Source organism: Arthrobacter sp. EpRS71, assembly GCF_001512285.1.
In the GTDB taxonomy this organism is placed as follows: Bacteria; Actinomycetota; Actinomycetes; order Actinomycetales; family Micrococcaceae; genus Arthrobacter.
Map to the genome: position 1 here is coordinate 221,357 of NZ_LNUV01000001.1, position 57,130 is coordinate 278,486.

Consider the following 57,130-nt stretch of genomic DNA (forward strand, 5'->3'; position numbering starts at 1 on the left):
CGATGACGCGGCTCTCCGCCGGGCATTGGCCGGCGCGGAGGGAATCATTCACCTCGCAGCCAAAGTGTCCATCACCGGCCGCGCCGAGGAGTTTGACGCTGTCAATGTGGAAGGAACCCGCCGGCTACTGCACCTGGCCCGCCAAGCTGGGGTGCGGGACGTGGTGTTTGTCTCGTCACCGTCGGTGGCCCACTCCGGCACGGCCATCATGGGGCTGGGCGCGGAGCAGGCTGACCCACGGCATGCACGTGGAAATTATGCCCGCACCAAGGCGGAGGCTGAGTTGCTTGCCCTCGCCGCGGACCGTCCCGATTTCCGGGTGGCAGCAGTGCGCCCCCATATTGTGTGGGGCCCCGGGGATACGCAGCTGGTTGAACGCGTCCTGGCGCGCGCCAGCCGCAGCCGGCTTCCCCTGCTCGATTCCGGCGCTGCCCTGATCGACACAACCTATGTGGACAACGCCGCCTCGGCTATCGTTGCGGCGCTGCACCGTATGGAGCAGGTCCACGGCAAAGCCCTGGTGGTGAGCAATGGCGAGCCCCGGCCGATCGGCGAGCTGTTGGCGGGCATTTGCGCAGCGGGTGGCGTGGCCCCGCCGTCGTGGTCTGTACCGGGTGGACTGGCACGGACAGTGGGAGCAGCAGTGGAAAGGGTGTGGACCTGGGCAGGACAAGAGGAAGAGCCGCCCATGACGCGGTTCCTCGCTGAGCAGCTCTCCACCGCCCATTGGTTCGACCAACGCTTGACACGAGAACTCCTCAACTGGACACCTGCAGTGTCCATTGATGAAGGACTGGCCAGGCTGGCTGAGCATTACGGTTCACGGACTTCGCGGACCAGGTAGATGCGGACCAGGGAAAAAGGGCAACGTCACTAAAGCAGTGCCGGCTTTTCGCCGGACAGTGTTGCCAAACCCGCACCTCAGGATCACAGTGAGATAAATCAGATCACTGACACGGTTCGAGGGACCGTGTACTGGCCGGGGGTGGACCATGAGCACCACGTCAGACAACGCCTTGGAAGCGACGCCTTCAGGTGAGGAGCCAGAGCTTAAACGAGTGCTCGGACCCAAACTGCTCCTTCTCTTCATTGTGGGTGACATTCTGGGGGCCGGGGTCTACGCGGTCACGGGGACCATGGCAGGGACAGTCGGTGGCATCGTCTGGTTGCCGTTCCTGCTCGCCTTTGTGGTGGCCACCCTCACCGCGTTTTCCTACCTCGAATTGGTGACCCAGTACCCCCAGGCTGCTGGAGCGGCGCTCTACACGCACAAGGCCTTCGGGATCCATTTCGTCACCTTCCTCGTGGCGTTCGCCGTTGTTTGCTCCGGCATCACCAGTGCCTCAACATCTGCCAACGTCCTTGCCCAGAACTTCTTTGGTGGCTTGGAAGTCAACGGCTGGATGGACGTGCCGGACCGCGGCGTGATCACAGCGGTAGCCTTGGGCTTCATGCTGCTGCTGGCGGCGATCAACCTGCGTGGAGTTGGGGAGAGCGTGAAGTTCAACGTCATTCTCACAGCAGTGGAGGTCATCGCCCTCTGCGTCGTGATCGGGGTGGGCTTTTTCGTCATGGCGCAAGGAACCGGCAACGTCCAGGAAATCTTCGTGTTCACCGACTACCAGGACAAGGGTTTGTTCCTGGCCGTTACCGCAGCCACCTCCATTGCCTTTTTCGCCATGGTTGGTTTCGAGGACTCCGTCAACATGGTTGAAGAAACCAGGAACCCGGAGCGGATTTTTCCCCGCACCATGCTGACTGGCCTTGGCATCGCAGTGATTCTCTACATGCTGGTTGCTGTGTCCGTGGTCAGTGTGCTCACTCCTGCGGAGCTTGGGCAGATCAGGGAGGCCGAAGGTGCGGCACTCCTTGAAGTGGTGCACAAAGGCTCTCCCGACTTTCCCATCGACAAGATCTTTCCTTTCCTCGCCGTCTTCGCCGTAGCCAACACAGCATTGATCAACATGTTGATGGCCAGCCGGCTGATTTATGGCATGGCACGCCAGCACGTTCTGCCGCGGTCCTTGGGAAAGGTCTTGCCGGGCCGCAGGTCACCATGGGCCGGAATCGTGTTTTCCACCGTTCTTGCCCTGGGACTGATCTGGTACGTCAGCAGCGACCCCTCAAGCAACATCGTGGCGAATCTTTCCGGAACCACGGCCTTTCTCCTGCTGTGCGTTTTCACACTGGTCAACGTGGCATGCGTCGTTCTCCGCCGAAAGCGGGATCCGCACCGGAAAGTGTTCTTCACCTCTCCAGGACAACTCCCCTTGGTTGCCGCTGTGCTCTGCGCTTTTCTCGCTGGTCCCTGGGTGGGCAGGAGCCCCGTCCAGTACCAAGTGGCCGGCGGCCTGATGGCCATCGGCGTGGTGCTGTGGTTCATCACCTGGCTCATTACCAGGAAGAGCAACGGCGGCGGAGGAGAACCGGCGGTTGCCAGCGCGGACGCTGACACGAACAGCCACAGATCACAGCAGCCACCGCAGGACTAACCCGGATTCACGTCAGGGAGTCGAAATCTCCCCGCGTCCATGCTGCATGCCGCTGGGCAGAGTCCTGCAGAATGGTTTTCGCTCCGGCGGCTATCACGTTGTTGAAGTTGCCGTAGATGCGATCGAACTCCAGCTCCTCCAGCTGGGCGGCGATGCGCAACGCCACAGCTCCTGACAGTGGCAAACGATTGGGATAGCTGCGCATGAACGCAACCGTGCGCCGGTCAGGGTTGGGAAAGACGCTGTCGCCGGTCAGCAGTACCCCTTTGCCGCCCGCTCCGGTTGCCCAGTGAGCCACCGCGCTTCCCGGGAAGTGACCGCCGGTCTGATGCAGGGCCAGCCCCTCGGCAATTGTCATGCTGCCGGACCAAGAGGCGACGCTTTGGTCATTGCGGCCAAGCCAGTGGCGATCCGCCTCGGCCACCAGGACAGGGACGTTTCCAAGGCGCCGCGACCATTCCACCTGCACGCCAAACATGTGAGGATGGCTGGCCGCGATTGCAACGACGGGACCATGCTCAAGGACCAGTTTCACTGCCTTGTCATCGATGTAACCCACAGGGTCCCACAGCAGTGAGCCGTGCGGCGTCACCACAAGCTGGGCAGTTTGGCCAATACCGACCTTGGGCTCTGTCCTGATCCCGATGAGTCCGGGTTCATTTTCCTCCATCACCGTCTGCTGGCCAGCCCGCTCCAGCCCGTCCAAGGTGAGCCATTGCTGTCCGTCCTCGGGCACGTACTGCCGTTCGTCGGCGCAGATCGGACAGAGATCGGGCACGGGTTCATCGCGTTCTACGGCGCAGGTAGCGCAGATCAGCATCGGGCGTCCTTCCACAGCACGTTATTCCGCTTGCTCCGCCGGGTGACCACAAATGATCATCATGCTTACTATTGTGGAGCAGTCGAAGTTGGAGAGGGACACCACACTAGGAGCGGACATGGCACTGAGCAAGGGAACACGCGTGGAGTGGGACACCCCGCAGGGTAAGACGCACGGAAAAATCGTGGAAAAGAAGACCAGCAACTTTGAACTGGACGGAAACAAGCACGTGGCCAGTGAGGACGAGCCGCAGTACGTGGTGGAATCAGCGAAAACCGGCGCCAGGGCAGCGCACAAGGGCTCCGCGTTGACTGAGAAGAGCTAGCGGCATGAAACGCGTCCACGAGGTTGCCATCATCGGTGGCGGCAATGCAGGCGTGTCCCTGGCCGCCCGGTTGAAGCGTTACGGGGTCAAGGACATCGCCCTGATCGAGCCCAAAGAACACCACCTCTACCAGCCACTGTTCTCGCATATCGCCGGCGGTCGGGCGGAAGTCAAAGAAGCCGTCCGGAGCCAGGAGTCCGTAACCCCAAAGGGTGTCGAGTGGATCAAGGACAAAGCCGTAAACGTGGATGCGAAGTCCAACTCGGTGACGCTGGCGTCCGGTTCCGCGGTGACCTACCAACACCTTGTGGTGTGCCCCGGGCTGCAGTACGACTGGGACGCCGTGCCGGGGTTGGCTGAGGCAGTGCACTCACCGTACGGTTCCTCTCACTACGAGTTTGGGCTTGCGCCCAAGCTCTGGACGCTCTTGAGCTCCATGACGTCCGGCACTGTCATCTTCACTATGCCCGCTGGACCTGTAAAGTGCGCCGGAGCGAGCCAGAAACCGATGTACCTGGCCTGCGATTATTGGAGGGAACAGGGCGTCCTGGAGAACATCCGGGTAGTCATGGTCCAGCCATACCCCACAGTCTTCGGCGTTCCCGAGGTGGACGTTGAGCTTGACCGCAAGATCGCCGAGTACGGCATTGAACTTCGGACCAACAGCGAACTCGTGGCAGTGGATCCTGCGCATCGTGTGGCCACCATCCGCAACATTGCGGAGCACACCTCAGAGGAGCTGCCGTACGACGTCCTCAACGCCGTTCCGCCCCAGTCAACGCCGGACTGGCTCAAGGCCACGGATTTACCTGCTAACGAAGACCAGTACGGCTTTGTGGAGGTGGATAAGGAGACTTTGCAGCATCCCAGGTACCCCAACGTCTGGTCTCTGGGCGACGCCGCAGGTACCTCCAACTCGAAGGCCGGCGGGGCGCTCCGCCAGCAGACCAAGGTTCTGGCGAAGAACCTGCTCTCGGCCCGGAAAGGTGAACCTCTCCGCGCGAAGTACAACGGATACTCCGTCTGTCCGTTCACGGTTTCGCGGAACACTGTGGTCTTTGCCGAGTTCGATAATGGTTACAAACCCATGCCAACCATCCCTAAAGTGCCTACCTGGAAGGAAAGCCGGCTTGCCTGGTGGGTGGACCGCGACATGTTCCCGCAGGTTTACTGGCACCTGATCCTTAAAGGCCGGGCGTAGAGACGCCAAGAGACCGGTCAGGCCACCAAGCCCGGCCGGTCTCTTGTTGTGAACTCTATGTTGTGAACCTAGGCGGGTTGAATGTTTTCTGCCTGCGGACCTTTGGGGCCCTGCGTGATGTCGAATTGGACTTTCTGGTTCTCCTCCAGCGAACGGTATCCGCTCGACGTAATTGCTGAGTAGTGAGCAAAAACGTCGGGGCCTCCATCGTCCGGGGCGATGAATCCGAAACCCTTTTCAGCGTTAAACCACTTAACTGTTCCTGTTGCCATGCCTTTATTTCCTTCACCCGGTCGCCGGTCGGTCCCGCTGGTCGGTTTGCCGTCCCTGCCACTCACGATATGAGCCTATGGGCCTGTACCGCCCGGGGCAACACATTTGGCCGGGCAACACATCAAACAGGATGGTTTGGAACGGCCGGGCGCCGCCTCAGGCTTTTGGTGTTTGCTGTGCGGGGTCTGCCGATTCCGTGCGGCGTAGCCGGCGAAGCGCCAGCAACGGAAACAGGAGTACAGAGAGCATCCCCGCACCTACCAGGGCGGAGGAGATCCCACTGGTGATGAGTCCGTGGTCCCGGCCAATGGTGGTCACCGCCACGATGATGGGCAGGGCTGTGGCCCCGAACAGCATGAGGGCACTTTTGTCCTTTCGACTCGAGCCGGGCGGTGCGGCGAGCAAGGACGGCACGCCGCGGATGATCAGCAACAGGGCAAGGAACAGCGGGACCATGGCGAAGGTCAGTGGGCTGGAGGTCAATGCGCCCAGATCAAAGTCGATGCCGGTGTCGATGAAGAAGATGGGAACCAGGAAACCGAAAGCTACGGCGTCGATCTTCGTCTCAATCACTTTCCGGTCCACCTCAGGCGCCCGGGCTATGGTGACCTTCCAGAGGACTCCCGCGGCGAAGGCGCCCAGCAGCATGTCGAGCCCCAGAATCATGCTGAGCACCACCAGCGTGCTGAGAATCAACAGAATGGACCTCATGGCGAACTGGCTGCTGGTGTGCAGCGTGGCAGTGACTTGGGCGTGGAACAAGGTATGCCGTGCTTGGGATGCAAAGTAGATTGCCACGCCGGACAAGAGGACGAAGCCCAGGAGAACTCCTGACGCCACTCCCAGTTGTTTGCCACTGAAGAACAGCGAGATGGCTATCAACGGACCAAACTCGCCAGCGGCGCCCAACGCGGTAACGGCCACGCCGATTGGCGACTTGGACGCACCCGCGTCCCGAAGAATCGGCAGTAACGCGCCCAAGGCAGTGGAGCTCAGGGCGACGCCGACGATCACGGCAGCCTCCGGTGAGGGGACCAGCACAAAACCTGCGCCGATGCCTGCCGCCAAGGAGATGACCCAGCCAGCAGAAGCACGGTACATGGGACGGCCGCGTATTGCTGTGAAATCGATCTCGTTGCCGGCCACGAAGAACAGCATGGCCAATCCAAAATCAGCAAGCGTATCGGTAAACGCGGTGGATTGGACCCAGCCCAGGAGGCTCGGACCGAACAGGATTCCAAGAACAATCTCAAAAACCACTATCGGTACTTTGACCCAACGGTTAAGCAGCCGGGTGGCAAGAGGGGCCACAACAGCCATGAGGGCGATCAGGACCAGCGACGTGGACAAGCCTTGCATCGGCAGTGCCTCCGGTACCTCGGCTGCTTCAAGGAAAAGTACTCCAAAGCTACCGCCACCGCTCACCGTGCGCCATAACTCGAAGCCTCAGGAAACCGGCCGGACTGGCCATTCCTTACCCGCCCACGGGTCATAGTCTGCGATCAGCTCCTCCTGGGGCGGACGCCGCTCTTCGGGGACGTGCTGAAGATTAATACGGACCCGATACCAGAGGGAACTCGATCCCCGCATCCCGTCAATGAGGACGTCGGCCGGATGCAGCAGGGAAACAACGTCCGCATGCCGGTCCTTCCACTCCCGAAGTGCAGTTTCGGCCTCAGGCTTGGTTTTGGTCCGGGCCACTTCGATGAGCGGCATCACGGACACCCGGCGGCCTGATCCATCTCCGCTCCTGGGGGCTTTCTCTGCGGGTCCAAGCTCCGCGGCCAAGGCGAGAAGCCGATCGAGCGAGCCGGCTGCGTCGTCGATACCTGCGTGCGGGTCTCCCGATTCCGCAAAACGTGCGGGTACTGATTGGACTGTGAACTGCTCCGGCCGTGCGGAGCGCACTTCTTCCCATGTGAGCGGGGTTGAGACCCGGGCGTCGGGGCGGGAACGAACCGAGTAGGCGGAGGCAACGGTGCGGTCCTTGGCGTTTTGGTTGAAGTCCACAAAAACACTTTCACCGCGTTCTTCCTTCCACCATTTGGCCGTTGCCAGTCCGGGAGCGCGGTTCTCCACTTCGCGGGCAAGGGTTTCTGCGGCGAGGCGCACCTCCCGATAGGACCAGTGGGGTGCGATGCGGACCAGGATGTGGAGCCCGCGGGATCCACTGGTCTTCGGCCAGCCCACCAGTCCGACGTCGTCCAGAACCTCCTGTGCGACGTAGGCGGTGTCCACAATCCGGGACCAGTCGACTCCCGGCATGGGGTCCAGGTCCACCCGGAGCTCGTCGGGATGGTCAAGGTCCTCTGCGCGCACGGGGTGCGGATTGAGGTCCAGGCATCCGAGATTCACTACCCATGCAAGGCCTGCGGCGTCACGGATGACCGTTTCCTCGGCCGAGGTGCCGGATGAGTAGTGGAGGGTTGCCGTGTCAATAAAGCCAGGGTGGTTCTCTGGCACGCGTTTCTGAAAGAACGGTTCGGCGTCGATGCCTTTGGGGAAGCGCTTGAGCACCATGGGCCGTCCGCCTGCGCCACGCAGTGCCCCTTCTGCGACGGCAAGGTAATAGTTCACCAGATCGAGCTTGGTCACCCCTGGCTCGGGAAACACCACTTTGTCCGGATTGGAGATGCGGACCTCATGGCCGGCGATCTCGAGGATCTCGGCCGGGGGCTTCGACGGGTTCATGCGGCCACGCTAGCAATTACCAGCCCTCCCAGCCAGAGTTGCGGGGGAGGAAAGGCTAAGAAACTGTGAATCCGGGGCCGTGGAATTTGGAAACTGGCTTTAAAAATATAAGTAGGTATGGTGATGTCATACCGAAAATACTGAAGGAGCAGAAAATGTCCGGCAAATCACCCAGCAGTGCCAAGTCGAAAAAGACTGGTAAGACAATTCTCGAAAAGCGTGCCGAAAAGAGAGCAAAGGCCGAAGGCGGCGATAACGTCTTTTCCAAGCCAAGAAAGAACCAACGGTAAGTCCAAGGAGGGGCTGCGCCGCGCGCGAAGGCCGGAGGGCCGACAGCCCGCGCGTCCTGCACCAGGTTTGCAGAAACGAGCACTGAAAAGTGATTGAATCGGAAGTTAAAGGCATGCAGCAATTAATGACTGTTCTTATAATACCTGCGCGCATCAATGAATGCATCCGGGTGGAGCGCATTGAGCCCGCTATGGAAATGCGGCAGTCACTCGTGGAGGGAAATGTTGAAGCCATTTCAGGCCGTGGATGGCACGTTCTCCTGAACGACCAAGCGATCCACATTCCTTTGCCACCGAACCCGCGGGCTGAGGTTTTGATCAGGGAGGCAGGAACCCCCATGGAGGACACCGTCAGCGGCACCGCCGTTTTCCTTGGTCATGGAAGTAACGGCACGGACCAGGATGTGCCGGGCCATCTGCTGAGCTTGGCGGAGCGGCTGTTCCAGACTCGGCTGGCAGCTTAAGAAGCGGGCGTTCCCAGGTGAGGCCGGGACGGGCCGACTATATTGGCCCTGTCAGCCCACCACCACCTTTGAGGGAGCCTGCACACCATGGCCAAGGAACTTGCCACCCAACTCATCGAACAACTCCAGGCTGCCGGGGTGCAGCGCATCTACGGAATTGTGGGCGACAGCCTGAATCCAATCGTGGACGCTGTCCGGCAAACAGGAGGCTCCGCGAAGGGCGGTATCGACTGGATCCATGTACGCCATGAGGAAGCTGCTGCCTTTGCTGCTGCTGCAGAGGCTCAACTGACGGGAAAGCTGGCGGTCTGCGCGGGCTCATGCGGCCCCGGCAACCTGCACCTGATCAATGGGCTGTATGACGCCAACCGCACCGGAGCGCCGGTGCTTGCCATCGCCTCACACATCCCCAGCAAGCAGATTGGCAGTGGCTTCTTCCAGGAAACCCATCCGGACCGCTTGTTCAACGAGTGCTCTGTGTATTCGGAAATGATCAGTACCGCCGAGCAAGCACCGCGGGTGATGCACAGCGCCATCCAGAACGCTATTGGTCTTGGGGGAGTCGCGGTGGTCACCTTGCCTGGCGACATCGCCGGGCTTGAGGCTACGGCCCCAACTCCGCTTCCGGCCACGTTCCGACCGGCCGCCTTGATTCCGGACCCGGCAAGCGTCCGCGAACTGGCGGACGCCATTAACGACGCCGGAAAGGTCGCCATTTTCGCCGGGGCAGGTGTTGCGGGCGCCCATGATGAACTGATCGCCCTGGCTGAACGTATTAACGCCCCTATCGGCCATTCCCTGCGGGGCAAGGACTTTGTCCAGTACAGCAACCCTTTCGATATTGGGATGACCGGGCTGCTGGGCTATGGTGCCGCGGCTGAGGGCATTGAAGACGCGGACCTGCTGATCATGCTTGGCACCGACTTTCCCTACGACCAATTCCTCCCGGACACCCGGACGGCCCAGGTTGACCGCGCCGCACAGCGGTTGGGGAGGCGGACCGACGTCGACATTGCAGTCCATGGCGACGTCCTGCCAACGTTGACGGCACTGCTGCCGCTGGTGACGCCGAAGAAGAACCGGCGCTTCCTTGACCAGATGCTGAAGAAGCATGACCGTCTGATGAACAAAGCTGTGGGCGCCTACACGCGCAAGGTGGAGAAAAAGCAGCCCATCCACCCGGAGTACGCTGCGTCGCTGCTTGACCAGGTTGCGGCCGAGGATGCCGTCTTCACGGCTGATACCGGCATGTGCAACGTCTGGACGGCGCGCTACATCAATCCGCTGGGAACGCGTCGGCTGATCGGCTCGTACCTCCACGGATCCATGGCCAATGCACTCCCGCACGCGATCGGCGCGCAGCTTGCCTATCCCGGACGGCAGGTCATTTCCGTTTCCGGAGACGGGGGACTGTCCATGTTGCTGGGCGAGCTGATCACCGTGGCCGCGCACCGGCTGCCGGTGAACGTTGTGGTCTTCAACAACTCAACCCTGGGCATGGTCAAGCTGGAGATGCTGGTGGACGGCCTTCCCGACTTCGGAGTGGACGTACCGGACGCCAACTATGCGGCGGTGGCCAAGGCCTTGGGTTTCCACGCTGTCCGCGTTACGGATCCCGCTGACGTCGAAGCGGCGTACCGGGCCGCGTTTGCTCATCCTGGTCCGTCACTGGTGGAGCTCATTACCGACCCCAACGCGTTGTCCATCCCACCGAAGATTTCCGGGTCCCAGGTCATCGGCTTTGCGACCGCCATGTCCAAAGTGGTGCTGAACCGCGGCGCCGGGGAGGCTGTCAGCATGGCGCGCAGCAACCTGCGGAATATTCCCCGGCGCTAGCTACAGCTGGCGGGCGGCGGCCAGGTAGGGTGCTGTCCGGCTCGTTTCGGAACGCTCGACGACGGCTGGCGGGCCTGCGACCATCACCCTGCCGCCGGCGTCGCCGCCGCCGGGGCCTAGATCGATCACCCAGTCGGCGCCTGCGACAACGTCCATCTCATGCTCCACCACGATCACCGTGTTGCCGGCGTCCACCAGCCTGTGCAATTGGGCCATCAGAAGTTGAACATCGGCAGGGTGCAATCCGGTGGTGGGCTCGTCCAGCAAATAAAGGGTGTGGCCGCGTTGGATGCGCTGCAGCTCGGAGGCGAGTTTGATGCGCTGTGCTTCGCCCCCGGAAAGTTCCGTGGCGGGTTGGCCCAGCCGGAGATAGCCCAAGCCCACCTCGCGAAGGGTTTGGAGGCTACGGGCAACGCCGGGGAGATCAGCCAGGAATTCGGACGCTGCGTTCACCGTCATGCCCAGGACTTCGGCAATATTGCGTCCACGGTAGGTGACTTCCAAGGTTTCCGGATTGAATCGTGAGCCGTGGCATTCGGGGCAGGGACCGTAACTCCCCGGCAGGAACAGAAGTTCTACTGCAACAAAGCCTTCTCCTTGGCAGGTTTCGCAGCGGCCGCCAGCCACGTTGAAGGAGAACCGTCCAGCCCCGAAACCTCGTGAACGGGCGTCCGGAGTGGCGGCGAATTCCTTCCGGACTCCGTCGAAGAGCCCTGTGTAGGTGGCCAGGTTGGAGCGGGGGGTCCGGCCGATGGGCTTCTGATCGACCTTCACGAGCCGATCCAACTGGTGCAGCCCGGAAATGAGTCCCACAGCGTCCGGCATCGGCGGGATGTCTGCATCGAGGGCCTCCGGATGCAGCGCAGCCCCCACCACCTCCGCAAGAACGTGGCTGACCAGGGTGGACTTACCCGATCCGGACACCCCTGTCACTGCTGTGAGGACGCCCAGCGGGAACTCTGCATGGACGTCGCGAAGGTTGTGCCTGTTGACGTTGTGTAAGGTGAGCCATTCCTTCGGTGGCCTGGGCGAGGCTGGACCGGTTCCGGCGGCCACCACACCGTCGTCGTGAGTTGCCTCGGCACTTTCGGCGCCAAGACTACGGTCAGGAAACAAGAAGGGGCGCGTCACGGACTCCTGGACATCCGCCAGTCCGCTTACAGGGCCGCTGTAGAGGATTTCTCCTCCACCCTCGCCTGCGTGCGGCCCAACATCCACCAACCAGTCGGCCGCCCTGACCAAGTCCATGTTGTGCTCCACCACGAACACCGAGTTACCGGAGCTTTTGAGCTGATCCAGCACAGCCAGGAGCGGCTCGGCATCGGCTGGATGAAGTCCGGCAGATGGTTCATCAAGTACGTAGATGACACCGAACAGCCCGGACCGCAGCTGCGTGGCGATCCGGAGTCGTTGCATCTCACCGGGGGAGAGCGTTGGTGTTGGGCGACCCAGCGCCAGGTAGCCCAGCCCCAGCTCAAGGAGTACGTTGACCCGGCCCAGGAGATCGCGGGTGATGGCGAGGGCTACCTCGTTGACTTCCCCGGAGGTCTGGGTACGCGAGGCTGTGCTGGCCGCTGTCAATTGCGTGGTGGGGCGGATGATGTCGGCCAGTTCTGTCATCGGCAGGGAGTTGAGCTCGGCGATGGTTTTTCCGGCGAAGGTAACGGCCAGTGCTTCCGGCCGGAGCCCGCTGCCACCACATCGCGGGCACTGCCCCGTTTCCATGAAGCGCAATACCCTGTCACGCATCGAGGAGCTTTTCGAGTCGGCCAGGGTGTGGAGCACATAGCTTTTGGCGCTCCAGAACCGACCCTTGTACGGTTTGGCGACTCGGTCGCGTTGCGGTGTCACTTCCACGACGGGCTGCTCTTCGGTGAAGAGGATCCAGTCGCGGTCCTTCCTGGGGAGCTTCCGCCACGGCGTGTCGACGTCATAGCCCAGGTGAGTGAGGATGTCACGGAGGTTCTTGCCTTGCCAGGCGCCGGGCCACGCGGCGATCGCACCATCCCGGATGCTGAGTGAAGGGTCCGGAACCAGGGACTCTTCGGTGACCGTGTGGGCAACACCGAGTCCGTGGCACTCGGGGCAGGCGCCAGCTGCAGTGTTGGGGGAGAATGCATCAGAGTCCAGCTGGCTGGCCCCTTCGGGATAACTTCCGGCTCGGGAGAAGAGCATGCGTAGTGAGTTGGATAGTGTGGTCAGCGTGCCAACACTGGAACGTGCGGTTGCCGTGCCGCGGCGCTGTTGAAGGGCGACGGCGGGAGGCAGCCCCGTGATGGATTCCACCTTGGGGTTGTGGCCCTGTTGGATGAGGCGCCGGGCGTAAGGTGCCACGGATTCGAAGTAGCGGCGTTGGGCTTCGGCAAAAATGGTGCCGAACGCCAGAGACGATTTTCCGGAGCCTGAGACTCCGGTGAACGCGACGATTGCATCGCGGGGCACGTCCACGTCCACGTTTCGGAGGTTGTTTTCGCGGGCTCCGCGGACTCTGACGAATCCGTCCTCGGACTCTGCCGACTGTGGTGTCGGCTGGATGCTGCCGGGCTGCCGGGCGATTGTCAGTTCACTGTCCATTGACATGACTCTATCGGCCCCACGAGCCGGCGCGCTTCGGCGAGCCCGGTCAGGGATGATCCCATGGCGCGGAATTCATGCTCCCCGGCCGCTGCCGCGTAACGTGTTCCGTCCGGCATGTCGACCCCGGCCGTGACCCCTTCCGGAATGTCGAGCCGCAGAATGAACTTCCACCTTCCGTAGCGCGGGCCTCCACCCAGGAGGACAATGCGGTTTATGGCAGATCAAAGTGGCAATGAAAACGTGGTCAAGCGGCTGATCGACTGCATCAACGAACGCCGTATTGACGTCATGGATGAGCTGTTCCATGATGACGCGGTGATGCACTGGCCGCAGTCCGGGGAAATTGTGCTCGGCGCCGGGAATCGCCGGGGGATTTACAACGCTTTTCCGCAGTTGCCCACCATCACGCCCCGCCGACTACTCAGCGGCGGGGATCTAGTGGTGGCAGAAGCGCTGCTGGATTACGACGGACCTCAGTACCAGACGGTGTTCATCTTCGAGTTCCGGGACGGCAGGATTGCCAAGGAGACGGCGTACTGGAGCGAGCCCTTCCCAGCTCCGCAGTGGCGCGCCGAGTGGGTGGAGATCAGCGGCGGCTAGTCGACCGCGGGCCGGCGTCGTTGCTGTTTGGTTGCCGACCTGTGCTCCTTTGCCACGCGGTGGCGCCGGGCAGAGCCCTTGGTCGGCTTGGAGGGGCGGCGGACGGTTTCCGGGACCAGGCCATTGCTGATGAGCCGGGCCAGCTTGGCCAAGGCAAGCTCGCGGTTACGAAGTTGGGACCGTTCCTCGGAGGCTGTGACTGTGATGACTCCCGCCACCAGTTTTGCTCCGAGGCGCCTGAGCAGCAGCAGCCTTTGCTCATCTGTCAGCGCGGAGGAATCGGCGACATTCCACAGCAATTCTGCGCGGCTGTCGGTGGTGTTGACGTGTTGACCGCCCGGACCCGACGAACGCGAAAAGCGCCAGCCAAGCTCCGACGCGGGAATCGTCAGCAAGGGCGGGATTTCCAGGTCCATGGAACAAGCCTCGCACGTCCCGGACGTTCATGGGGGCATCCATGCGAGGACATCCACAGACACGTTTTTAGGAATTAGGTAAGCCTAAGCTAATCTTTCATTTTGTGATTGAACTGAACGAACTCTCCGGCCTTGAAGCCGCGGACCTCGTCCTCCGTTACGGGGACAAGGACGTGGTGCACGGCGCGGGCCTCAGGCTGGAACCGGGCCGCATCGTAGCCCTGGTGGGTCCGAATGGCAGCGGCAAGTCCACACTTCTGCGGGCCCTGGCCCGTTTGCACGAGGCATCATCCGGTTCTGTGACGGTTCGACCCGCTGACGGTGAAGCCAGTGACGCCCTCATGATGAAGCGCAGCGATTTCGCCCGGCATGTGACGTTGCTATCCCAGAGCCGTCCCGTGCCGCACGGCCTGAGTGTTCGTGATGTTGTCGAGTTCGGCCGCCATCCGTACCGCGGACGGTGGCGTGCCGCCGATCCGGAGGGCCCGGCCGCCGTCCACCGCGCCATGGAGCTGACGGGTGTTGCTGAGCTTGGGAGCCGTGGCGTCCACGAACTGTCCGGAGGGCAGCTTCAGCGCGTGTGGCTGGCAAGCTGCCTCGCGCAGGACACGTCCGTCCTGCTGCTCGACGAGCCGACAAACCACCTGGACCTGCGCTACAAGGTGGAGATTTTCGACCTCGTGCACGACCTCGCCCGCGTTCATGGCGTGGCCATTGGTGTTGTTCTGCACGATCTCGATGAGGCCGCCGCATTGGCCGATCACGTGGTGGTGCTCTCCGAAGGCCGCATCGCAGCCGCCGGGCCGGCTCATGAGGCCCTCGACGCAGCGCTCCTGAGCGAGGTCTACTCCATCCCCATCGTCACCCACACAGACCCGCTGACCGGCCGGCTGCGCACTCGCGCGGTGGGTCGGCACAGCAATAGCTAGACCCCCAAGCGTCACCACAACGAGTCAATCCCCACCACGAAAGGGACCCCGCGTCCATGAAGATCCACAAGGCCCTTGCGGCCACTGCCGCACTGGCAGTCCTGCTCACCGGCTGCGGCACCACCGAAGGCCCCGCAAGCTCGGCATCAAACACCGCCGCTGCCGGAGGAGCCATCACCGTGACCGATGCCCGCGGCACTGAAGTAAAGCTCGACGGCCCTGCCAAGCGTGTAGTGGGCACTGAATGGAACGTGGTGGAGAACCTGACCACTCTCGGCGTCATGCCAGTGGGCGTCGCAGACGTCAAGGGTTACAGCGCGTGGGTTACCGCCGGCAAGCTGGACAGCACCCCCACGGACATCGGAACCCGCAACGAGCCCAGCTTCGATACCATCGCGTCGTTGGATCCTGACCTGATCGTCGCCACCACCGACCTCGCCGAGCCCGTCATCAAACAACTCGAAGAGTTGGCTCCTGTGGTTGTAGTGAAGTCCGCCGATGGCAGCCGCCAGATTGCGCAGGCCGAGGACAACCTGAAGCTCGTCGCCAAGGCAACCGGCACCGAGAAAAAGGCCGACGACGCCATCGCCGCATTCGATGCCGCCGTCGCCAAGGGCAAAGCTGACCTTGAGAAGGCCGGACTCGGCGGATCCCGCGTAGCTTTCGCCGATGGCTGGGTAGCTGACGGCAAGGTCTCCATCCGCCCGTTCACCAAGGGTTCCCTGCTGGCCGATATCAACACTGAACTTGGCCTCGTGAACCCGTGGACGGTTCAAGGCGATCCGGCTTACGGCCTGGGCTCCACCGACGTCGAAGGCCTGACCGCTGTCACCGCCGACCACTTCGTGTACATCACCAACAGTGCCGACGGCGATTTCACCGAACAGTTGACCGACAACGCTGTCTGGAAATCCCTCCCCTTCGTCTCAGCCGGCAAGGTGCACCGCCTTTCTGACGGCATCTGGATGTTCGGCGGCCCTGCCTCGATGACCCAGTACGTCGACGCGATCGTCGCGTCCCTGACCAAGTAGTCCCACCCGCATGACCGACACTGTGAAGAGGCCCGCCATGACCGTACCCACGGCCGTGGCAGGTGCTCCCGTACCAACCTCGCCGTCCGGACGAGGTGGCCGCTTTCGTTCCGGCCCAGCCGTGGTGGCTGGCGTTGGAGTAGTTATTCTGGCCCTGTTTTCCATGATTCACCTGACTCAAGGAACGGCCGACGTCGGCCCTTTCCAGTTGTTGGGGCTTCTCGCCGGAGACGGAACAGACCAGGAAACCGCAGTGTTGCTTGCCTCGCGGGTGCCGCGCCTTTTCGCCGGCCTGCTGGTCGGTATCGCGTTGGGGGTGGCCGGCGCAGCCTTGCAGTCGGCCACCCGCAACGTCCTTGCTTCCCCTGACACGCTGGCTGTCAACGCCGGCGCACATTTCGCGATTGTTGCTGTGGCCGCGTTCGGCCTGACACTTCCGGCCGTCTTGTCCGGTGGCATCGCGTTCATCGGCGGCCTCGCCGCGGCAGTGCTGGTGCTTGCCTTGTCCGGCGGTGGTGCGAACGGAAATGGCGGTCCCATCCGTTTGGTGCTGGCCGGTACGGCACTTGCCCTGGGGTTGCATTCAGCCACCAGTGCCCTCCTTCTGTTGTTCAGCCAGGAGACAACTGGCCTTTACGCCTGGGGCCAAGGCAGCCTCGCGCAGTCACGCACCGACGAACTGATCCAGTTCACACCGGTGGTTCTTCTGGCCATCGCCGGCCTCTTTCTCTTGGCCCGACGGATGGATCTTTTGGGTCTGGGCGACGACGCCTCGAGGCTGGCCGGTGCGGATCCGCGCCTGGCCCGGGTCGGCGCCGTCGTGCTTGCCGTGGTCCTGTCCGCTGCTGCTGTGACCATCGCCGGTCCGATCGGTTTCGTGGGCCTGTGCGCGCCTGCCATCGTGCGCCTGCTGGCCTCCCGACTTCGCGGACTGGGCCGGCACAGAACACTGCTGCCCATCTCCGGCTTGGCCGGTGCAGTGGTTGTGATCGGCGCGGACGTGCTGGTTCGTGGACTTTTCGGCGCCCAGGCGGGGGTTGAAGTGCCCACCGGCGCGGTCACCACAGTCTTCGGCGCCGTATTCCTTGTCATCCTGGCCATGCGGATGTCCGACGCCGGATTGAGTGGTGCCGGTGACGCCCTGGCAAAGCTTCGATCCCGCAGGTTCTTCCTTGGCGTGGTGATCGGGCTCTTGGTTTTGCTCACCGGTTTGCTGGTGGCCGGAGCACTGCTGGGCGACGCGAAGCTGCTCCTGGGGGATCTGGTCAATTGGCTCACAGGTCAATCCGGAAACCGCGTCAGCGCTGTACTGGGCACCCGGATGCCGCGTGTCCTTGCCGCCGTACTCGCCGGAGCTGCTTTGGCTCTGGCCGGCGCCTTGATTCAAGCGGTGTCCCGCAATTCCCTGGCCGAGCCCGGAATCCTTGGCGTCTCCGGCGGTGGCGGCCTCGCAGCAATCATCGTCATCACCACTGTCCCCACAGCAGGGTCCTGGGTGATTACCGGCTCCGCGCTCGGGGGAGCGGCATTGTCCGCGCTGCTGGTCTTCGGACTGGCTTTCCGGGGCGGGCTTCAACAGAACAAGCTGGTCTTGATCGGCATTGGCATTTCCGCAGGGCTGGCAGCCGCCATCACTGTTCTTCTGGTGACCACTGACCCGTTCAACCAGACAAAAGCCCTGACCTGGCTGTCTGGCTCTACCTACGGCCGCAACTTCGCCTCAGTTCTGCCCCCGCTGCTGGCCTTGGTGCTTGCCCTGCCCGTGCTCGCGGGCATGCGCCGTGATCTGGACCTGATTGCAGTGGATGACGACTCTCCCCGTGTGCTGGGAATCGGGCTGTCCGGGTCCCGGCTGCTCCTCCTTTCCGTGGCGGTACTCTTGACCGCTGGAGCCGTCTCTTCGGTAGGCGTCATTGCCTTCGTTGGGCTTGTGGCACCGCATGCGGCCCGCACTTTGGTTGGCGCACGACACTCCCGTGTCCTGCCGGTTGCCGCACTGATTGGCGCCTCCACGGTGGTGCTGGCTGACACCATCGGCCGCACGCTGATCGCACCGGCGCAGATACCCGCTGGAATCATGACGGCGTTGGTGGGTGCGCCCTACTTCGTGTATTTGCTGTGGCGTTCCCGCGTGGACCGCACCGTCTGATCGTTTAGCGACGTCCGGATACGGGTTGGCGAGAGGAGGCACGCGCTGGAGCCGGAGTCATTTCCTGACTTCCTGGCCATAGCCCTGAAAGAGAGTCTCGATCCGCGTCGCCAGCCGCATAGGATCGAGTCATGGCCGGTTCCCTGGATGTCCTTGGCCCCATCCTGGAAATGATGACGTGGGTGGGGTTCGTTCCGGGCGTGCCATTGTTGATCAGCGCATGGATCATTGCCAAGCGTCGTTGCGTCTGGGCCACCGCAGATGGAAAACAATTCGCCGCAGGCGGCTTCCTGGGACTGCAGTGGCAGGATCAGTCGAACGAGGAACAAAAAGTCCTCCTGGACATTCCTGCTCGGGAGGACAGCATTGATCCCGGCACCGTGGTGGTCCACTATGACCTCTGCCATCCGTCCCGGTGCTCGCTCAGGCCGCCCCGCCACGACAACACGGTGTTGATTCTGGGCTGGATCCTCACTGGGGTTGGGATACTCAGCACCCTCGGAGGATTCGTACTTCTCCTCCTCTAGCCCGGATCTTCCTCCAGCCAGGGCCTCTTGAACAGCTGATCGCTCAGGACTAGCGTTTCCCGCGCGCGGTCAACGCGCACGGCTAAATGGAGGAGGCTGCTATGAGTGAGACCACCGCAACGTTGATGGTGGACTTGATCATTTCCCTGGACGGCTACGCTTCTGCCGAAGGGTGGCCAGGCTGGTGGGGGTTGGAAGGCCCGGAATACTTGGCCTGGCTTGATGAGGAGGGAAGGAAAGAATTCACCACCATCATGGGGGCCACCACGTATCGGGTGATGTCCAGCATGTCGGAGCAAGCGTCTGAAGACAGCTCCGGGTTTTCGGAGGAAGAGGGTGCCAGCTTGGGCGGTTTGGCCGCCATGCCCAAGATCATCTTTTCCTCCACGTTGAAAGAACCCTTGGTGTGGCCAAACTCGGAGCTGATTTCCGGTGACGCTGTGGAGGCCGTTCGGGAATTGAAGAGGACCAGATCCGGTACCTTCAGCACGCTGGGCAGTCCGAGCCTCTGCCGTTCCCTGCTGATGGCCGGGCTGGTGGACAGATATCGCCTGGTGATCTTTCCCGTGATCACCGGCAGGACCGGAAGCGAGCGGATCTTCGACGGGTACCCGGACGTTTCCCTGGAGCTGGTGGAGAGCCGGACGTTCGATGGCAGGTCTCAGTTGCTGGAGTACGTTCCCACTGTGATTGATGGGCCGCCGCCGGCAAGGCAGGGCTGATTACCTGTGAGTCCACGTCCAAGTCAACGCCGGAAACTCCTTAAGTACCCTCCACAGGAGAAGCGGTATTGGGCAAGCTGGAGTGCTGGGCTACCTGGCGTATTGCGTCTGCTGGCCACTGGCGTGTTCGAGCAGCGGTGCCATGCACTCTGCGTAGTACGTCATGACTTCGGCGAAAGTGAGCAACTCCGGTCCTTCGGCAGCGGTGCCTTCAGCGTGCTGCGGGACAGTCGGGTCCATTCGGCAGAGGACCGGTTCGCGGCTGACACCGTTGGCCGTCAGGGTTGCAATTCCCCAGGGTCGGCTGTGGTCGGTCACGGAAATACCTGCTGCATCGAAAGTATCCCGCAGGACGTAGTGGGTGACTGTTCGCCATGACTGGAGAAATGGCGGCTGCAGCTGCTCTATGAGGTCGTCGTCCTGGCGGCGGTAGGCGTCCGCGAGGGCAGCTGTCAGTCCGTCCCACTCGTTGGCGTCCCGGACCATAAGATGCGCGGTCCTCAGGCGGTCAATGGTTTCGCTTAACGTCATGGCAGTCCCCAAACTTCCCGTCGTTTTTCCTGCCCCGCGGCGCAGGCCTGACCTCCGTCGGCAGGTCACTATCAAAGAGAACGGATGAAGCCACAGCATGATTCCCTGAAAACCACGCGCTCTGCTTTTTGGCCTGCCAGCGACATTCCTCGTCCGCCTAGCAAATCAGTAGCCTTACTAATAGGGTAGCTATGGGGAACGACCCCTAGGACGCGAAGTTGAGTCCAGGCACGAGGAGAAGTGAGGCCCGTATGACTGAAGAACAAGCCATCAGCAAAGTCACCGACATCATCAACGACTCCAAGATCGGAATGCTGACCACCGTCAACGAGTCCGGCGCATTGGTCAGCCGGCCCTTGGCCGTTCAGGAAGTCAAGGACGACGGCGACATGTGGTTCTTTACGGGACTGGGAACATCGCAGGTTGCCCACGTACGCCAGGATCCGCGAGTCAACGTTTCCTTCGGCAAGAAGACCGAGTGGGTCTCCGTGGCAGGAACAGCGGAGGTTGTCACAGATCGGCAGAAGATCCACGAGATGTGGAACCAGGTGGTGGAGGCGTGGTTCCCCGATGGCCCTGACACCCCTGAGGTTTGCCTGCTGCGCGTTGACTCGGACTCAGCAGAGTACTGGACCAGCCCGGGCGGAACGGCTGCTACCGTTCTTCAATGGGTCAAGTCCAAGGTCACAAATTCGCGTTTCAGCGTGGGCGAGAGCGGCACCGTGGAATTATAAGCCGCCGTGGTTGATGCCGAGCGGTTTCGGGTTCTCCTGGAGGACGAACGGAATCGCAAACTCGAACTGCTGAAGGCGCTGCGAAGCGACATTACCTCCGTCAGTCTCGCCCGGCAGGACTCCAACGTGGACGATGAACACGATCCCGAGGGCAGCACCATAGCGTTCGAGCTATCTCAGGCATCTGCCCTCATGGGCCAAAGCCGGGTTGGATTGGAGCAGATCGAAGAGGCGCTGGCCAGGATAGCGGACGGAACCTACGGGCAGTGTGCGGTTTGCGGCGTAGCCATTCCCGAGGGCAGGCTTGAGGCCAGGCCATGGACTCCCTTTTGCGTCGACCATGCCTCAGGTAAGCGACATTGACTGACGAAGACGTTGGTTCAGCTGGACATGCCCGGTGACACCGGAACGAATTCAATGCCCTGCTGGACCTTCTTCTTGGGTCCCCGGTCAAAGCCCTTGGCGTCCAGATGATTCGCCGCCCGGTAGCTCGCCAGTGCTTCGTCATAGATTTCGTTCAGCCGCCGTGCGGTGAAGACCTCCTCGGTCCCGTCGGAAAAAACCACGGACACCTCGGCGCTGGCGGGAAAGTGCCGTTTCATCCGGATGAATCCTTGGGCGTCCTGGTGCAGGGAGATCACGTGGCAACCGCGCTTTCAGTAGTGGTGGTACATGCCAGTCTTCCGTACCATCGGCGCATTCGCAGCAATGAGCGGCGTTCGAGTCGGAGACTCGCCGGTTCCGAACACCATGCTCAAGGCAGGGAGTCCTTGTCTGATGCGGTTTCGGCCGTGCTGGCCCGGTCGGCCGCTGCGCCCTGCTTCCTGCTGGCCAGCAGGAACGGAACAGCTATGAGCTCGACGACGCCCGATATTGCCAGTGATGCCGGATAACCGTAAAGATCAGCTCCCCGGCCCAAGGCAGGCTGGATCACTACGCCGCCGCTGGAACCCATCAGCGAATCAAAACTCAGGACGGTGGCTCGCTGCTTGGACGGGATCATGTCGTTCACGTACGCTTGCCGGACGGGCGTGGCCGCGGAACCCACAACGGCCCACAATGCGAGCAGAACCAGGGCCACCCAGAAGATCCGCGTGAATCCCAAGACCAGCAGGATGAGGGCGCTCACCACTGCGCTGAGGATGAGCACGGATGTTCGCTTGTGGAACATTTGCCGTGCGTGCGGGGCGAGCCAGCCCCCAAGGATCTGCGAACCGGCGACTATCGCAGCAGCCAAACCAGCGATGGAATACGCTTTGGGGTCGCCAAAAAGGTCCAGCAGGTACGGCTGCAGTGCGTAGAAGACATAGAACCCGACGCCAGCGCTGAAGGGCGCTGCCAACATCACGTAGCGGACGGGCGGGTTCTTCAATCCGTTCTCGATCGATGCCGACAGCACCGCGCGCGTGGCGCGGAGGGGGTGCGTTGAACGCTCAGGTGAGAACCCGACGTCGTGCATGAGTCCGAAAGCGACAGCAAACATGCCAAGCAGCACCAACACGCGAAGGAGGAACGGCACGCCAAGGTTGGTTGCCTGGGCTATCACCCCGCCGGCCACTGAACCAAGCAGCATCGCTACACCCTGGACCATCTGCCCGCGGCCCAGCACCGGTTCCAATCCGCCGTGGTAGCCCGAAAAGCGCAGGGCATCGACGAGCCACGCCTCCACAGCGCCGGAAAAGAACGTGAAGCCGAGGCCCAGGAGGACAGAGACAACGGCCCACATCCAGAACGGCGCGGAGATCTGCCACATCACGAAATAAAGGTAGGTGGATACGGCCAACGTCACCGTCCCCAGCAGGAACGAGACACGACGCCCCCAGCCGTCTGCTATAACGCCCGTGGGAACTTCGAAAAGAACCATGCCAACAGTGAAGAAGGCATTGGCGGCAAACGCCTCCAGATTACTCAGGCCAGCGTCCAGGAGGAAAAGGGTGTTGATACCCCATATGAAGGACGCCGCCACGGTATTGCCAAGCGTCAATGTCAGGTAGACGCGTTGGATCTTTCGGGCGGCATCATTCAGGGTGTCGCCGCCCTCACCGGTGCCGGGAGTGACCACCAGCCAATTCTCGTCCCGTGTCCCGTACTCCGCCAGGGATTCCGGTGACTGCCGGCTAATTTTCGTGACTGGCTGCGGTGTCAGGGGAGGCTGCCCCCTCGCTGACATCCCGGCGCTCAATGGCCCAGCCATCATGTCCGGGAAAAGATCCGGAGTTCACGCGAACGCGGGAACACCGAAGCCTGCAAGCGGCACGGCGCAGCAATTCTTCCGCGATCCTGCCGTATCAAAGACCACCAACCTGGCGCCCACCGACTTGAGCGAGCTGAGGACATTGGAAAAACCACTGATTCAGCCTTGGCTGAGTCGTGCGTGTCCATGGAGCCGCTCGAGCACCACCGTCCGGTATTCGGGCTGGTAATGCTTGAGGTTAGTGGCGATGGTCCTGTTCCAGTCGATATCTCTATCCCGTGGCCGGCGGATCCTTGCCGGCAAATGCCGGGAAACCCCACTGGGGCTCCCCGGCACTCCTGCCAATCCCTACGCCTGGTTGCTCACCAAGCCGGCAGTTACGTCCATACCCGCTGTCGGTTTCCTGCCCTCGCGCTGCATCGACAGCAACGGCGAGAAGAACCGTCCAAGTTCCGCCGTCGCTGTCAAAGGCAACACGTTGGCGACGTACTGGTCCGGGCGTACCACGACCACGACGCCGCCGCGGCTGATGCCCCGGAGGTCGAAGATGTCAGCGTTGGGGTCGGTGCCAAACACCTTTTCAAGGTAGGTGAGCTTGAACGGTCCAACGGTGGGCTTAAACGCCGCGGGTACGGCGTTGATGTCCACGGTGGTGTGGTCCTGTTGGTAGATCACCTTCACGTCGAACCAGGCGTCACGGTCAGCGTCCGACGGCGCCGCGGCCAGCGGCGAGTCCGGCGAGTTCGCGATCCACTCGGCGAAGTCCGCCACAGGGCCGTCGGCGCCTGCTTGCGCTGCGTCGGCAAAGACATAGATGCGCCAGCGTCCGTCTGCTTTGGCATGGTGGCCCAGGTGCATGGGGTTGGTGTCGCAAACCCTCTGGACCGGCGCCGATTTGAAGCGCTTACCCACGGGGAAGCCGGTGGCGAGGTCCTGGTGCTGCGCCTCGGCAACGAGCATTGAAGGCGCGTATTGGGTCATGAAGCCGGCCGGGAACTCGGCGGTGCTGGTGTAGAACGTTTCCAGTTCAGCTGGGTCTTCGAACTCTTCGGGCTTCTTCGCCATCAACGTGGACCACTGCTTGTCGAAATCGATGAGGTTCTTGGCCACCACCTGGCGCTCGGCCGAGTACGTGTCCAGCAGGCTTTCAGGGCTGCGGCCCTCCAGCACGTGGCCGAGCTTCCAGCCGATGTTGAAACCGTCCTGCATGGACACGTTCATCCCTTGCCCCGCTTTGGCGCTGTGGGTGTGGCATGCATCGCCGGTGATGAACACTCGCGGGGTGCGCGTACCGCGCTCCTCCGGCAGGACGTCGTCGAACCTGTCCGTGAGCCGGTGACCTACCTCGTACACGCTGTGCCACGCCACGTTGCGAACATCCAATGTGTACGGGTGGAGGATGTCGTTGGCTTTTTGGATGATTTGCTCAATGGTGGTCTGGCGCACGGCGCCCTTGTCATTGGGGTTGACTTCGCCCAGGTCCACGTACATGCGGAACAGGTGTCCACCCTCGCGGGGGATTAACAAGATGCTGCCGCCCGTGCCGGACTGGATTGCACATTTGGTGCGGATATCCGGAAAATCGGTCACCGCGAGCACATCCATGACGCCCCAGGCGTGGTTGGCCTGATCGCCGGCCAGGTGACAGCCGATCGATTCACGAACCTTGCTGCGCGCGCCGTCGGCACCCACCACGTACTTGGCGCGGATGATGCGCTGCTGGCCTTCGTTGGGCCCGGAGGTGCGACCCAGGGTCACCTCAACCGGGTAGTCACCCTCGCCTGTGACGTTGAGACCGTGAAACTCGTAGCCATAATCCGGCGTCATGCGTGCGGGGGAGTTGGCCATGAATTCAGCGAAGTAGTCCAGTACCCGGGCCTGGTTCACGATCAAGTGTGGGAATTCGCTGATTCCAGCGGGGTCATCCACAGCTCGTGCTGCCCGGACAATCCGGGAATGATCGGCCGGATCCGGCTTCCAGAACGCCATCTCCGTGATCCGGTACGCCTCCGCGATGATGCGCTCGGCAAATCCGAAGGCTTGGAATGTCTCCACGCTGCGGGCCTGAATGCCGTCAGCCTGACCGATGGCCAGACGCCCGGGGCGACGTTCAATGATTCGCGTGGTGATGTCCGGGAACTGTGAGAGCTGCGCCGCCGTGAGCATGCCCGCAGGGCCGGTGCCCACGATGAGAACATCAACCTCGTCAGGAAGCTCGGCCGGGCGGTCAATTCCTACGCCGGCGGCTGGCTCAACTCGCGGGTCACCGGATACATAACCGTGATGGTGAAACTGCACGGGCTTTCCTCACTTCTTTGTGGGCTGCTGCATTGGGGTATGTTCGATAATAGAACACCATGTTCTATTATCGCTCCACCAATCGTAATGCGGCTCACATCCGTGGACAAGTCATTGACGCGTCTTAAGCAGGAACCTTGTACTACTTGCTGCGGTTCGGACTCCTGACATGTCAGGATCAGGTATGCCGCGACTGATGCTCTTGGACACTGCCTCCTTGTATTTCCGCGCCTTCTACGGCGTACCCGATTCCATCCGCCGGGCCGACGGAACGCCGGTGAACGCCGTGCGGGGATTAATGGACATGATCGCCAGACTCACCACCGACTACGAGGCCACGCATTTGGTGGCCTGCTGGGACAACGATTGGCGCCCGCAGTGGCGCGTGGAGCTCATCCCCAGCTACAAGCAGCACAGGGTCGCTGAGCTCGTCCCACATGGCCCGGATGTAGAAGTTGTCCCGGATCCGCTTGAGGCGCAGATTCCCATGATCCGCCGGGTCTTGGACCTCGCCGGGATCGCTGTAGTGGGTGTTGACGAGCACGAGGCGGATGACGTGATTGGCACCTACGCGAGCCTGGCGACCTTCCCGACGGACGTGGTCACCGGTGACCGTGACCTCTTCCAGCTCGTTGATGATGACCGCGGCGTGCGTGTCATCTACACCGCGCGTGGCATGAAGAACCTGGAAGTTCTCACCGACGTCGTAGTGGTGGGCAAGTACCGTGTCCTGCCCCAGCAATACGCTGACTTCGCAACACTTCGCGGCGATTCCTCCGACGGACTTCCGGGCGTTGCCGGCATCGGCGAAAAGACGGCGGCGTCGTTGCTGGGTACCCATGGATCGCTGGAAGGGCTCCTTGAGGCGGCAGAAGCTTCCGACGGCGATGTGTCGGCTTCGGTGAGGGCCAAGCTGTCCGCGGCGGCTGACTATCTCAAGGTGGCCCCCACAGTGGTCAATGTTGTGCGTGACCTGCAAGTTCCGACACTTGACGAAGCGGGCGCTGAGCTGCGCCCCGTCACCGGCGAGGCGCGAACTGAACTTGAGCAGCTGGCCACCGAGTGGAACTTGGGCGGCTCGGTCAAAAGGCTGCTGGATGCGCTGGACCGCTTCCGTTAGAGGGACCCGCTTCCACCAGGGCTCCACGCACAGAATCCGGTTCACTTTCACAGCCGAATGACAGGTTCGAAACAGCCAGGGCTGTGGTGCGTCTTCCATCGTGTTAAGAGGACGGAACCAATAACCGTCCCTCAGACGCCAGCCGCATCAACGGCTCATTGAGGAGAGGCATATGTCGAAAACCAAGAGAATCACCCTGGGAGTTGCAGCCGGAGCACTGGCACTGGGCGCAGGCCTGGGTGCAACCGGTATCGCGACGGCGGCCACCACACCGTCGCCGAGCGCTACCTCGTCACCCGGCACCACGTCGTCTACAGATGCGGGCACCCCGTCCGATCGTGGGTCAAAGCCAGGCGGACACGGCCCTGGCCGCGATCGGGGGCAGATAGCTGCTGAGTTGGCCACCAAGCTGGGCGTGGACGAAGCCAAGGTCACTGAAGCCTTGAAAGCGTTCCGTGAGGCGAACAAACCCACCACGCCTCCTGCCGAAGGTACGGAAGGAACCAGGCCGGACCGCACAGCGCAAGACGCTGCCCTGGCCAAGTCTCTCGCTGAATCATTGGGCGTTGACGAAGCCAAGGTCACCACGGCCCTGGAAGAAATCCGGGCCGCAGGCCAGGCGGAACGTTCGGCCGCCTTGAAAACCAAGTTGGACCAAGCGGTAACGGATGGCAAGTTGACCCAAGCCGAGGCTGACGCCGTGACCAAAGCTGTTGAAGCAGGGGTCATAGGAGGAGGCGGCCGCTAGGCGACCCGGAAGTCGATTGCACCAAAAGGGTCTCCCGGGATACAACCGGGGGACCCTTTTCGTGTCGCCGGCAGTTGGTCTTACCGCCCAGAGCGGAACTGGCCTGTCCTCCGGGTAGCGGCGAAGCGGCTTGCCCTCGTAATGGGGGTAATCGGGGGCAAGCCATCGAGAAACCGAACATGCCCCCTTGACCTGCGCGAACGAGAGATTGGTAGACAGCCGCAGGGGTAACAGCAGTAGTGAGAGCCAAGACTGTTAACACGGGGACAGAGAACACAGGGACAGACGCCGCCAGTAGTCGCACACCTTTTGGTCCCACGGCCCTTCCCCGCCCCCGCGGCAGACTAAGTTTCACGAGGCCACTCAGTGGGTTCCACGCGTCAACTCACTTCCTGGGCCGCCTTTGACATGCGCTGCGTTGTTCCTTGCGTTCCGGGCCGCACTCAGAAACCGACCGCGAAGATCACTTCACATCCGACGTCCGAGCACAGTCCCGCAGCACCCAGCCCCTCTGGGTGGGGCTGATGTACTTTGTGTTTTCTATGTTCTGGGGGGTGTGTGGTGGTGGTTGCGTCGGGGTGTTTGTTGGGGGTCGATGTGGGGTGGACGCGGGAACGATTTCCGGGCCGATGCCATCGCCGTTCAGAACGGCCAGTCGGTACTGCTTGGATGTAGTCACGGTATTTCCTTTTCTTTATAACCAGGTCTCTTTGACGGACCAGGAACTAGTGAATGACTGCCATGAGTTCGGCGGCGTCGGCTGAGACCACATTGGCTCGGGGGTAGAGACGCAAGGCCTCAATGGGAACGATCAGCATCAAGTCGCCCCGATAAGTGTTGCTCTTGCTGTCTACGGCCAAGGTGCGTGCACCGTAGCGAAGCTCGTACTCATAGCGGGAACCGACGTACGACGTCGTGAGGATTTCCACGGGAAGCCCCACATGGCCGGACGGTACAGAGTCGTCCACCGGTGCGAGGGAGGCCTTCTCCGGACGGAACGCTACGGTGACCGAGTCGCCGTCGTGCATTTCGCCGGTCAGAACGGCGGTGACCGTTTCGCCGGTGTCTTCAAGCCGGACCACCGCCCGGTCCCCGATGGTTGAGGTAATGGTGCCGTCGAGGAAGTTGGAGCGGCCGATGAAGGCGGCGACCTCGGCAGTGGCGGGGCGTTCATAGATTTCCTCGGGCGGGGCCACCTGAAGCATGTTGCCATTGGACATGACCGCGATGCGGTCACTCATGGCCAAGGCTTCCTCTTGGTCATGGGTGACGTAAACGGTGGTGATGCCGAGCTCCGACTGGAGGCGTTTGAGCCAGACCCGGGCTTGCTCGCGCAGCTTGGCGTCGAGGTTGGACAAGGGTTCGTCCAGCAGCAGGACCTTGGGTGAGTAGACAAGAGCCCGGGCCAGGGCCACGCGTTGCTGTTGGCCACCGGAGAGTTGGTGCGGGTACCTTTGCGCCAGATGCGCCAAGCCCACTTTGTCCAACGCGTCGCGGATCAGGGTTTTCTGCTCAGCCTTGGGGACCTTGCGGATGTTCAGCGGCATCGCCAGGTTCTCAGCCAGCGTCATGTGAGGCCAGAGGGCGTAGGACTGGAACACCATGCCCAGGTTGCGCTCTTCCGGTGGAACAAACTTATTGGAGGAATCGTCCACCAGGACGGTGGTACCAACGGCGATGGATCCCGACGTGGGTTGTTCCAAGCCTGCCAGACAAGACAATGTAGTGGACTTGCCACAGCCTGAGGGGCCAAGGAGGGTGAAGAACTCCCCGTCCTTGATGGTGAAGCTCACTTCGTGGAGGACAGTGATGCCTCCGAAGTCTTTGCGGAGATTCTTGACTACGACGTCAGGCATCTTTCTTACCTTTCATGAGCAGGCCGGCGATGCCGACGAAGGCTGCGGTGATAGCGATTTGAATGGTGGCCAGGGCGGCCACTGATCCGGTGTTGCCCTGGACCCAGAGCTCGAGCATCGTGGTGCCAATGATGTTCGTGTCGGCAGATCCAAGGAAGATCGCCGGGGAGTATTCCTTCATCATGACCACGAAGGTCAGCACCATGGCGGCGACGAAGGCGGGGGTGAGGAGCTTGGCCAGGACGCGGATGAACATGCGCATCCAGTCCGCTCCGTTGACGCGGGCTGCGTTGTCCAGTTCTTCACCGATTTGCATGACGGCCGGGGAGATGGAACCGAAGGCACTGGGTAGGGCGCGGAGGCCGAAGCCGATGATGATCGCCCAGATGGTGCCTTGGACGAAGGACCCCATGTTGAACGGCAGGAACGAGAACGCCCAGAAGAGGCCAATGCCGATGATCAGGCCGGGCATGGCTTGCGGGGCCAGGGCCAAATACTCGATGACCTTGCGGTACCGGAACGTGGACCGCTTGGCGACCACCACCGCCACTACGGCCAGGACGCTGACCAGAACGGCGCCGACGCCGGCTACGATCAGGCTGTTGCGAATGGAGGCCAGGTAAACGGGGAATTCGAAGATGCGCTGGTAGTTGCCCATGGTGAGGGACTGCAAGGGGTTCTGCAGGGGCGTGAAGACCTTGGTGAAGGAGCGCATCACCAAGCCCAGGATCGGAACCAGGGCGCCGATGACGACGTAGACGGAGATGAAGGCGACCGAGAGCCACTTGATCCAGCCCAGGTCCAGCAGACGGGGCCGGGTTGCCTTGCCACGCACGGAGACGAACCGCTTGGCGTCCTTGAGGAGCTTGGCCTGCACGGCGACAAGGAGGATGGTCACGAGCAGGATGATGACCGACGCGGCGCCCAGGATTCCGTAGTCCGGGTCGATGGACTGGAGCCCGTTCTTGTAGAGGAACGTCGCGAAGACGGTGATGCCGACCGGCTGTCCGTAAAGCAACGGGATGGACAGGGTTTCGATGGACATGCTGAACACCAGGACCGAGCTGTAGACCATGGGTGGGCGAAGCATCGGAATAATGACTGACCAGAGGATCCTGAAGGGTCCGGCGCCTACGGTTTGTGCCGCGCCTTCGAGCGAAGCGTCGGAGTTACGCAGGGCATTGGCGCAGAAAACGTAGGCTATCGGAGCCAGGGCCACCGCTTCAGTGATCGCCATTCCCGGGATCGTGTAGAGATCCCATGGGAGGAAACCCAGGACCCGCTTGACCTGGACACTGGCGAAGCCGGCCGGGCCATACATAGTGATCCAGCCGAACCCGAGGATCAGTGACGAGATGAAGAACGGCCACTGCATCGCGGTTCCGAAGAATTTCCGGCCGGGGATGTTAGTTCGAACGACGACGATGGCCATCGGCACTGCGATCAGCAGCGTCATAACGGTTGTCAGGACTGCGAACATTAGTGTGTTCAGTGCAACCTGGCCGAAGCCGCCTTCAGTGAAGAGCCTGGTGAAGTTCTCTGTGGTGAACAGACCGCCCTCCTCGTACAGAGGACGGTCCATCACCGACTGGTACAGCGTGGGGACCACAGGTGCAAGGACAAGGAGCGCGAGAATGACTATCGTCGCCCAGTAGAGCAGCTGGCTGCGGTCCGCACCGAGAATCCTGCGGTACTTCGGTGCCGGGAATTCAGTTCGCGCCGGCGTCTGCGTCGGCACCTCGGCGACTTCGGGGAGTGTTTTCATGGTCTTGGTTCCAGATCCTTGCACAGCGGGTTACTTGAGGAGGCTCTGCCAGCGGTCGGTGAATGCCTTCACCTTGTCCGCGGGGACCGACTCGTACGGGGCCATGATCACGTTGTCTTCGCCGACCTTGGACACGACGTCCTGGTAGGTGAGGGCGAACTGGACCGACTTGACGCCATCGCGGTAGGAGGACAAACCGCCTTCAAGAACAGCCTGCTGTCCTTCCTGGGAGATGACGAAGTCCTGGAAGAGCTTGGCGGTTGCCGGGTGGGGCGCGTCAGCGGAAATACCGAGTCCACGAGGGATAACCACCGTGCCGTCCTTCGGAAGGGCGATGTCGAACAAGCCGTTGCTGTTCTTCACCACTGGGAACGCCGGAGCTGCGGTGACCAGAACCCCGGCCTTGTACTCGCCTGCAAGGACCTTTTCAGACAAGGTACCCGAGGATGTTTCCGGTCGGGAGGCAGAAAGGATGGTCTCGATGGACTCCCATGACTTCGGCTTGGCCTCGGTCAGGTTGTAGAACATCGTGAACCCGAAGGCGCCGGTAGTATCCCGGACGCCAATCATGTTCGTGAAGTCCGCAGGCTTTGCCTTGATCTGTGCGGCCAGGCCTTCCATGCTCTCGGGCTTCTCAGTAAGGAGCGAGGTGTTGAAGGCGATGGTCTGCGGGTCCGCGGACATCGCCACCACCCCCGGAAGCAGGGAAGCGAATTCGGGAACCTTGGCCAGCTCCGGCGAGGTGTACTTGGCCAACATGCCGTCACGTGCGGCGAAGTCCGCCCACGCGCCGGCGGCGTTGGAGACGAAGACATCGGCACTGGAGGCGTTAGTAGCCTTCTCGCTCAAGGCCTTCTGGAAGACCTCATCACTGTCCAAATTGTTCGCCGCGATCTTGGTGACGAAGGGGTACTTCTTCTTGAAGTCCCGCAGAATCGGATCCCAGTTCTCCTGATCCGTATTGGAGTAAATGGTCAGTTCGCCGCCTTCCTTCTCGGCTGCTGCCACCAGGTCCTTGTAATCGGCCGGGTAGTAATCCGGGTACTGGCCTACGGCGATGGAGTTCTCCGGGGCCGGCGTCTGTGCCGTCTCAGATCCTCCACCGCAGGCAGTCAGGCCCATCACGGCGGCGATCGCTGCTGCTGCGCCGACGGTCATGACCGTACGGCGACGGGGCCCGGTAGGCAGGGCCTTCTTGAATTCAGTCATTGCTTCTCTCCCTTGAGGCTGCACGGCTGGTAGTGAATGGTTCCCCGTGACTAGTGATGCTCAGCCAGTGAGGCTGCTCACATAATCATGAGGCTAAGTGGTCGGCCAGTCAACCACTTTATTGCGGGAAGTTCTGATTGAATTTGCCTCGCACACCAAGCATGCGGCAAAAGTGGTCGGCCAGTCAACCACTTTGCTTGATTCGTCGGCTGTAATGCTGAAACGTGGGTTTGGGCACAAAAAAGCGGGGAAGCATATGCGCTTCCCCGCTCGGTCGGTGTCGCTGTGTCGGCTACTCAGCAGACTTCAGAGTGGCCATGAGGCGGCCGCTGGCGGCATCCATGTGCTCGGCCATCGAGCCCGAAGCCCCCTCGGCGTCTCCAGCAAGGATCGCCTCGTACACGGGCGTGTGCTCCGCGTGCGAACCGTCGAAAGACGTTTCAGCATCCATCACGCGATGGATCCACACACGCAATAGCGCTGCAATATTCTTGAGCATGTTCGCCAGGACCGTGTTACCCGAGGCGTCGGCGACGGCGAGGTGGAAGTCTACGTCAGCGGAGACGAAGTCCTCAGTCGTCCTGGCAACTCCCATGGCGTCAAGCGCCTTCTTGATGCGCTTGAGGTCCGCATCCGTCCTTCGAGTCGCTGCCAGGCCCGCAGTAACGCGCTCAATGTGCTGGCGGGCCTCCACGAGGTCCGACGTTCGCCGCTCGCCGAGCATCAGCCCCCACTCGATCACCCTGGGGAGGAGCTCCGAATTGGCGTTCCGAAGGAATGTTCCCCCACCATGCCGGAATTCCACCAGCCCCAGAAGGCCCAGTGACTTGATCCCTTCGCGGACAACGGAACGCCCCACACCAAAGGACTCGCTGAGTTGACGCTCCGACGGCAACTTTTCCCCAGGCGCCACTTGCCCCGAAAAAATGTAATCCAGTAGAGCCTTGGCCACTTCGGACGAAGCCGGCTCGGCATGAACCACACTGACGGGCTTTAGCCCGGTAACTGAGGGCGCCGCCCGCTTACGGCGGGTGGCGCGAGGGGTCGGCTCGGCAACGGCTGGGTCAGCGCTCAACGAGAACTCCATCTGGATCGCAGTACACCATGGCGCCCGGCTTGATGATGACGCCAGCAAGCGTCAGCTCGACGTCAGTCTCACCTGCACCGGTTTTGGTACTTTTTCTTGGGTTGCTGCCTAATGCTTTCACACCGAGAGGAAGGCTGGAAATCGCTTCACGATCGCGGATTGCTCCATTGATGATCACTCCGGACCAGCCATTCGAAACGGCGATCTCGGCGATCATATCGCCCATGAGCGCCCGTGAGAGCGAGCCACCCCCGTCGACCACCAAGACGGCGCCTTCGCCGGGTCCTGATACGACAGATTTGAGCAGAGCATTGTCTTCAAAGCAACGGACCGTTCTGGCCGGTCCGCTGAAGTGGGTTCTGGCGCCGAGCGATTGGAACTGAATGGCGACGGACTGAATGTCCTCACCAAGCTCATCGTAAAGGTCGGCTGTGTTGACGGATGGTGCAGTCATGGATAATCCCTTCAAGTCTTACGGCCATGGTACTCCGCGATCGCTAACTGGTCGACCACATAATGACGAAAACTTAGGAGTCACAGTGGTAGCGGTCGGTTCTCCACGACGTTCTTCATGACCAGAGTGGAGCTGAGCCGCTGCACTCCCGGCAGGGCCGAGAGTTGCTCGTCGTACAGCCCCTGGAATTCCCGTACGTCCTTTGCGACGACTTGTAGCAAATAGTCAGGGTCCCCGAAGAGACGTTGCGCCCTCAGTACGTGACGGATCTCGGCGACAGCTTCTTCGAAGGCCGCCACCGTAGCCCGATCCCCGTCACGCATGGTCACGAACACGAGTGCTTCAAACGTCAGGCCAAGGGTCCCTGCATCCAACTGCGCCCGGTATCCGCTAATGGCTTGCGACTCCTCCAAAGCACGCAACCTTCGGTGGCACGGGGAGAGGCTCAAACCCACGCGCTCAGCCAGATCCGTCAGGGACAGACGACCGTCCAACTGCAGCTCAGCAAGAATCTTCCTATCAACCTTGTCCATAGAGAAAATTATCGCCGCATTGGGCATCAAAGCCAAAGAACTTGGAAGCACATTCCAGTCTTACTTCCGTAAACTTCTTTGTGAAGTCCCAGACACCCGGGATTTTTACACCAGAGGAGTACGGATGCCGCTTGGGACCATGGCCGCGTTTTGGGCGGTCTCTTTCCTGTTCGTGGTGACACCCGGAGCGGACTGGGCCTACGCGATCTCAGCAGGCCTCCGTCACCGGACCGTCATTCCCGCCGTTGCGGGACTGCTCACCGGACACCTCGCCGCAACCCTCATTGTGGCAGCGGGGGTTGGGGCGCTACTTGCAGGATCACCCCTGGTACTGAGCGCTCTCACTGTTGCGGGGTCCGCTTACCTGGTGTGGCTGGGACTGGGCATGCTCAGGAACCCATCCGTCCCGCAAGCCGGCGAAAGCATCGATGGCAGCTGGGCCCGCCAGGCCATCAAGGGCGCGGGGATCAGCGGCCTGAACCCCAAAGTCTTCCTCCTGTTCCTGGCGCTCCTCCCCCAGTTCACCAATACCCACAACGCCTGGCCTATGTGGGCCCAGATTATTGTCCTTGGACTGATCCACGTCGCAAGCTGCGCGGTCATCTACATCTGCGTGGGAACCGGAGCACGCGCCGTGCTAAGGACCCGACCCAGCGCAGCCCGTTGGGTCACCCGCATATCGGGAGCCGCGATGATCCTGATCGGGATGTTCCTGCTGATCGAACAAGTCCTGCACTGGAACTCATAAAGCCCTTCCGGCAATCACCCATCATGACGAGAAAACGGAGACAATGGCAACGACGGCAGGATGAGGCGTGCGTCGGAGAGTTTCCGCCCTTGAATCAAGGCGGGCCGGACTACCGGCCTTTATAGACTGGTGGTCGCTTCTCGACGAAGGCGGTGAATCCTTCTTCGGCGTCCTCCGTCCGTACGGCGGCGATGAAGTGCCGGAATTCGTTTTCAAGTGCCTCTATCTCCGGACGGCCTGTTCCTTCAAGGGTGGAGGCTCGGGCTGCCCGAACGGCGATTGGTCCACGCTCGGCAATTGTCTTGGCCAAGGCAACAGCCTCCCTTAAGAGCTTGTCAGAGTCGATCAGCCTGTTGACCAAGCCCACCCGGTACGCCTCGGCCGCATCAATCGGGTCCCCCGTGAGGATCATCTCCATCGCCAGGCCCAAGGGAACTGCCCTTGGCAGCCGAACAGTTCCACCTCCACCGGGGATGATTGCCCACTTCGTCTCCGCCAAGCCGATCGTGGCGTTGGGCGAGGCCAGCCGGATGTCACAGGCAAGCGCCATTTCGCACCCTCCGGCCAGTGCATGCCCGTTGATCGCCGCGATCATCGGTTTAGTGCGTTGGATGGTGGTGAATCCACCGAAGTTCCATTCTGGTGATTCGCCGGCACGGACACGCGCATGATAGGCCGGCAGAAGCTGCTTTAGATCGGCGCCCGCCGAGAATGCAACTTCCCCGGCTCCGACCAGCACCGCGACGTACTGGTCGTCATCGGCTTCGAAGGCGGCAACTGCCTCACCCAGGGCTTTATTGTGTTGCGGGTCGAGTGCGTTTCTTGCCTCGGGCCTGTTGATGGTGATGACGGTGACGTGGCCTTCTGTCGTTACATCGATCGACATGAGCATTTCCTTCTTCTCAGGTATCTGGGGTCGTTTCTAGCACAATGACGGTGGTAAGTGGCCTTAGCTACTGGCCGTGCCGGCACCGACGCGCCCTTGGTCCGTTCTGACATGGAACGCTTCAAGTCGCTCCTTGACGGCGGGGTTTGATGCGACGAGCGCATACCCGACGAGGGCATCGACCTGCAAAGCGTCATCCAGTTGCCGGCCGATGACATCGTGTGCGGTGGTTTTGACGGTTTCAACCGCAACCCGGTCGTTCCGGAGTATGGCTGCCACGACGTCGTCCGTTGTCGCGGCAAGATCTTCGGGGGCTACCACTCTGGAGATGAGCTGCCAGCGCTGCGCCTGTTCGGCGTCGAAGGCGTTGCCCGTAAGGAGGATGTCCAGTGCGGTGCCAAGCCCGCACATGTTGACCAGACGTACGATCCCACCGTCCATGGGGTTCAGGCCACGCCGAACCTCAAAGCAGCCGAATTGGGCATTGGTGGTGGCGATGCGGATGTCGCACGCAAGAGCAATCTCAAAGCCGCCTGCAAGCGCCCACCCGTTGACGGCTGCGACAATGGGTTTCTTGATGCGGTGCAACCCGCGGGTGATCCCACCGAAGCCGTCGTTGAGCTTGCGAAGTGGCAGACCTGCGTCGGCTTCAGCCCACATGGGTAGATGGGTCTTCAGGTCCGCACCCGCGCAGAAGGCATCGCCTGCGCCTGTAATGACGGCAACCCTCAGGTTGTCGTCGTCACGGAAGTCTTCCCAGATCTCGATTAAGCGCTCGTGCATTTCCAGATCGAGAGCGTTTTTCGCTTCAGGCCGGTTCAGGATGATGAAAGCTACCTGATCTCGCTTCTCGTAGAGAACTTTGGTCGTGGGATTATGGGCCATGTCGGCTGTCGTCCTCTCTGGTTTCGGGGCCTAGGCAGTGACTATCGAGTCGTCGAGGCCCAGCTCCCGGATGCTCTGCTCACGCATTTCCGTCTTACGGATTTTCCCGTTGGCAGTCATGGGGAACTCGGCAGCGATATGGACATAGCGAGGCACCTTAAAATGGGCGAGCTTGCCTTTGCAGAACTCGCGGAGGCGCTCCTCAGTTATTGGAGGGCGCCCGTCCTTTACCCTGATCCAGGCACAAAGCTCTTCGCCGAGCCGCGGATCCGGAACCCCGACGACCTGGACGTCGGCAATGTCGGGGTGGGTGTAGAGAAACTCTTCGATCTCACGCGGGAAAAGATTTTCACCGCCCCGGATCACCATGTCTTTCAGTCGACCTACGATGTTGATGTATCCCTCGGAGTCCATCGTGGCAAGATCACCGCTGTGCATCCAGCCATCGGCGTCAATAGCTTCAGCTGTTTTGTCGGGCTGGTTCCAGTAGCCGCGCATGACCGAGTATCCGCGGGTGCAGAATTCTCCGGAGACCCCGCGGGGCATTGTGGCGCCCGTGACCGGATCCACGATCTTCACCTCAAGGTGCGGCAACACTGTTCCGACGGTGGTGGTGCGACGTTCGAAAGATGCGTCAAGACGGGTGTGTGTCGAAATGGGTGATGTCTCCGTCATGCCGTAGGCGATGGTGATGTCGCGAAGGTTCATTTCCGAGACGACACGCTTCATGTATTCAATGGGGCAGGGCGAGCCAGCCATGACCCCGGTGCGAAGACTCGTCAGGGTAGATGAGTCGAAAGTGGGGTGTTCGAGCATGCCTATGAACATGGTTGGCACACCATACAGCGCGGTACAGCTCTCTGCCTCTATTGCCCTCAGGGACGCTGCCGCGTCGTATGAGGGCGAAGGGAGAACGATGCAGGCCCCGTGGGTCAGTGCGCCCAGGTTTGCCATGACCATCCCGAAGCAGTGGTAGAACGGAACTTGAACGCAGACCCGGTCGTCGGCGGTAAATCGCTGAACCTCAGTCACCCAGAAGCCGTTGTTCAGGATGTTGTGGTGGGTAAGTGTCGCTCCCTTAGGGAACCCGGTGGTGCCGGATGTGTACTGGATGTTGATGGGATCAGTGGGGTTCAGCTGCGCCATCCTTCCGCGGACCGAGTCCGCGTCGATTGGCGTTGCGGCCAGGTCGAGCCACTCCGTTGAACCCAGCATCACCACCTTGCGCAGGTTCGGTACGTCCTCGCGCACCTCGGCCACCATGGCGGCGTAGTCGGAGCTTTTGAAGCGGGAGGCTGCGACCAGCATGGAGATCCCTGCCTGCCGCAGCGCGTAGGTGAGCTCGGACTTCCGGTAACCGGGATTGAGCGTCACTAGAATGGCGCCAACTTTTGCAGTGGCGTACTGGATCAAGACCCATTCAGGGACGTTTGGTGCCCAGATACCGACTCGGTCGCCTTTCTCGACACCGAGGCGGAGAAGCCCGGTTGCCAGGCTGTCTACCGCGTCGTTGAGTTGCCGATAGGTCCAGCGCCGGCCGGACGGCATGTCCACCATGGCGTCGTGGTCAGGGTAGCGAACGGCGGCCGCCTCGACCTGCTCACCGATGGTCAGGCCGATCAATGGGATATCCGATCGCTCGTTGGCGTAGCTGAGGTCTGACATCGTTGTCTCTCCTTTGTCCTAGTGCTCGCAGTTCCCCTCCCCTGTGGTACTCGGCGAGTTGCCTTGGAGCTGCGGTTGACTTGATCGTACGTGTCGGCAGTCACACCCACTACGCGCAAAAGTTGGTATTCCGCCGGATATCTTTTGGTCTGTCATAACAAATCCGCTACTGCTGACGGGGGGAATTCGGAGTCGCAGGATGTGACTGGTGACCTTTCATTCGGGGTATAGATTCTATATAATGTTTGTAGGATAGAGAGTGGATGAGGGGTGAACAGCGATGTCAGCGCAGAGTGCCATTCCTTCCAGCGAGTACAACGGCGACACCAATGCCGCCCATAATGAATATGGCGAAAAGAGGTTTGAGTCGCTCCTTGGCGCGCGGCTTCAGGAATTTCAGAAAGCTTCTGGATTGCCGGTCGCGCTCGGAGGAATCGCGGACCGGAATCCTGGGGGGCGTCGTCTCCGAATCACCAAGCTCGTCGGCACACTGACCCACTCCCTGCTCGGTTTCGAGATTGCCGGAGGTCAAGGGGTGGGTGGGATCGTGATAACGCGAGCCAATCCCATCCGGGTAGATGACTACGTCTCGGCAAAGACCATCACCCACGACTTCGATGACATCATCGTCCGGCGGGAGAGGATCCGATCATTGTTTGCAGTACCGGTGGTTGTCGACGGTGTGGTTCGAGGCGCGATCTATGGTGCCACGCGCGACGGGCACTCCATTGGCGATGCCGTGATGCGGCGGGCAAGCCTGATAGCCTCATCACTGGCCGCCGATCTTGAAAAGCTCTCAGCAGTGCGCCCGCCGGCCGGTCCGAGCGATCTGACTCTCACGAGAAGCAGACAGGCGCTGCGAGATCTGGCCGAACTGGCGAAAACGACCACCGACCCCAAAGTGCAGAGCCGGCTGGCCCGAATTATCGCGGACCTCGGGGGCACCGCCTGGATCGGTCCCACCGACGATGGCAGCCCTTCCAATGTCACGCTCGCCCCGCGTGAGCTGGATGTTCTGCGCCTGATGGAGCTCGGAGCGAGCAACATCCAGATTGCCGACGAGCTTGGTCTCAGCATCCAGACCGTCAAGGCGTACAACAGTTCGGCAATGCGAAGGCTTGGGGTCCGCAACCGCACATCGGCCATCCACTCCGCCCGCGCGCTCGGATTCCTCTAAGAGCAACTAATTCCCGTCTCCCATGCACGGCTCGTTCACAACGGCTTCGACACGTATGGACCGAAGTTCTCCGCCCTACTGGACTGAGAACTCGCCCAGTTCAGACCAGCCGTCGACCTTAGCGTTGACGATGTCCGGGGCGTGGCGGAGAAGGGCAGGCAACTCGGCCATGGCTTGCTTGAAATGTGCTGATTGAACATACACACAGCTTCTTGCATCGGCGGAATGCTTTCCGAGCGGGCACGGGAGCCCTACGCTGTGCATCCGCACACAGCGGGGGGGCAGACCAAAATCCATAGGGTGGTGCCTTTAGAGGCTCACGGGCGGATTCCCCACCCGGAGTCCTGAGGCGGAGATAGTTCAGTCGCGGAGCTTGACCATCCAGCCTCGAGTGTCCTCAATGTGGCCATACTGAATTCCTGTGAGACGTTCCTTCAAGGCTTGGGTGACCTCCCCTCCGGTGTGGCGGGCCGGTGGGATGTCGAAGTTACGTGCCTTCAAGATGCCAATGGGCGTGATTACCGCCGCCGTGCCGCAAGCAAAGACTTCGGAAAAGGAGCCGTCGGCCACACGTTCGCGCCATTCGGTGACACTGACTCGGCGCTCTTCAACGGTCATGCCCAGGTCCTCCGCGGCGATCTGCAGCAATGAGGCCCGGGTAATGCCGTGGAGGATGGTGCCTGACAGATCAGGGGTCACGAGGTGGCCGTCGGAGGTGACAAACAAGACGTTCATGGAGGTGAATTCCTCAACATACGTGCGGGTTTCTGCATCCAGGAACAATGTCTGCTGGCAGCCGTTGGCTTTTGCCTCGGCATGAGCGCCCAGGCCGGCAGCATAGTTTCCCCCGCATTTAGCCTCTCCAGTTCCTCCAATGGTCGCCCTCACGTGCTCTTCACTCAGCCATACATTGACGGGGTTACCAAGGCCGCCCACGTATATGCCGGAGGGGCCGGCTATCAACCCGAAGGTCACCGTCTTGGAGGGTCGTACGCCAAGAAATTGTTCCGTTCCGATGATGAAGGGCCGGAGGTAGAGGCTCTTTTCGCCGTCCGGTTGTGGCACCCATTCGTGGTCGACGGCCACCAATGAGCGCAGCGACTCGACGAACAACGCGTCATCGGGCGCGGTCAGGTAAAACCGCTCGGCAGTAGCCCTGAGTCGGGCGGCGTTGCGTTCAGGCCGGAAGGTCCACACACTGCCATCGGCATGGCGGTATGCCTTGATCCCTTCAAATCCTTGTTGTCCGTACTGGAGGGCCGATGCGCCAGGAAGGATCGGCAATGGCCCGAATGGCTGCACACGGGCAGCATGCCAGCCCTGTTCCTCGGACCAGTCAATGGTGATCATGTGATCCGTGAACTGCGTTCCGAAGCCTGGCTGCTCCAGCGCACGTTCGCGGTCTGCATCCGATATGGGTGCCGATGTCGTCTCAACCTCAAAGGAGGGAACAGTATTTCTAGATGTCATATCCATATCTTGTCGAACATTGCGTCGAATGCGATTGCCCAATTGTGCGTTATGGCCTTGCTGCGGCAACTGGATTGCGTAGAATCTGATCCATGCCGAACATTTCACCATCCGGAGTTGGAAGCACATCATGAAAGAGTTGGACCGTATCGACCGGAGAATCCTTCGGGTATTGCAGGGACAGGGGCGTATCCCCAACAACGAGCTTGCCGACGCCGTTGGCCTTTCGCCCTCCGCGTGCCTGCGCCGCGTTCGTATGCTGGAGGAAACCGGGGTTATAGATCGTTACGTCGCTCTGCTCAACGCCGCGAAGATCGGCATGGGATTTACCGTGTACGCACGGGTCCAGCTCAACCGGCAGGATGGGGATACGATCGACCACTTCACCGAGCAGGTTCTTCTGCTGCCCGAGATCGTGGAGTGCAACCTGATGGTTGGTGAGACTGACTTTCTCCTGCGCATTGTCGCTTCCGATCTTGATGCCTATCGCCAGTTCCAAGTTGAGCACCTCACAAGAATCAAAGGCGTTCAGAGCATCAAGTCAGAGATCCCCATGCAACGAATAAAGCTCACATCGGAGATCCCTCTGTGAGCTGTTACCCCTCCGCCAGGCAAAGGCGGCGCGATCGCCTTAATTCCGCACGGGATTTCAGAGCCAATCTGTAGTGGGTGACCTCGCGCCTCCGATTGTTCCGCAACGGGCTGTTCCCGTCTCTCCCACCCCATTCGGAATTGCCGAAATGGCTGCGCCGGTCACCGGGAGTGCGGGCAGCTGACGGTGGTTTTCAGCTGCCCGCACATAAGGTTCAGCTGATGTTGTCGTTGTAGGCGACGTCTTTGGTTTCACGGCTGACCAATAGAGCGATCAGGGAGATGACGCACATTCCGCTAAGGTACAACCCGACCAGGACAGGGCTTCCTTGGGCGACGCTCCACAAAGCAACAGCTATCAGGGGCGCGAGTGCTCCGCCCAGGATTGAGGAGATGTTGAAGCTCAGGGCGGAACCGGTGTAGCGGACGTTGGCGGGGAATAGCTCGGGTTGGAACGCACCCATTGGTCCGTAGCTGAGCCCGAGGAGGGCAAACCCGACCAGCAACAGTGTCATGACGCCCGGCGTTCCTCCGGAGAGCAGCGGGACGAACAGGAGCCCCAGTGCGATGATCAACACCATTGACACGATCAGGACGCGGCGGCGGCCGAACCGTTCAGCGAAGGGTCCTGCGATCAGGGTGAAGGCGGCGAACGCGACGGCGCCTACAACGATCATGAGCATGAAGGTTGGGCGGTCGTATCCCAGACCCGGTACGGCGGCTGTGGTGGGCGTGGTGCCGTAGCTGAGGGTGAAGGTGCTGAGGATGAACACCAGACTGAAGAGGGAGACCATCGAGAACGTACCGATGATGATTGCCTTCCAGCTTGTTTTGAAGACTCGTGCGAGGGGAAGCTTGGCGACCTCGCCTTCCTCTACGACCTTCTTGAAGGCCGTTGACTCCACCAAGGACAGACGTACCCACAATCCCACTATTACCATGAGGGCGCTTGCGAGGAACGGGATGCGCCACCCCCATGCGAGGAAAGCCTCAGCGCTCAACATTGCTGTAAGCAGCAAAAACAAGCCGTTGGCAATAATGAACCCGAAAGCGGTGCCGAGCTGGGGGAACGAACCATAAATGGCACGCTTGCCCTCCGGTGCGTTTTCGGTCGCCAGTAGTACCGCGCCGCTCCATTCACCCCCGAGCCCCAGTCCCTGTGCGAAGCGCATGAGCACGAGCAGTGCGGGTGCCAAGAACTCCCATCCGGGCGTGGTTGCACTGGGGATCAACCCGATCGCGAAGGTTCCGAGGCCCATCGTCAGCAATGAAGCAACGAGCGTTCCTTTTCGTCCGATCCGGTCACCGAAATGGCCGAAGAGGACGCCTCCGATGGGACGGGCAAAAAACGCGACACCGAACGAGGCCAGCGAAGCGAGCAGGGCGGTGGACGGTGACGATGTGATGAAGAACAAGTAAGGGAAAACCACGACAGCGGCGGTGGCATAGATGTAGAAGTCGTAGTACTCGATCGTTGTGCCGATCAGGCTTGCGAAGAGAACCTTTCCGCGGCTGTTCGTCGGTGCGGTGCTGGCCGTGATGGAGCGTTCGACTTCGCCCGGGGCTCCCTTGAGGGATGGTTCATGTATGGACATGGGATTCGCTTTCGAGCAGCTGGCGGCCGACGATTTGTGGGCGGCCAGGCAAGGTTGGGGTGTGCGAAGCAGAGTAGAATCAGTTGCCTCGTTAAGGGATCAGAATGGCGCGTCCACGCACTTTGCCTGCGTCGAGGTCGCTGAGGGCCTTTTGAAATTCGTCCAGCGCGTATTTCTGCGTATGCAGGGTAACTGCTCCGCGTGCGGCGAGGGCCATGAGGTCCTGCAGGTCGTTGTAGGAGCCCACAAGGTTTCCGATGATGTTGATTTCGCTGGAAACGATGTCGATGGTGGGTACGTCCATGTTTTCTCCGTATCCGACGACGTAGTAGTTGCCGGCGTTGCGCAGCATGGCGATGCCCTCGGCGGTCGCGCCACCTTCGCCGACGAAGTCGATGAGGACTTCGGCGCCATCACCGGATGTGAGCTCCCGGACCTGATCTACCTGGGTTCCGTCAGCTAGGACTCCGTGGTCAGCTCCGATGGACTTGGCAAGTTCCAAGGCTGCGGGGTTACGGTCCACGACGACGACGCGGGCCGGGGTGAGAGCCTTCAGTACCTGGATGCCGATATGTCCCAGTCCGCCTGCGCCTATGACCACACAGACATCCCGCGGGGTAAGCTGCTTGGCTGCCCTTGCGGCGGCGTGATAGGCCGTCAGCCCGGCGTCGGCCAGGGCGGCCACGTCCGAGGGCTCGAGTGCGGCATCGAGCTTGACCACCGCGCGGGCTGAGGTGCGGAGGTATTCCGCGTACCCGCCGTGAGAATCGATACCCGGGAAGTTGCTGGTTTGGCAGTGCACATCGTTGCCCGACCGGCAGGCCCTGCACAGTCCGCACGTGACGAGCGGGTGGAGTATGACTTTGTCTCCTATTTTTACGTTGCTGACGGCGGTGCCAATATCGTGGACCCATCCTGCGTTTTCATGGCCAATGGTGTAAGGAAGGTGGACTTGGGATTTCTCAGCCCACTGGCCATCAAGGATGTGCAGGTCGGTCCGGCAAACCCCTGCTCCGCCGACTTTGACGATGACGTCCCAGGGGCCGGTAACTTCGGGGATTGGTACTTCGGACATTTTGAGGCCTTCGTGGTAGCCGACCACCTGGACGGCTCGCATGGTGTTCACGGGTGGTGCTCCTTGACGGTGAAGGGAAGAAATCGATGGCGGTCGCTGGTTTCAGCGCCTTCGGGGCGTTCCACTTGGTCAGCGCCCGAGCCTGCGTAGCGGGTGCGCAACAGACCGCGGCAAAAATGGGCGTTCCCATCGATGGAGATGCGCGTGGACCGCGCGCGGCGCAGGGCCATGGGGATGTCTTGGACGGCGAAGGGGTATCCCGCATGGTTGACCATGACCAGGGCATCCTCACTGATGGAAAGGTCCAGGGTTTCCCTTCTGCGCAACAGTGACTCGACGTTCCTCCCGGGCAGCAGGTCCCGGACGTGAACAGTTGCGAGATCGTTTTCCGAAAAGGACGGGTCCGAACGCAGCAGTTCCGTGAGGCAGCGCTCCATGGCGGCGGTGTGGGCCTTTCGCTGGAATGTCAATCGGAGCTCGTCGAGGCTGTCGTCCGCCTCGTGGCCGAAGGTTCCGCGGTAGCCGGCGTCGGCCGCCAGCCCAGCGTTGATGAGGTCAGAGTCGTGGTGGTCGTCCAGCTCAACAACCACGGACCCCACGCCCGTCACTGCTGTGATGGCATCCTTGGAATCGGATGCCATCAAGTAGGCGAAATTAGGCGAACAGAACGACGTTGGCAGCCGCAGATGAACGTGAACGTCCGTCCCGGCATCGCCGGCGGCCACGGACACGGAACGAACAAAGCCCAGATCGGTGATCGGCTCGTCCAATTCAGGATCAAAGACACCTCCCAGCACCCGGAGGATGTCGTGCTTCCCGATCAGGGCAGGATCCTGCCGCTGGTCTTCCGCCCACGTGGCCTTCATCGAATGCCTGCCAGGTCGGCGCGTTCCGGTTCCCGAGGACCGGTCGTAGTCTCGTCGGCATCAGGGAGCTGGAGTTCCTTCGGTACCGGGATGTCGTACATCTTTGCCGCGTTGAGTCCGAGGATCTTCTTTTTCTGCGCGGTGGTCAGCGGCCCGTATTCGGTCATGTCTGCAGGGATTTGGAAGTCCACGAAACGTTCAATAAGCCACTTCGGCGTCCACAGGGCGTAGTCGCTGGCGAACTGGATCCGATCCTCTCCGATCCAGTAGATGAGTTCGCCGATGATCTGGGCGAAGTAGCGCGGGCGGGTGTGGATGAACGGCATCGCTACAGCAAGTCCGCCGTAGACGTTGGGTTCCTGCGTGGCGATCCAGCAGAAGTCCTCAAGGCGGGGCAGCCCCACATGCTCGACAATGAAGTTCAGGTCAGTAAAGTCCGAAGCCACGTGGTCAACGTCTGCGACGTCGAAGGCGTCCCTGTCGAGAGGCCGGATGGTTGGGCCCTTATGGACATGGATGTTCTTGATGCCGAGCTCCCGGCACTCCTCAAAGTACCGGTAGGACCATTTGTCCGAGAGCTTGTAGCCCCGGGATTCTCCGTGCCATTCGGCGGTGTAGAGTTTGACGCCCTTGAAGCCCATCTTCTCGTGGTCGGCACGGAGCCGGTCCAGCCCGGCCTCGCCGTAACGGGGGTCGAAATTGTGGTTGTACGTCAGCCTCTCAGGATTCGCTGCTGCCAGTCCGTAGGCCTCCTCAGTTTGCCCGAAACCCGTCTTGTAAAACTCACCAAGGTGGGCCGGCTGGAAAATGGCGTGGTCGACGTAGCCGTCCTCGAAGACATCCTTCATCAGACGCTGACCCCCCTGGTAGAGGTATTCGTCGTAGGACCACTGTTCCTTTTCCGGGGAAAGGTTGCGGTGGTAATCGTAGAAGCAGTCGATGAACTGCTTGCCGTGGATGTTGCGCTGGTTCTCCGGGCGGGCGTCCCACAGTGCGATGTGGGAGTCAACGATGAAGTAGTTCTCGCCGTCTTTGGTGTACATGGTCTTCTCCTTTTCACGACTGCCATAGTCGCGACATCCTCGACAGTACGGCCGTTCTGAAGGCCTAAACGTGTGGTCCCTGTCTCATTATTGAGACAGCCGCCGCCCGAAGGTGGCGTCTCCTCGGGTGTCGGTCCGAGGGCAGCAATACGGTAATTGGAAGCCGGACGTGGGGCTCCCATTCGTCTCCGGCCAGGCCTGTGTGGGTGCACCGGAAAATGGGCGGCTCCGTCGGTGTGCCGATAAGCTCCCGTCAATCACGTGGAGGACTTGGGCACGCTGATACCCAGGCGTGCCATACGACGGTAGATCGTGGCGCGGCTGACGCCCAGCTCTACCGCAACGATGGCGGCCGTCATACCTGGTTTCGACAGAAGCCGGTCGATTTCCTCGCGTTCTATCGTTTCCATGTGAGTAAGACGTCGGGATGGTCGCTGCGAAAGTGAGGCCGGAAGATGCTGTACGTCGATGACTTCGGTCCGTAGCGCTGCCGCGTGCACCACGCGGTTCAGCTCATCGATGTTCCCTGGCCACTCGTGCCCTGTAAGAACCCGCTCCGCTGCGGGAGTGAAGTCGATGGCCCGCAGCCGGGTTTGTCTGGCCGCGTGTCGGGCCAGTGGAACGATGTCCTCGGGACGTTCCCGCAACGCTGGTACGGCGACCACTGTCCCAACGGCAGCTGCCAAAGGTTGTGGAATGGTAGACAACTCTTCAGCGGTTAGGGCCAATGACGGCAGGCTGGCGTGAGCAGACGCCCGACGCAATCTGAGGGCGGCTTCGGTCCTGAAATTCAGATCGCGAGCCGCCCACGCCGGCAAGGTATCACAGTTCTCCACGATGACCGCTGTCCCTGCTTTGGCCAGTTCGGGGGTCCATAGAGAAAGCCATGCGTCAACATCCGCTGGCGCGGGTGCTGCGGCGCAAAGAATACGGATACGCGGATGGACTTGCCTCAGCGCCTGACCCAATAATGTTGACCGTCCTGACCCTTGTTCGCCGAGCGCCGCGACGACGCGTCCTGCCGACAATGCCGCTGCTGTTTTTTCGAGCGCTCGAGTCCAGGAAGTCGAGGTGGCTCGCCACGTTCCGGCGCCCGGTTCGAGTTTTCCGTGAACACGGAAAACCACGCCCCTCGGCCCGGGCTTGGCCACCAGTCCCTGTGAGCGGGCGAGCATGAGGGATGAGGTATGGCTAGCAGCTGATTGTGCCAGAGCCAACAACAGCTCAGGTGATGAGCTGGTGTAAGTGGTGATATTGACGCAGCCCTCCAGCCGGCCGCTCAGTGGTTCGAAGACAGGGACCGCCGCGCAAGTGAACATGCGCAGGCTCGCAGAGTAGTGCTCCTCAGCTCTCACCAGACTTGGTACCCGATCTGCCAGCGCGAGGCCCAGACCATTTGTCCCGGCTTCCCTTTCCGAAAAGGCAAAGCCCGGGGCCAGATGAACCTTGTCCAGCGCCTGAAGGAGAGATGAATCGCCGCTGAACCGGTTCAGGACCATGCCATCGGCGTCGGTAAGCATCAGGCCCAGCGGTTCGTTGGCCAGGGTCTGGTGCATGGCGGTGAGTACTTCCTGACCGCATTGGAAGAAGAGTGAATCCGAACTGATTTGGCCAGCCCAGGCCGGGTCCACCCCCTCGGCCGAAACCCCGTAGTCCTGACTGCGCTGCCATGATGCCAACAGGCGCTTGGTCATTGTGATCACTTGATATTCAGGCGCCTCGTGAGCGGCTGGGGGAAAGAGGGGATTGTGCTGCTTCGGCATCTTTGCCGTCCTCCTTGTATTAGCCTTTCAAGATTTCCCCGCCGAAGATCGACTGCTATTCACAGGACTTAGTCGGGTGCCCCAAAAAGGCGGCTTAAGTCCATGGCCTGGTCGTGGCCGGCGACCAGGCCGTGGGGAAAGGACGATGGCTTCCCTGTCGACCCCCAAGAATGATGTCGAGCATGACTTCAAAACCTAGGCCTAGGGCGCCCGGATCGATAAAGGCACGGTATCCCCCGATAGTGCCTGGCGTTACTTGTCAGGGTCATTCCGTAGGGGCCGATTGGCCACAACAGGGGCGGTTCCGGTGAATCCTTCACGGACGGGGGCGAGCTCCCGGATCCGTTTGCGGCACAGGAACCAGCCCACCACCATAAGGGCACATGCGACTGCCGTGACCAGCATCGTCAGCGGAGAATCGATGAACACCAGGACCAGCACCCCAATAATGAACAACAACGCGAGGTAGTTGGTATAGGGGGCGCCAGGCATCCGGAACGCCGGCCGCTTGACCCAGCCCTTGGCGGCCCATCGTTGCAGCTGGACCTGGCAGAGGAGGATGGTCGCCCAGGTGGTGATGATCCCGACGGCGGCAATGTTCAGCACGATTTCGAAGGCCTCGGCCGGGACATAGTAGTTCAAGGGAACGCCAAGAAGGGAAACTCCGGCGGTGATGGCGATGCCTCCGTAGGGCACACCTGCTTTATTCATATGCTGGGCGAACTTCGGGGCAGACCCGGCGACGGACATCGAACGCAGGATGCGGCCGGTGGAGTATAGTCCTGCGTTCAAGGACGAGAGCGCAGCGGTGAGGACCACGAGATTCATGATGACGTCCACACCTTGGATGCCGATGGACCCGAAGAACGTCACAAAGGGGCTGACGCCCTTTTCGTAGGAAGTGTAGGGCAGGAGCAGGGCCAGCAGGAGTACAGAGCCAACGTAGAAGACTGCGATACGGAACACCACGGAGTTGATGGCCTTGGGCATGATCTTCTCTGGGTTTTTGGTTTCGCCGGCGGCCGTGCCGACGAGTTCAATGGCGCCGTAGGCGAAGAGCACACCCTGCATAAGGAGGATCATAGGAAGAACGCCATTGGGGAAGAGTCCGCCATTGTCCGTGATGAGGCTGAAACCGACTTCCTGGCCGGCGACAGGGGTACCGAAGATGACGAAGTAGATGCCGACTAGGAGGAAGGCTACTAGTGCGCCGACCTTGATGAGGGCGAACCAGAATTCCATTTCACCGAACACTTTAACGGAAACCACGTTCAGGCTGAGCACCACGACCAGTGCGATCAGAGCCCATGCCCACTGTGGAACTGCGCCCATCCAAGGGACGTATTTACCGAAGAAGTTCATGTAAAGGGCGCACGCGGTGATGTCCACGATGGTGATGGTTGCCCACGCGATCCAGTAGAACCAGCCAGACACGAAGGCAGCCTTCTCGCCGAAGAATTCGCGTGCGTAGGAGACGAAGGATCCCGACGAAGGGCGATGCATCACCAGCTCGCCCAGGGCTCGCAGGATGAGGAAAGCGATGAAACCGCAGATCGCGTAGGAGAAAACCAGGGATGGTCCAGCGGCGTTAAGCCGGCCACCCGCTCCCAAAAACAGGCCGGTGCCGATGGCGCCGCCGATGGCGATCATTTGGATTTGACGGGGTTTGAGGTCTTTGTGGTACCCGGCATCCTCGGTGTGAAGGTCTTTCTCGCTGGCGTGCGCCTGGGGCGGGACCGTGTGGTCCGTGATGGGTGCGTCGGTCATGGGAATCCTTAGATGGAAGCGTCCTGTTGGGAAGGTAACGCGAAGAGTGGGAAGGCGCGCCAAGGGCCAGCCTGGGCGATGTGGGCTGCAGGTTCTGTCGACATAACGGGGGCTATGGCATGTCCATGACCGCGGTTTGTGGACGTGCCGGCTAAAGGAGGCAGCCGGCCTAGGGACGCTGGCTGCCCAGAGGTCTCGTCGGCTTCGGGGGGACTGCTGGGGCGGTTGCAGTGCGCCCCAGCAGTCCGCTCTTATTCTTCGATCTCTCCGCCGAAGGCACGAAGGTGCTGCCGGAAAGTGAAGTCAGGGTCCGCGCTGCGGGCTTCCAGGTAATCACCTAGGCGGGCTTGTGTCCGGAACGTTGTGCCGTGGTGCATGCGGGCTGCCTGGGTTCGTTCAGTGTCCCGGATCGTGGTTGCCACGGCCGCCACCTCCGCGGCGTGCTCGAGGGGGATAAACAGGACCCCGTCGTCGTCTGCGAGGACGAAATCCGCGCTTGAAACGCAGTGCTCGCCGCTTCTGGCCGCTGTTAGCGCGTCTTCGCCGCGGGCGTCAAGTCGCTGTGGTCCCACAGGCGATGCCCCGAGACTGAAGACGGGAAGCCGGATGCTGGTGAGCTCCCCGGTGTCCCGGTGCAGACCCCAGATCAGGATGCCGGACAAGCCTGCATTCTTTGTCTCCAGTGTCACCAGGTCTCCGACGCATGCTTCGTCCAGACGTCCGCCGTTATCGACGACCAAAACGTCTCCGGGAGATGCGATGTCGATGGCTTCAAGGAAAACATCAACACTGCCAACGTGTCGGGCAGGGGCAACGCGTCCGACAAGATGTGTTCCGTTCCAAAGCGGCACCGTCCCCGGAGGGGCTGTGCGAACCGGAACGCCGACGCGCATGCACGCGTCAGCTACGTGGGGCGTTGTCAGATCAAGGTAGATCCGGTGCAGCTGTTCTGATTCCACGGTTACTTCTCCCCCACTGTCTGTAGTTGGTCCCCGTTGCGGTAGTCACGGAGCAGGTAGTTGTGGCGGTTGCTGATGCCGAGGGAGTAGCGCCAGCCGCGGCCTACGCGGACTGGCCGCAGGACGCTGAGGAGTTCGGATGGGGAGTCTTCGACGTTGATTTCGGCGCTGCCTTCCCAGATAGGTCCAGCGGTGATATTTTCTGCCTGCAGCCGAACGAGTTCGAAGACTGCCGGCTCGTCTTCCTGTCCTTCGAACATTGACGGGAAGTGGCGAAGGGCCACAATCGGACGTGACCCGAAAGTCACTGCCGATTCATCAGCAGGACCGCTGAGCTTGACGTGTCCTTCCGCCAGCCGGCGGTCCTTGACTGCGGCTGTTCCGGCAAAGACCGCTCCTGCTTCCAGAGCAGGTGACGCAATGTGATTCACGCCCATGGTCCGAGTAACCCAGATCGAACCGATCTTCTTGGGATAGCCCAGGGCCCAACCTCGTGCCATGGAGACGTCTTGATCGACGACGATGTACGGGCAGTACTGCATAAGCTTGCCTTCATACTGCACGCTGACAAGGACGATACATTCCCGGTACTGGGCCCGTATCGGATCGAGCAGTTCCCCGCCTTCGTCGGTGCAGGCCTGCCAATCCACAAAGGAGACGGTGACAAGGCCGGCTTCATCAGGATGAAGTGTCAGCCCGGGTGGGAGGAGTTCTTTGACGGCCGACGGATCGGCCCAGTATTCGATGGTCACGAAGTCGGCAGCGTAGTGCCATGGCGGATAGGGTGCCAGGCCGGCTTTCCCGTCGCGGGAGAAGGGGCCAACGAAGCCTTGGGCTCCAGCAAATCGTGTCATGTGTGTCCTTCTAGAGAATTGGAACGGCGCTCTGCCACCGTGCGGACCAAGCCCACACCAGATCAGGGGATGTCCGCCGTTAATAGATCGACCGGGGCTTGCCTCACGAGCAGGGCCCGGTCGTTGTTGTCTGAATTTATCGTGTTACCTGTCGCACACGGCTGCGTTTTCACCCATCTTGAGGACTGTTATTGGCACAGGATTCTCCATTCCACCTTTTTCTTGAAATGTGATGCCATGATGCTATCCCTGCGTGGTTTCGAGACGCTTTCGGCTTAGCTTGTACCCCGGTATCCGCGACTCAGAAGGCGTGTTGCAGCCCGGGGAAGCTACCCCGTGCCACGTCTCCAGCGAAGTCCACGGCGGCTTGCGTCAGCACAGAGTGCAGGTCCGCGTATTGTTTGACGAAGCGGGGCAGATTTCCGGTTCGCAGGCCCGCGAGATCTTGCCAGACCAGGACTTGGGCGTCACAGCCGCTGCCGGCCCCGATGCCCACCGTGGGAATGGTCAGTTGGCTGGTCACTTCGGCGGCTACATCTCCGGGAACCATCTCGATCAAAACAGCGAAAGCCCCGGCTGCTTCCAGGATTTTGGCTGTGGAAATGAGTTTTTGGGCGCCGCCAACACGCCCCTGGACCCGGTAGCCGCCCAGACTGTGTTCAGATTGCGGAGTGAAGCCGATGTGAACCATCACTGGTATTCCGGCGCGGGACAGTAGCTCGACCTGGGGAGCGATCCCCTCGCCGCCTTCGATCTTCACGGCATGGGCATTTGCCTCCTTCATGAACCGTACCGCTGTGTGGAAGCACTGTTCTGCTGAGGCCTGATAGGACCCAAAGGGCAGGTCCGCGATAACGAGGGAATGCTGCGCCGAGCGGGTCACGGCCCGCACGAGCGGAATCAGTTCATCGACGGTAACGGGCAGGGTTGTTTCGTTGCCGAAGACATTGTTGGACGCCGAATCTCCAACCAGTAGCACGGGGATCCCGGCCGCGTCGAAGATCGCCGCCGTGTACATGTCGTAGGAAGTGAGCATCGCCCATTTCTCGCCGCGGTCCTTCATGTCCTGCAGATGGTGAATCCGGACACGCTTTCGACGTTCAGTGATCGCCCGGACACCGCCGTAGGGTGCGGGTTGTTGGTCGCTCAAGGGTACTCCTCTGTGGATTGGTGGATGTCACTGCGGCAGTGACACTGAGTGTTAATGGCTTTTTCTGCGGGAGGATCGCCTCTATTGGATCACCGCGCAGCAGGCCTCGAGGATCAACCCGAGCACGGGTATCTGGGCGGCTATAGGCCATGATGCCGTCGGGTTGGCGACGCATACCGGTTCACGATCAGGAACGCCAACGTCCGGAACGCGGCGACGGTAGCTACTGCCACGAATCCTCCTGTGCATGGAACTTTGATGGCACTCGAGTCCCATGCGAAAGCCTATTGATTAAGCATTGAAAGCCGCTTTCAATTTCTTCCACCAGAACCATCAATTGCGGGAGAATATTTCGCGGAAATGGCAATAGTCGCTGTATTCTTGCTGAGCTTCACGCTGATGACCGCATCTGACTCGCCGTTTTGGCCGATCGCCCAGGTTTAGACCCACCCCTCGCCACAGGCGAGAGAGTGCGTTGGAGCAGGCGGGCGCCATCAGTGGAGCGAATATCTCGTCTTCCCGGCGTTCACTAACTTAGTCCCACCCTGGTCATGAAAACTGTCGTGGACTAACGACGTTCTTCTTGGCAGGCGAACCGAGGCAATTGCCAGCTCATTGCCAGCAAGCAGATATTGTATAGAATCTATAGTAAGCCCATAAGGTGGCTGTATAACAGGACAGGTGAACCATGATGCGCAATCGCGACACCATTTACATCAACGGCCAGTGGGTGCCTACAAGCGGAGCTGAGGCCATCCCGGTCGAAAACCCCGCCACGCAGGAAATCCTGGGAACAGTCCCCGCGGGTACTGCCGATGACGTCAACAGAGCCGTTGCCGCGGCCCGAGCCGCCTTCCCGGCCTGGTCACAAACGTCGGCGGGGGAACGGGCCGGTTATCTTCGACTGCTTGAACAAGCGCTGGCAAAGCGGGAGGAGGAAATCGCCCTCACCGTGTCCCAGGAAATGGGGAGCCCCATCAGGCTCTCGTCCAAGGTCCAGGCGCCGCTTCCCCGAACCGTCATCAGCGCCTACGCGGACCTTGTCGAGAAGTATGAATTTGAAGAGACAGTGGCCAACACTTTGGTCACTCGGGAAGCGGCGGGTGTCGTCGGTGCGATCACCCCGTGGAATTATCCACTGCACCAGATCACCAACAAGCTCGCCCCTGCTCTCGCGGCTGGATGCACCTTTGTGCTTAAACCCAGCGAAGTCTCACCCTTTGTCGCCTATCTGCTGTTCGATGCCTTGGACGAAATCGGCCTGCCACCGGGCGTGGTCAACCTCGTCCCCGGCCACGGCCAGCCCGTAGGTGAAACCTTGGCAGGGCACCCGGATATCGACGTCATATCATTCACCGGATCGGAGCGCGCCGGTACACGCGTCGCGGAACTGGCTGCACGGAACGTCACCAGAGTGGCTCTGGAACTGGGTGGAAAATCGGCCAACGTCATTCTTGATGATGCTGATCTGAAGACGGCAGTAAAAGTTGGTGTGGCAAATGCCTTCATGAACGCCGGACAAACCTGTGTTGCACTGACCCGGATGCTCGTGCCGGTAAATCACTACGAAGAAGCGGTTGAACTGGCAGCAGATTTTGCCAAAGGCTACACCATGGGCGACCCGCTTTCTCCGGACACCAAGCTTGGACCGGTCGTCAGCCAAGCCCAACGCGCCAGGATCTATTCCCTGATCAACACCGCCGTCGCCGAAGGTGCACGACTGGTGACCGGCAGCACCCAGATCCCGGCAGAACCCGCCACGGGCTACTTCGTTGAACCAACCATCCTGGCAGATGTCCACCCCGACTCGACGATCGCTCAAGAGGAAGTCTTCGGTCCGGTTCTGTCGATCCTTAGCTACACCGATGATGACCATGCTGCCGAGATTGCGAACAACTCACGGTTCGGTCTCTCCGGTGGCGTATGGTCAGCGGACACCGACAGGGCGCTGGCTTTTGCACGCCGGCTCCGCACAGGAAACGTCGACATCAACGGCGCCAGGTACAACCCGATTGCGCCATTTGGCGGCTACAAGAAGTCTGGCCTCGGCCGCGAAATGGGCAAGGAGGGCCTTGAAGAGTTTCTCGAGGTGAAATCAATCCAGATCTAGCAGGAACCAGAACAACTAGAGCCGCTGGACCCACCCCGAGTGGGCCGTCCGCCGACCCCCGACATGTCGGCCCACTCACGGCTTGGGCCGGTATGCGCAGCAGACCCGAGCTCAACGCGGGGAGGCAGACCCAACATTTTATTCTGTGGACTATAGAATAAGGACAAAAGTAAAACGAGGAGAGGTGCACAGTGGACCAGCAGCAGAGCCGCGGCAGGACACCACGCCGCGCCGACCTCGGTTCAGACCAGCAGTTGAGCAGCAAAGTCGCCGCCTATGTCCGCGAGGGCATCATGGTTGGCCAGTTCCGCGCCGGCGAGTATGTTCGCACAGAACGGCTCGCTGACGAGCTTGGCGTCAGCCCCACCCCGGTCCGCGAAGCACTCATGCTTCTCGGCAGCGAGGGATCGGTCAAATGGGAACCACGCAAGGGTTATCGCGTTGTTCCCTTGACGCTCCAGGACGTCCGTGACCTATTCCAGGTGCAGGCCCACATCGCAGGTGAACTCGCCTTCCGCGCCGCCTCCAAACTCTCCGATGAAGCGATGAACGAACTGGAGGAGCTGCAGCGTCTCCTGGAAAAGGCTGAAGAACAGCAGGACTACGACCTTCTGGACGCGCTCAACCACAAGGTCCACTCAAGAATTAATAAGGCATCGAACTCAGGCCGTCTGGTCACTCTCCTCAACACCACGGTTGGCTATGTACCTTTGCGGTACCTATCGGCCATTCAAGGCTGGGCAGAAGCATCGGTCCATGACCACCAGCCCATACTCGTCGCGCTTCGGAACCGGGACGCCGACACTGCGCGGAAGGCCATGCATGAGCACATCGACCATGTGGGGCAACTCCTCGTGGAGCACCTTGTAAACAATCAGGTGCTGGCAGGCGACGCAGCGGTGCACGAACCAGCCTAACCCCATCTGAGTTACCGGGATTCCGGTGGACCACACGAATGCTCCAGATCTCTTTGGCTTTGAAGCCTGGGCCAGCTATCGGGGGCGCACGCGCGGCTCGCGCTACCAATTAGCCAGGGACCGCCTCTTCTGAAATGAGCATGCCCCATCCTGGCGGACCTCCCCCGGCTGAATCCGCAGAGGGGACGCCTTGAGGAAATTTTGACGAACCCCCTAGCATCCGACTATAGATTCTATATACTATGTTGTGTAGATCACAGGAGGATGCCGCAAGGCTCTCACCAAACGAGCGCTGAAGATTGAGGCGTTGTTCCTGCGGATCTTTCAGCCCCCAATGTAAGGCCACGTCTCAAAGAGGAGATTGTCATGGAGACAAAGAAACCAACGCCTCGGGAGTTGCGCCGGGTCGCAGTTGCAAGTTGCGCCGGCACGACAATCGAATACTACGATTTCTTCATTTACGGGACAGCTGCGGCCCTAGTGTTCCCGCAGGTCTTCTTCCCCGCCCTCGGCCCGGCAACGGCAACGGTTGCATCATTTGCCACCTTTGCCGTTGCCTTCCTCGCCCGCCCGATCGGTGCGATCTTCTTCGGCCACTTCGGCGACAAGCTTGGTCGCAAGAAAACGCTCGTTTCGACACTTCTGCTCATGGGTATCGCTACTGTCCTCATGGGTGTCGTCCCTGATTCGGCAACCATCGGCGTCGTAGCACCCATCGCCCTCATTGTTCTACGCGTAGCTCAAGGCCTTGCCCTCGGCGGGGAGTGGGCCGGCGCTACGTTGCTGGCCGCGGAGTATGCACCCAAGGAAAAACGGGGTCTTTACGGCGTCTTCCCCCAACTAGGTCCGGCTCTGGGCCTGCTTCTATCCAGCGGATCGTACCTTCTCACCCTCGCTTTCATGGGTAACTCCAACGAAGCCTTCCTCAGCTACGGATGGCGGATGCCGTTCCTTGCCTCCATTGTGTTGGTCCTCGTCGGACTCTACGTCCGGCTCAAGGTCGACGAAACACCGGCGTTCAAGGCCGCCCAGGCGGAGGCTAAGAACATCCCTTCCCGTCCGCCTTTGTTCGAAGTTTTGCGCTACCAGCCACGCGAAGTCCTCCTGGCCGGCGGTGCCTTGACCATGCTCTTCGCCTTCTTCTACATCGGCACTGCATACCTGACCAGCTACGGCACCAGCCCAGAAGGTGCGGCCCTGTCCCGGCCCGTGGTCCTGGGCATCACCATGGGAGTCTCCGTCGTGTTCGGTATCGCAACGGTGATCTCCGGAGCCCTTTCCGACCGATTCGGACGCCGGAAAGTCATCGTTTTCTCATGCCTCGTCGGTATGGTCTGGGGCTTGGCATTGTTCCCGGTCCTAGGTACAGGTAACGCATTGATGTTCGCCATCGGACAGACTTTCACCATGGTCCTTTTTGCCGTTGGATACGGTCCGGCCGGGTCCTTCCTCCCGGAGTTGTTCTCGCCACGCCACCGTTACACGGGTGCCGGCCTGGGTTACAACCTGGCTGGCGTCCTCGGCGGCGGCTTGGCGCCCGTTCTGGCGCCAGGCCTGGCAGCCTCCTTCGGAGGTATCGGCATCGGCATCATGCTCTCCATCTGTGCATTACTTTCGCTGATTTGCACGCTGGCGCTGCGCGAAACACGCGGTGTCACTCTGGCTCACGAACAGGCAACAAATATCCCCCAAGACGCCGTTAGCTAATCACCAGCCGGGCGGCGCAGAAAACCGCTC

53 protein-coding genes (1 of these 53 only partly in view) are annotated in these 57,130 nt (G+C 61.0%); 23 read left to right on the forward strand and 30 right to left on the reverse strand.

Translation table 11 applies throughout. The features are described 5' to 3' along the window. A protein-coding gene (locus tag AR689_RS00995) for an NAD-dependent epimerase/dehydratase family protein (RefSeq protein ID WP_062066069.1) crosses the window boundary here: on the forward strand, positions 1–844 show its 3' portion. 143 nt of this gene lie to the left of the window's left edge; the window shows 844 of its 987 coding nt (coding positions 144–987); the start codon falls outside the window, past its left edge; it ends in the stop codon at positions 842–844. Positions 845–992: 148 nt separating this feature from the next. After that, positions 993–2,492, forward strand: coding sequence for an APC family permease (locus tag AR689_RS01000; protein ID WP_062065549.1), 1,500 nt, complete (start codon positions 993–995; stop codon positions 2,490–2,492). Positions 2,493–2,499: 7 nt separating this feature from the next. On the opposite strand, the gene AR689_RS01005 is transcribed toward AR689_RS01000, so the two are convergent. After that, on the reverse strand, positions 2,500–3,312 hold the full coding sequence (locus tag AR689_RS01005) for an MBL fold metallo-hydrolase (protein WP_062065552.1): 813 nt from the start codon (positions 3,310–3,312) through the stop codon (positions 2,500–2,502). 118 nt (positions 3,313–3,430) lie between these two features. Here AR689_RS01005 and AR689_RS01010 point away from each other — a divergent pair, with 118 nt between their 5' ends. Further along, a complete protein-coding gene (locus AR689_RS01010; RefSeq protein WP_062065555.1) occupies positions 3,431–3,637 on the forward strand; it encodes a hypervirulence associated TUDOR domain-containing protein in 207 nt (68 codons plus the stop codon). A 4-nt stretch (positions 3,638–3,641) separates the two neighbouring features. Then, positions 3,642–4,838, forward strand: a complete 1,197-nt coding sequence (locus AR689_RS01015; protein WP_062065558.1) for an NAD(P)/FAD-dependent oxidoreductase — start codon at positions 3,642–3,644, stop codon at positions 4,836–4,838. A 68-nt stretch (positions 4,839–4,906) separates the two neighbouring features. Here AR689_RS01015 and AR689_RS01020 read toward each other — a convergent pair whose 3' ends face one another. From AR689_RS01020 to ligD, 3 genes are all read right to left on the reverse strand, one after another. Continuing rightward, positions 4,907–5,110 (reverse strand): cold-shock protein, encoded by a 204-nt coding sequence (locus tag AR689_RS01020; RefSeq protein WP_014921815.1) that lies wholly within the window; start codon positions 5,108–5,110, stop codon positions 4,907–4,909. Positions 5,111–5,267: 157 nt separating this feature from the next. Continuing rightward, on the reverse strand, positions 5,268–6,536 hold the full coding sequence (locus AR689_RS01025) for a cation:proton antiporter (RefSeq protein WP_231745391.1): 1,269 nt from the start codon (positions 6,534–6,536) through the stop codon (positions 5,268–5,270). A 21-nt stretch (positions 6,537–6,557) separates the two neighbouring features. After that, entirely contained in the window at positions 6,558–7,802 is a 1,245-nt protein-coding gene (ligD, locus tag AR689_RS01030; RefSeq protein WP_062065564.1) for a non-homologous end-joining DNA ligase, read from the reverse strand. 155 nt (positions 7,803–7,957) lie between these two features. Between ligD and AR689_RS23625 the strand changes: the two genes are divergently transcribed. The 3 genes from AR689_RS23625 (at position 7,958) to AR689_RS01040 (ending at position 10,392) form a co-directional block, all read left to right on the forward strand. Further along, positions 7,958–8,092, forward strand: coding sequence for a hypothetical protein (locus AR689_RS23625; protein ID WP_286158866.1), 135 nt, complete (start codon positions 7,958–7,960; stop codon positions 8,090–8,092). Positions 8,093–8,217: 125 nt separating this feature from the next. Beyond that, the gene (locus tag AR689_RS01035) at positions 8,218–8,556 is read left to right on the forward strand and encodes a DUF3846 domain-containing protein (RefSeq protein WP_231745392.1); all 339 of its coding nucleotides are present in this window, start codon (positions 8,218–8,220) and stop codon (positions 8,554–8,556) included. 87 nt (positions 8,557–8,643) lie between these two features. Further along, positions 8,644–10,392, forward strand: a complete 1,749-nt coding sequence (locus AR689_RS01040; protein WP_062065567.1) for a pyruvate dehydrogenase — start codon at positions 8,644–8,646, stop codon at positions 10,390–10,392. On the opposite strand, the gene AR689_RS01045 is transcribed toward AR689_RS01040, so the two are convergent. Further along, the gene (locus AR689_RS01045) at positions 10,393–12,966 is read right to left on the reverse strand and encodes an excinuclease ABC subunit UvrA (protein ID WP_231745393.1); all 2,574 of its coding nucleotides are present in this window, start codon (positions 12,964–12,966) and stop codon (positions 10,393–10,395) included. A 216-nt stretch (positions 12,967–13,182) separates the two neighbouring features. Here AR689_RS01045 and AR689_RS01050 point away from each other — a divergent pair, with 216 nt between their 5' ends. Continuing rightward, positions 13,183–13,569, forward strand: coding sequence for a nuclear transport factor 2 family protein (locus AR689_RS01050; RefSeq protein WP_062065573.1), 387 nt, complete (start codon positions 13,183–13,185; stop codon positions 13,567–13,569). Here AR689_RS01050 and arfB read toward each other — a convergent pair. Next, on the reverse strand, positions 13,566–13,985 hold the full coding sequence (arfB, locus tag AR689_RS01055) for an alternative ribosome rescue aminoacyl-tRNA hydrolase ArfB (protein WP_062065576.1): 420 nt from the start codon (positions 13,983–13,985) through the stop codon (positions 13,566–13,568). The two genes, AR689_RS01050 and arfB, sit on opposite strands and share 4 nt — an antisense overlap. Positions 13,986–14,089: 104 nt before the next feature. Here arfB and AR689_RS01060 point away from each other — a divergent pair, with 104 nt between their 5' ends. The 5 genes from AR689_RS01060 (at position 14,090) to AR689_RS01080 (ending at position 19,343) form a co-directional block, all read left to right on the forward strand. Next, positions 14,090–14,914: an ABC transporter ATP-binding protein gene (locus tag AR689_RS01060; protein WP_062065579.1), complete on the forward strand. Its 825-nt coding sequence runs from the start codon at positions 14,090–14,092 to the stop codon at positions 14,912–14,914. Between the two features lie 56 nt (positions 14,915–14,970). Next, on the forward strand, positions 14,971–15,945 hold the full coding sequence (locus AR689_RS01065; RefSeq protein ID WP_062065582.1) for an ABC transporter substrate-binding protein: 975 nt from the start codon (positions 14,971–14,973) through the stop codon (positions 15,943–15,945). 10 nt (positions 15,946–15,955) lie between these two features. Next, a complete protein-coding gene (locus AR689_RS01070) occupies positions 15,956–18,094 on the forward strand; it encodes an iron ABC transporter permease (RefSeq protein WP_082697719.1) in 2,139 nt (712 codons plus the stop codon). Positions 18,095–18,225: 131 nt separating this feature from the next. Continuing rightward, entirely contained in the window at positions 18,226–18,621 is a 396-nt protein-coding gene (locus AR689_RS01075) for a hypothetical protein (RefSeq protein ID WP_062065588.1), read from the forward strand. A gap of 101 nt (positions 18,622–18,722) precedes the next feature. Beyond that, positions 18,723–19,343, forward strand: a complete 621-nt coding sequence (locus AR689_RS01080; RefSeq protein ID WP_062065591.1) for a dihydrofolate reductase family protein — start codon at positions 18,723–18,725, stop codon at positions 19,341–19,343. Between the two features lie 90 nt (positions 19,344–19,433). On the opposite strand, the gene AR689_RS01085 is transcribed toward AR689_RS01080, so the two are convergent. Then, the gene (locus AR689_RS01085) at positions 19,434–19,874 is read right to left on the reverse strand and encodes a hypothetical protein (RefSeq protein ID WP_197412774.1); all 441 of its coding nucleotides are present in this window, start codon (positions 19,872–19,874) and stop codon (positions 19,434–19,436) included. A gap of 251 nt (positions 19,875–20,125) precedes the next feature. Between AR689_RS01085 and AR689_RS01090 the strand changes: the two genes are divergently transcribed. Both AR689_RS01090 and AR689_RS01095 read left to right on the forward strand, forming a co-directional pair. Then, the gene (locus AR689_RS01090) at positions 20,126–20,608 is read left to right on the forward strand and encodes a pyridoxamine 5'-phosphate oxidase family protein (protein WP_062065594.1); all 483 of its coding nucleotides are present in this window, start codon (positions 20,126–20,128) and stop codon (positions 20,606–20,608) included. 6 nt (positions 20,609–20,614) lie between these two features. Continuing rightward, positions 20,615–20,971 (forward strand): TraR/DksA family transcriptional regulator, encoded by a 357-nt coding sequence (locus AR689_RS01095; RefSeq protein ID WP_062065597.1) that lies wholly within the window; start codon positions 20,615–20,617, stop codon positions 20,969–20,971. Positions 20,972–20,988: 17 nt separating this feature from the next. Here the strand turns inward: AR689_RS01095 and AR689_RS01100 are convergent, their stop codons facing one another. From AR689_RS01100 to AR689_RS01110, 3 genes are all read right to left on the reverse strand, one after another. Then, positions 20,989–21,249 carry a hypothetical protein gene (locus AR689_RS01100; RefSeq protein WP_062065600.1) on the reverse strand — a complete coding sequence of 87 codons (261 nt, stop codon included), beginning with the start codon at positions 21,247–21,249 and terminating at the stop codon, positions 20,989–20,991. A gap of 113 nt (positions 21,250–21,362) precedes the next feature. Then, on the reverse strand, positions 21,363–22,670 hold the full coding sequence (locus AR689_RS01105) for an MFS transporter (protein ID WP_062066076.1): 1,308 nt from the start codon (positions 22,668–22,670) through the stop codon (positions 21,363–21,365). A gap of 480 nt (positions 22,671–23,150) precedes the next feature. Continuing rightward, a complete protein-coding gene (locus tag AR689_RS01110; RefSeq protein WP_062065605.1) occupies positions 23,151–25,100 on the reverse strand; it encodes an FAD-binding monooxygenase in 1,950 nt (649 codons plus the stop codon). A gap of 169 nt (positions 25,101–25,269) precedes the next feature. On the opposite strand from AR689_RS01110, the gene AR689_RS01115 reads away from it, so the two are divergent. Further along, positions 25,270–26,220, forward strand: coding sequence for a 5'-3' exonuclease (locus AR689_RS01115; protein ID WP_062065608.1), 951 nt, complete (start codon positions 25,270–25,272; stop codon positions 26,218–26,220). A gap of 172 nt (positions 26,221–26,392) precedes the next feature. Further along, positions 26,393–26,968 (forward strand): Clp protease N-terminal domain-containing protein, encoded by a 576-nt coding sequence (locus tag AR689_RS01120; RefSeq protein WP_062065611.1) that lies wholly within the window; start codon positions 26,393–26,395, stop codon positions 26,966–26,968. A gap of 725 nt (positions 26,969–27,693) precedes the next feature. On the opposite strand, the gene AR689_RS01125 is transcribed toward AR689_RS01120, so the two are convergent. The 6 genes from AR689_RS01125 to AR689_RS01150 form a co-directional block, all read right to left on the reverse strand. After that, positions 27,694–28,824, reverse strand: coding sequence for an ABC transporter ATP-binding protein (locus AR689_RS01125; RefSeq protein WP_062065614.1), 1,131 nt, complete (start codon positions 28,822–28,824; stop codon positions 27,694–27,696). Then, complete coding sequence (locus AR689_RS01130) at positions 28,817–30,589, reverse strand: ABC transporter permease (RefSeq protein ID WP_062065617.1); 1,773 nt, start codon at positions 30,587–30,589, stop codon at positions 28,817–28,819. Before AR689_RS01130 ends, AR689_RS01125 begins: the two co-directional genes overlap by 8 nt. A gap of 30 nt (positions 30,590–30,619) precedes the next feature. After that, on the reverse strand, positions 30,620–31,798 hold the full coding sequence (locus AR689_RS01135; protein ID WP_082697721.1) for an ABC transporter substrate-binding protein: 1,179 nt from the start codon (positions 31,796–31,798) through the stop codon (positions 30,620–30,622). Positions 31,799–32,090: 292 nt separating this feature from the next. Further along, positions 32,091–32,873 (reverse strand): FadR/GntR family transcriptional regulator, encoded by a 783-nt coding sequence (locus tag AR689_RS01140; RefSeq protein WP_197412775.1) that lies wholly within the window; start codon positions 32,871–32,873, stop codon positions 32,091–32,093. Continuing rightward, a complete protein-coding gene (gene rraA / locus AR689_RS01145) occupies positions 32,863–33,339 on the reverse strand; it encodes a ribonuclease E activity regulator RraA (protein ID WP_062065620.1) in 477 nt (158 codons plus the stop codon). The genes AR689_RS01140 and rraA overlap by 11 nt, the downstream gene beginning before the upstream one ends. An 80-nt stretch (positions 33,340–33,419) precedes the next feature. Next, the gene (locus AR689_RS01150) at positions 33,420–33,872 is read right to left on the reverse strand and encodes an Lrp/AsnC family transcriptional regulator (RefSeq protein ID WP_062066083.1); all 453 of its coding nucleotides are present in this window, start codon (positions 33,870–33,872) and stop codon (positions 33,420–33,422) included. A 124-nt stretch (positions 33,873–33,996) separates the two neighbouring features. Here AR689_RS01150 and AR689_RS01155 point away from each other — a divergent pair, with 124 nt between their 5' ends. Then, positions 33,997–34,620, forward strand: a complete 624-nt coding sequence (locus tag AR689_RS01155) for a LysE family translocator (protein ID WP_062065623.1) — start codon at positions 33,997–33,999, stop codon at positions 34,618–34,620. 109 nt (positions 34,621–34,729) lie between these two features. Here the strand turns inward: AR689_RS01155 and AR689_RS01160 are convergent, their stop codons facing one another. The 3 genes from AR689_RS01160 to AR689_RS01170 all read right to left on the reverse strand — a co-directional run bounded on the left by AR689_RS01160 (position 34,730) and on the right by AR689_RS01170 (position 38,056). Continuing rightward, positions 34,730–35,506, reverse strand: coding sequence for an enoyl-CoA hydratase/isomerase family protein (locus tag AR689_RS01160; RefSeq protein WP_062065626.1), 777 nt, complete (start codon positions 35,504–35,506; stop codon positions 34,730–34,732). Positions 35,507–35,569: 63 nt separating this feature from the next. After that, the gene (locus AR689_RS01165; protein ID WP_082697725.1) at positions 35,570–36,391 is read right to left on the reverse strand and encodes an enoyl-CoA hydratase/isomerase family protein; all 822 of its coding nucleotides are present in this window, start codon (positions 36,389–36,391) and stop codon (positions 35,570–35,572) included. Between the two features lie 30 nt (positions 36,392–36,421). Further along, positions 36,422–38,056, reverse strand: coding sequence for an AMP-binding protein (locus AR689_RS01170; protein ID WP_062065629.1), 1,635 nt, complete (start codon positions 38,054–38,056; stop codon positions 36,422–36,424). Between the two features lie 280 nt (positions 38,057–38,336). Here AR689_RS01170 and AR689_RS01175 point away from each other — a divergent pair, with 280 nt between their 5' ends. After that, the gene (locus AR689_RS01175; RefSeq protein ID WP_062065632.1) at positions 38,337–39,233 is read left to right on the forward strand and encodes a helix-turn-helix transcriptional regulator; all 897 of its coding nucleotides are present in this window, start codon (positions 38,337–38,339) and stop codon (positions 39,231–39,233) included. A 75-nt stretch (positions 39,234–39,308) separates the two neighbouring features. Here the strand turns inward: AR689_RS01175 and AR689_RS23630 are convergent, their stop codons facing one another. Both AR689_RS23630 and AR689_RS01180 read right to left on the reverse strand, forming a co-directional pair. Further along, positions 39,309–39,437 carry a hypothetical protein gene (locus tag AR689_RS23630; RefSeq protein ID WP_286158867.1) on the reverse strand — a complete coding sequence of 43 codons (129 nt, stop codon included), beginning with the start codon at positions 39,435–39,437 and terminating at the stop codon, positions 39,309–39,311. Positions 39,438–39,593: 156 nt separating this feature from the next. Next, positions 39,594–40,703, reverse strand: a complete 1,110-nt coding sequence (locus tag AR689_RS01180; protein ID WP_062065635.1) for a branched-chain amino acid aminotransferase — start codon at positions 40,701–40,703, stop codon at positions 39,594–39,596. A gap of 130 nt (positions 40,704–40,833) precedes the next feature. Here AR689_RS01180 and AR689_RS01185 point away from each other — a divergent pair, with 130 nt between their 5' ends. Further along, positions 40,834–41,295 (forward strand): Lrp/AsnC family transcriptional regulator, encoded by a 462-nt coding sequence (locus tag AR689_RS01185; RefSeq protein ID WP_062065638.1) that lies wholly within the window; start codon positions 40,834–40,836, stop codon positions 41,293–41,295. 214 nt (positions 41,296–41,509) lie between these two features. Here the strand turns inward: AR689_RS01185 and AR689_RS01190 are convergent, their stop codons facing one another. The 9 genes from AR689_RS01190 to panB all read right to left on the reverse strand — a co-directional run bounded on the left by AR689_RS01190 (position 41,510) and on the right by panB (position 52,366). After that, a complete protein-coding gene (locus AR689_RS01190; protein ID WP_082697727.1) occupies positions 41,510–42,889 on the reverse strand; it encodes an MFS transporter in 1,380 nt (459 codons plus the stop codon). Between the two features lie 91 nt (positions 42,890–42,980). Further along, a complete protein-coding gene (locus AR689_RS01195) occupies positions 42,981–44,006 on the reverse strand; it encodes an NAD(P)-dependent alcohol dehydrogenase (protein ID WP_062066087.1) in 1,026 nt (341 codons plus the stop codon). Positions 44,007–44,011: 5 nt separating this feature from the next. Next, on the reverse strand, positions 44,012–44,830 hold the full coding sequence (locus AR689_RS01200) for an iron-sulfur cluster assembly protein (protein WP_062065641.1): 819 nt from the start codon (positions 44,828–44,830) through the stop codon (positions 44,012–44,014). Beyond that, a complete protein-coding gene (locus AR689_RS01205; protein WP_062065644.1) occupies positions 44,827–45,873 on the reverse strand; it encodes an amidohydrolase family protein in 1,047 nt (348 codons plus the stop codon). Before AR689_RS01205 ends, AR689_RS01200 begins: the two co-directional genes overlap by 4 nt. 257 nt (positions 45,874–46,130) lie before the next feature. Next, on the reverse strand, positions 46,131–47,567 hold the full coding sequence (locus AR689_RS01210; RefSeq protein ID WP_062066088.1) for an AAA-type ATPase lid domain-containing protein: 1,437 nt from the start codon (positions 47,565–47,567) through the stop codon (positions 46,131–46,133). A gap of 321 nt (positions 47,568–47,888) precedes the next feature. Beyond that, positions 47,889–49,403: an amino acid permease gene (locus AR689_RS01215; RefSeq protein ID WP_062065646.1), complete on the reverse strand. Its 1,515-nt coding sequence runs from the start codon at positions 49,401–49,403 to the stop codon at positions 47,889–47,891. A 251-nt stretch (positions 49,404–49,654) separates the two neighbouring features. Then, positions 49,655–50,362, reverse strand: coding sequence for an RraA family protein (locus AR689_RS01220; protein WP_062065649.1), 708 nt, complete (start codon positions 50,360–50,362; stop codon positions 49,655–49,657). A gap of 2 nt (positions 50,363–50,364) precedes the next feature. Beyond that, the gene (locus AR689_RS01225; RefSeq protein WP_062065652.1) at positions 50,365–51,216 is read right to left on the reverse strand and encodes an acetoacetate decarboxylase family protein; all 852 of its coding nucleotides are present in this window, start codon (positions 51,214–51,216) and stop codon (positions 50,365–50,367) included. A gap of 301 nt (positions 51,217–51,517) precedes the next feature. After that, positions 51,518–52,366, reverse strand: coding sequence for a 3-methyl-2-oxobutanoate hydroxymethyltransferase (panB, locus tag AR689_RS01230; protein ID WP_062065655.1), 849 nt, complete (start codon positions 52,364–52,366; stop codon positions 51,518–51,520). A gap of 688 nt (positions 52,367–53,054) precedes the next feature. Between panB and AR689_RS01235 the strand changes: the two genes are divergently transcribed. The 3 genes from AR689_RS01235 (at position 53,055) to AR689_RS01245 (ending at position 57,100) form a co-directional block, all read left to right on the forward strand. After that, positions 53,055–54,476, forward strand: a complete 1,422-nt coding sequence (locus tag AR689_RS01235) for an aldehyde dehydrogenase family protein (RefSeq protein WP_231745395.1) — start codon at positions 53,055–53,057, stop codon at positions 54,474–54,476. 191 nt (positions 54,477–54,667) lie between these two features. Then, the gene (locus AR689_RS01240) at positions 54,668–55,393 is read left to right on the forward strand and encodes a GntR family transcriptional regulator (RefSeq protein WP_062065657.1); all 726 of its coding nucleotides are present in this window, start codon (positions 54,668–54,670) and stop codon (positions 55,391–55,393) included. A gap of 366 nt (positions 55,394–55,759) precedes the next feature. After that, positions 55,760–57,100 (forward strand): MFS transporter, encoded by a 1,341-nt coding sequence (locus AR689_RS01245; RefSeq protein WP_062065660.1) that lies wholly within the window; start codon positions 55,760–55,762, stop codon positions 57,098–57,100. The last annotated feature ends 30 nt before the right edge of the window (positions 57,101–57,130 follow it).

What these genes read in the sequence shown, in the direction of transcription:
- AR689_RS01000 (WP_062065549.1), top strand. Translation starts at nt 993, where the DNA reads ATGAGCACCACGTCAGACAACGCCTTGGAAGCGACGCCTTCAGGTGAG.
- AR689_RS01090 (WP_062065594.1), top strand. Translation starts at nt 20,126, where the DNA reads ATGACTGAAGAACAAGCCATCAGCAAAGTCACCGACATCATCAACGAC.
- AR689_RS01015 (WP_062065558.1), top strand. Translation starts at nt 3,642, where the DNA reads ATGAAACGCGTCCACGAGGTTGCCATCATCGGTGGCGGCAATGCAGGC.
- AR689_RS01235 (WP_231745395.1), top strand. Translation starts at nt 53,055, where the DNA reads ATGATGCGCAATCGCGACACCATTTACATCAACGGCCAGTGGGTGCCT.
- AR689_RS01215 (WP_062065646.1), bottom strand. Translation starts at nt 49,403, where the DNA reads ATGACCGACGCACCCATCACGGACCACACGGTCCCGCCCCAGGCGCAC.
- AR689_RS01180 (WP_062065635.1), bottom strand. Translation starts at nt 40,703, where the DNA reads ATGACATCTAGAAATACTGTTCCCTCCTTTGAGGTTGAGACGACATCG.
- AR689_RS01125 (WP_062065614.1), bottom strand. Translation starts at nt 28,824, where the DNA reads ATGCCTGACGTCGTAGTCAAGAATCTCCGCAAAGACTTCGGAGGCATC.
- ligD (WP_062065564.1), bottom strand. Translation starts at nt 7,802, where the DNA reads ATGAACCCGTCGAAGCCCCCGGCCGAGATCCTCGAGATCGCCGGCCAT.
- AR689_RS01010 (WP_062065555.1), top strand. Translation starts at nt 3,431, where the DNA reads ATGGCACTGAGCAAGGGAACACGCGTGGAGTGGGACACCCCGCAGGGT.
- AR689_RS01120 (WP_062065611.1), top strand. Translation starts at nt 26,393, where the DNA reads ATGTCGAAAACCAAGAGAATCACCCTGGGAGTTGCAGCCGGAGCACTG.
- AR689_RS01080 (WP_062065591.1), top strand. Translation starts at nt 18,723, where the DNA reads ATGAGTGAGACCACCGCAACGTTGATGGTGGACTTGATCATTTCCCTG.
- AR689_RS01130 (WP_062065617.1), bottom strand. Translation starts at nt 30,589, where the DNA reads ATGAAAACACTCCCCGAAGTCGCCGAGGTGCCGACGCAGACGCCGGCG.
- AR689_RS01195 (WP_062066087.1), bottom strand. Translation starts at nt 44,006, where the DNA reads ATGCGAGCCGTCCAGGTGGTCGGCTACCACGAAGGCCTCAAAATGTCC.
- AR689_RS01040 (WP_062065567.1), top strand. Translation starts at nt 8,644, where the DNA reads ATGGCCAAGGAACTTGCCACCCAACTCATCGAACAACTCCAGGCTGCC.
- AR689_RS01035 (WP_231745392.1), top strand. Translation starts at nt 8,218, where the DNA reads ATGACTGTTCTTATAATACCTGCGCGCATCAATGAATGCATCCGGGTG.
- AR689_RS01005 (WP_062065552.1), bottom strand. Translation starts at nt 3,312, where the DNA reads ATGCTGATCTGCGCTACCTGCGCCGTAGAACGCGATGAACCCGTGCCC.
- AR689_RS01245 (WP_062065660.1), top strand. Translation starts at nt 55,760, where the DNA reads ATGGAGACAAAGAAACCAACGCCTCGGGAGTTGCGCCGGGTCGCAGTT.
- AR689_RS01020 (WP_014921815.1), bottom strand. Translation starts at nt 5,110, where the DNA reads ATGGCAACAGGAACAGTTAAGTGGTTTAACGCTGAAAAGGGTTTCGGA.
- AR689_RS01205 (WP_062065644.1), bottom strand. Translation starts at nt 45,873, where the DNA reads ATGTACACCAAAGACGGCGAGAACTACTTCATCGTTGACTCCCACATC.
- AR689_RS01075 (WP_062065588.1), top strand. Translation starts at nt 18,226, where the DNA reads ATGGCCGGTTCCCTGGATGTCCTTGGCCCCATCCTGGAAATGATGACG.
- AR689_RS01155 (WP_062065623.1), top strand. Translation starts at nt 33,997, where the DNA reads ATGCCGCTTGGGACCATGGCCGCGTTTTGGGCGGTCTCTTTCCTGTTC.
- AR689_RS01190 (WP_082697727.1), bottom strand. Translation starts at nt 42,889, where the DNA reads ATGTCCATACATGAACCATCCCTCAAGGGAGCCCCGGGCGAAGTCGAA.
- AR689_RS01200 (WP_062065641.1), bottom strand. Translation starts at nt 44,830, where the DNA reads ATGAAGGCCACGTGGGCGGAAGACCAGCGGCAGGATCCTGCCCTGATC.
- AR689_RS01210 (WP_062066088.1), bottom strand. Translation starts at nt 47,567, where the DNA reads ATGACCAAGCGCCTGTTGGCATCATGGCAGCGCAGTCAGGACTACGGG.
- AR689_RS01165 (WP_082697725.1), bottom strand. Translation starts at nt 36,391, where the DNA reads ATGGCCCATAATCCCACGACCAAAGTTCTCTACGAGAAGCGAGATCAG.
- AR689_RS01150 (WP_062066083.1), bottom strand. Translation starts at nt 33,872, where the DNA reads ATGGACAAGGTTGATAGGAAGATTCTTGCTGAGCTGCAGTTGGACGGT.
- AR689_RS01065 (WP_062065582.1), top strand. Translation starts at nt 14,971, where the DNA reads ATGAAGATCCACAAGGCCCTTGCGGCCACTGCCGCACTGGCAGTCCTG.
- AR689_RS23625 (WP_286158866.1), top strand. Translation starts at nt 7,958, where the DNA reads ATGTCCGGCAAATCACCCAGCAGTGCCAAGTCGAAAAAGACTGGTAAG.
- AR689_RS01185 (WP_062065638.1), top strand. Translation starts at nt 40,834, where the DNA reads ATGAAAGAGTTGGACCGTATCGACCGGAGAATCCTTCGGGTATTGCAG.
- AR689_RS01170 (WP_062065629.1), bottom strand. Translation starts at nt 38,056, where the DNA reads ATGTCAGACCTCAGCTACGCCAACGAGCGATCGGATATCCCATTGATC.
- rraA (WP_062065620.1), bottom strand. Translation starts at nt 33,339, where the DNA reads ATGACTGCACCATCCGTCAACACAGCCGACCTTTACGATGAGCTTGGT.
- AR689_RS01160 (WP_062065626.1), bottom strand. Translation starts at nt 35,506, where the DNA reads ATGTCGATCGATGTAACGACAGAAGGCCACGTCACCGTCATCACCATC.
- AR689_RS01225 (WP_062065652.1), bottom strand. Translation starts at nt 51,216, where the DNA reads ATGACACGATTTGCTGGAGCCCAAGGCTTCGTTGGCCCCTTCTCCCGC.
- AR689_RS01135 (WP_082697721.1), bottom strand. Translation starts at nt 31,798, where the DNA reads ATGACTGAATTCAAGAAGGCCCTGCCTACCGGGCCCCGTCGCCGTACG.
- AR689_RS01050 (WP_062065573.1), top strand. Translation starts at nt 13,183, where the DNA reads ATGGCAGATCAAAGTGGCAATGAAAACGTGGTCAAGCGGCTGATCGAC.
- arfB (WP_062065576.1), bottom strand. Translation starts at nt 13,985, where the DNA reads ATGGACCTGGAAATCCCGCCCTTGCTGACGATTCCCGCGTCGGAGCTT.
- AR689_RS01070 (WP_082697719.1), top strand. Translation starts at nt 15,956, where the DNA reads ATGACCGACACTGTGAAGAGGCCCGCCATGACCGTACCCACGGCCGTG.
- AR689_RS01115 (WP_062065608.1), top strand. Translation starts at nt 25,270, where the DNA reads ATGTCAGGATCAGGTATGCCGCGACTGATGCTCTTGGACACTGCCTCC.
- AR689_RS01175 (WP_062065632.1), top strand. Translation starts at nt 38,337, where the DNA reads ATGTCAGCGCAGAGTGCCATTCCTTCCAGCGAGTACAACGGCGACACC.
- AR689_RS01045 (WP_231745393.1), bottom strand. Translation starts at nt 12,966, where the DNA reads ATGGACAGTGAACTGACAATCGCCCGGCAGCCCGGCAGCATCCAGCCG.
- AR689_RS01085 (WP_197412774.1), bottom strand. Translation starts at nt 19,874, where the DNA reads ATGACGTTAAGCGAAACCATTGACCGCCTGAGGACCGCGCATCTTATG.